The 56,409-nt window shown below is 58.0% G+C and carries 55 protein-coding genes (1 of these 55 cut by a window edge); 31 read left to right on the top strand and 24 right to left on the bottom strand.

The features are described 5' to 3' along the window. The 4 genes in view from AC2FGB_RS16305 to AC2FGB_RS16290 are tightly spaced (at most 13 nt apart) and all read left to right on the top strand, a layout consistent with a single transcriptional unit that may run on beyond the window. Positions 1–346, top strand: partial view of a dimethylamine monooxygenase subunit DmmA family protein gene (locus AC2FGB_RS16305; protein ID WP_496690298.1) — the 3' portion only. It extends 251 nt beyond the left edge of the window; 346 of the gene's 597 nt are visible here — the last part of the coding sequence; its start codon lies beyond the left edge, outside the window; the stop codon is at positions 344–346. Next, on the top strand, positions 343–1,305 hold the full coding sequence (locus tag AC2FGB_RS16300) for a PDR/VanB family oxidoreductase (RefSeq protein ID WP_281973362.1): 963 nt from the start codon (positions 343–345) through the stop codon (positions 1,303–1,305). The genes AC2FGB_RS16305 and AC2FGB_RS16300 overlap by 4 nt, the downstream gene beginning before the upstream one ends. Before the next feature lie 13 nt (positions 1,306–1,318). After that, positions 1,319–2,386, top strand: coding sequence for a heme-dependent oxidative N-demethylase family protein (locus tag AC2FGB_RS16295; RefSeq protein WP_496694283.1), 1,068 nt, complete (start codon positions 1,319–1,321; stop codon positions 2,384–2,386). 7 nt (positions 2,387–2,393) lie between these two features. Then, a complete protein-coding gene (locus tag AC2FGB_RS16290; protein WP_271951769.1) occupies positions 2,394–2,912 on the top strand; it encodes a GNAT family N-acetyltransferase in 519 nt (172 codons plus the stop codon). Here AC2FGB_RS16290 and AC2FGB_RS16285 read toward each other — a convergent pair. Continuing rightward, positions 2,890–3,546 carry a helix-turn-helix domain-containing protein gene (locus AC2FGB_RS16285; protein ID WP_185956716.1) on the bottom strand — a complete coding sequence of 219 codons (657 nt, stop codon included), beginning with the start codon at positions 3,544–3,546 and terminating at the stop codon, positions 2,890–2,892. The genes AC2FGB_RS16290 and AC2FGB_RS16285 overlap by 23 nt on opposite strands. A 237-nt stretch (positions 3,547–3,783) precedes the next feature. Continuing rightward, complete coding sequence (locus tag AC2FGB_RS16280) at positions 3,784–4,806, bottom strand: helix-turn-helix domain-containing protein (protein WP_496694284.1); 1,023 nt, start codon at positions 4,804–4,806, stop codon at positions 3,784–3,786. 137 nt (positions 4,807–4,943) lie between these two features. On the opposite strand from AC2FGB_RS16280, the gene AC2FGB_RS16275 reads away from it, so the two are divergent. Further along, the gene (locus AC2FGB_RS16275) at positions 4,944–5,966 is read left to right on the top strand and encodes an alpha/beta hydrolase family protein (protein ID WP_496694285.1); all 1,023 of its coding nucleotides are present in this window, start codon (positions 4,944–4,946) and stop codon (positions 5,964–5,966) included. A 95-nt stretch (positions 5,967–6,061) separates the two neighbouring features. Here the strand turns inward: AC2FGB_RS16275 and AC2FGB_RS16270 are convergent, their stop codons facing one another. Continuing rightward, on the bottom strand, positions 6,062–6,478 hold the full coding sequence (locus tag AC2FGB_RS16270; RefSeq protein WP_142638500.1) for a helix-turn-helix domain-containing protein: 417 nt from the start codon (positions 6,476–6,478) through the stop codon (positions 6,062–6,064). A gap of 70 nt (positions 6,479–6,548) precedes the next feature. Here AC2FGB_RS16270 and AC2FGB_RS16265 point away from each other — a divergent pair, with 70 nt between their 5' ends. Both AC2FGB_RS16265 and AC2FGB_RS16260 read left to right on the top strand, forming a co-directional pair. Further along, the gene (locus AC2FGB_RS16265) at positions 6,549–7,799 is read left to right on the top strand and encodes an MFS transporter (RefSeq protein WP_496694286.1); all 1,251 of its coding nucleotides are present in this window, start codon (positions 6,549–6,551) and stop codon (positions 7,797–7,799) included. 23 nt (positions 7,800–7,822) lie between these two features. Next, the gene (locus AC2FGB_RS16260; protein WP_496694287.1) at positions 7,823–8,719 is read left to right on the top strand and encodes an alpha/beta fold hydrolase; all 897 of its coding nucleotides are present in this window, start codon (positions 7,823–7,825) and stop codon (positions 8,717–8,719) included. A gap of 511 nt (positions 8,720–9,230) precedes the next feature. Here AC2FGB_RS16260 and AC2FGB_RS16255 read toward each other — a convergent pair. The 6 genes from AC2FGB_RS16255 to AC2FGB_RS16230 form a co-directional block, all read right to left on the bottom strand. Next, the gene (locus AC2FGB_RS16255) at positions 9,231–9,695 is read right to left on the bottom strand and encodes a hypothetical protein (protein WP_142638504.1); all 465 of its coding nucleotides are present in this window, start codon (positions 9,693–9,695) and stop codon (positions 9,231–9,233) included. Positions 9,696–9,825: 130 nt separating this feature from the next. Continuing rightward, the gene (locus tag AC2FGB_RS16250; protein ID WP_496690292.1) at positions 9,826–10,896 is read right to left on the bottom strand and encodes a polyprenyl synthetase family protein; all 1,071 of its coding nucleotides are present in this window, start codon (positions 10,894–10,896) and stop codon (positions 9,826–9,828) included. Positions 10,897–10,899: 3 nt separating this feature from the next. Further along, positions 10,900–12,948, bottom strand: a complete 2,049-nt coding sequence (locus AC2FGB_RS16245; RefSeq protein ID WP_496694288.1) for a hydroxysqualene dehydroxylase — start codon at positions 12,946–12,948, stop codon at positions 10,900–10,902. After that, positions 12,941–13,768, bottom strand: a complete 828-nt coding sequence (locus AC2FGB_RS16240; RefSeq protein WP_496694289.1) for a DUF3237 domain-containing protein — start codon at positions 13,766–13,768, stop codon at positions 12,941–12,943. Before AC2FGB_RS16240 ends, AC2FGB_RS16245 begins: the two co-directional genes overlap by 8 nt. 14 nt (positions 13,769–13,782) lie before the next feature. Beyond that, on the bottom strand, positions 13,783–14,664 hold the full coding sequence (locus AC2FGB_RS16235; protein WP_496694290.1) for an encapsulin: 882 nt from the start codon (positions 14,662–14,664) through the stop codon (positions 13,783–13,785). Between the two features lie 53 nt (positions 14,665–14,717). After that, on the bottom strand, positions 14,718–17,921 hold the full coding sequence (locus tag AC2FGB_RS16230; protein WP_496694291.1) for an adenylate/guanylate cyclase domain-containing protein: 3,204 nt from the start codon (positions 17,919–17,921) through the stop codon (positions 14,718–14,720). Between the two features lie 448 nt (positions 17,922–18,369). On the opposite strand from AC2FGB_RS16230, the gene AC2FGB_RS16225 reads away from it, so the two are divergent. The 6 genes from AC2FGB_RS16225 to AC2FGB_RS16200 all read left to right on the top strand — a co-directional run bounded on the left by AC2FGB_RS16225 (position 18,370) and on the right by AC2FGB_RS16200 (position 22,780). Further along, on the top strand, positions 18,370–18,804 hold the full coding sequence (locus tag AC2FGB_RS16225; protein WP_496694292.1) for a hypothetical protein: 435 nt from the start codon (positions 18,370–18,372) through the stop codon (positions 18,802–18,804). Further along, positions 18,801–19,466, top strand: coding sequence for a MotA/TolQ/ExbB proton channel family protein (locus tag AC2FGB_RS16220; protein ID WP_496694293.1), 666 nt, complete (start codon positions 18,801–18,803; stop codon positions 19,464–19,466). The genes AC2FGB_RS16225 and AC2FGB_RS16220 overlap by 4 nt, the downstream gene beginning before the upstream one ends. Further along, entirely contained in the window at positions 19,459–19,824 is a 366-nt protein-coding gene (locus tag AC2FGB_RS16215; protein WP_496694294.1) for a biopolymer transporter ExbD, read from the top strand. Before AC2FGB_RS16220 ends, AC2FGB_RS16215 begins: the two co-directional genes overlap by 8 nt. 4 nt (positions 19,825–19,828) lie before the next feature. Beyond that, positions 19,829–20,206: an ExbD/TolR family protein gene (locus AC2FGB_RS16210; RefSeq protein ID WP_496694295.1), complete on the top strand. Its 378-nt coding sequence runs from the start codon at positions 19,829–19,831 to the stop codon at positions 20,204–20,206. Further along, positions 20,203–21,330, top strand: coding sequence for an energy transducer TonB family protein (locus AC2FGB_RS16205; RefSeq protein ID WP_496694296.1), 1,128 nt, complete (start codon positions 20,203–20,205; stop codon positions 21,328–21,330). Before AC2FGB_RS16210 ends, AC2FGB_RS16205 begins: the two co-directional genes overlap by 4 nt. Positions 21,331–21,772: 442 nt before the next feature. Then, entirely contained in the window at positions 21,773–22,780 is a 1,008-nt protein-coding gene (locus AC2FGB_RS16200) for a porin (RefSeq protein ID WP_142638522.1), read from the top strand. A gap of 60 nt (positions 22,781–22,840) precedes the next feature. Here AC2FGB_RS16200 and AC2FGB_RS16195 read toward each other — a convergent pair whose 3' ends face one another. The 5 genes from AC2FGB_RS16195 to AC2FGB_RS16175 are packed head-to-tail and all read right to left on the bottom strand — an operon-like array spanning position 22,841 to position 27,047. Beyond that, positions 22,841–23,383: a DUF3833 domain-containing protein gene (locus AC2FGB_RS16195; RefSeq protein ID WP_496694297.1), complete on the bottom strand. Its 543-nt coding sequence runs from the start codon at positions 23,381–23,383 to the stop codon at positions 22,841–22,843. Next, positions 23,380–23,997, bottom strand: coding sequence for a DUF3833 domain-containing protein (locus AC2FGB_RS16190; protein WP_281995739.1), 618 nt, complete (start codon positions 23,995–23,997; stop codon positions 23,380–23,382). Before AC2FGB_RS16190 ends, AC2FGB_RS16195 begins: the two co-directional genes overlap by 4 nt. Beyond that, a complete protein-coding gene (locus AC2FGB_RS16185; RefSeq protein ID WP_142638528.1) occupies positions 23,994–25,217 on the bottom strand; it encodes an MFS transporter in 1,224 nt (407 codons plus the stop codon). The genes AC2FGB_RS16190 and AC2FGB_RS16185 overlap by 4 nt, the downstream gene beginning before the upstream one ends. Further along, the gene (locus AC2FGB_RS16180) at positions 25,217–25,762 is read right to left on the bottom strand and encodes a hypothetical protein (RefSeq protein ID WP_496694298.1); all 546 of its coding nucleotides are present in this window, start codon (positions 25,760–25,762) and stop codon (positions 25,217–25,219) included. Before AC2FGB_RS16180 ends, AC2FGB_RS16185 begins: the two co-directional genes overlap by 1 nt. Further along, positions 25,713–27,047 carry an NAD(P)/FAD-dependent oxidoreductase gene (locus AC2FGB_RS16175; RefSeq protein ID WP_496694299.1) on the bottom strand — a complete coding sequence of 445 codons (1,335 nt, stop codon included), beginning with the start codon at positions 27,045–27,047 and terminating at the stop codon, positions 25,713–25,715. The genes AC2FGB_RS16180 and AC2FGB_RS16175 overlap by 50 nt, the downstream gene beginning before the upstream one ends. Before the next feature lie 178 nt (positions 27,048–27,225). On the opposite strand from AC2FGB_RS16175, the gene AC2FGB_RS16170 reads away from it, so the two are divergent. Further along, positions 27,226–27,951 (top strand): SDR family NAD(P)-dependent oxidoreductase, encoded by a 726-nt coding sequence (locus tag AC2FGB_RS16170; protein ID WP_496694300.1) that lies wholly within the window; start codon positions 27,226–27,228, stop codon positions 27,949–27,951. 34 nt (positions 27,952–27,985) lie between these two features. Here the strand turns inward: AC2FGB_RS16170 and AC2FGB_RS16165 are convergent, their stop codons facing one another. Beyond that, complete coding sequence (locus AC2FGB_RS16165; protein ID WP_496694301.1) at positions 27,986–28,273, bottom strand: I78 family peptidase inhibitor; 288 nt, start codon at positions 28,271–28,273, stop codon at positions 27,986–27,988. Between the two features lie 130 nt (positions 28,274–28,403). Between AC2FGB_RS16165 and AC2FGB_RS16160 the strand changes: the two genes are divergently transcribed. After that, positions 28,404–29,516: an S-(hydroxymethyl)glutathione dehydrogenase/class III alcohol dehydrogenase gene (locus AC2FGB_RS16160; protein ID WP_496694302.1), complete on the top strand. Its 1,113-nt coding sequence runs from the start codon at positions 28,404–28,406 to the stop codon at positions 29,514–29,516. A 95-nt stretch (positions 29,517–29,611) separates the two neighbouring features. Beyond that, positions 29,612–30,337, top strand: coding sequence for an NYN domain-containing protein (locus tag AC2FGB_RS16155; protein ID WP_496694303.1), 726 nt, complete (start codon positions 29,612–29,614; stop codon positions 30,335–30,337). A 9-nt stretch (positions 30,338–30,346) separates the two neighbouring features. Here AC2FGB_RS16155 and AC2FGB_RS16150 read toward each other — a convergent pair whose 3' ends face one another. Further along, positions 30,347–31,285, bottom strand: coding sequence for a DMT family transporter (locus tag AC2FGB_RS16150; protein ID WP_496690284.1), 939 nt, complete (start codon positions 31,283–31,285; stop codon positions 30,347–30,349). Between the two features lie 112 nt (positions 31,286–31,397). After that, entirely contained in the window at positions 31,398–31,829 is a 432-nt protein-coding gene (locus tag AC2FGB_RS16145; protein ID WP_281995734.1) for a group III truncated hemoglobin, read from the bottom strand. Between the two features lie 165 nt (positions 31,830–31,994). Between AC2FGB_RS16145 and AC2FGB_RS16140 the strand changes: the two genes are divergently transcribed. Beyond that, complete coding sequence (locus tag AC2FGB_RS16140; RefSeq protein ID WP_496694304.1) at positions 31,995–32,462, top strand: DUF1203 domain-containing protein; 468 nt, start codon at positions 31,995–31,997, stop codon at positions 32,460–32,462. Here AC2FGB_RS16140 and AC2FGB_RS16135 read toward each other — a convergent pair. After that, positions 32,459–33,451: an ABC transporter ATP-binding protein gene (locus AC2FGB_RS16135; protein WP_496694337.1), complete on the bottom strand. Its 993-nt coding sequence runs from the start codon at positions 33,449–33,451 to the stop codon at positions 32,459–32,461. The genes AC2FGB_RS16140 and AC2FGB_RS16135 overlap by 4 nt on opposite strands. A gap of 87 nt (positions 33,452–33,538) precedes the next feature. Between AC2FGB_RS16135 and AC2FGB_RS16130 the strand changes: the two genes are divergently transcribed. The 4 genes from AC2FGB_RS16130 to polA all read left to right on the top strand — a co-directional run bounded on the left by AC2FGB_RS16130 (position 33,539) and on the right by polA (position 37,466). After that, entirely contained in the window at positions 33,539–33,718 is a 180-nt protein-coding gene (locus AC2FGB_RS16130; protein ID WP_480511200.1) for a zinc-finger domain-containing protein, read from the top strand. Between the two features lie 167 nt (positions 33,719–33,885). Further along, positions 33,886–34,065 carry a hypothetical protein gene (locus tag AC2FGB_RS16125; protein ID WP_496694305.1) on the top strand — a complete coding sequence of 60 codons (180 nt, stop codon included), beginning with the start codon at positions 33,886–33,888 and terminating at the stop codon, positions 34,063–34,065. Between the two features lie 64 nt (positions 34,066–34,129). After that, positions 34,130–34,597: a hypothetical protein gene (locus AC2FGB_RS16120; RefSeq protein ID WP_496694306.1), complete on the top strand. Its 468-nt coding sequence runs from the start codon at positions 34,130–34,132 to the stop codon at positions 34,595–34,597. Positions 34,598–34,667: 70 nt separating this feature from the next. Continuing rightward, positions 34,668–37,466 carry a DNA polymerase I gene (gene polA / locus AC2FGB_RS16115; RefSeq protein ID WP_496694307.1) on the top strand — a complete coding sequence of 933 codons (2,799 nt, stop codon included), beginning with the start codon at positions 34,668–34,670 and terminating at the stop codon, positions 37,464–37,466. Between the two features lie 42 nt (positions 37,467–37,508). Here polA and AC2FGB_RS16110 read toward each other — a convergent pair whose 3' ends face one another. Both AC2FGB_RS16110 and AC2FGB_RS16105 read right to left on the bottom strand, forming a co-directional pair. Beyond that, positions 37,509–37,739 (bottom strand): DUF2798 domain-containing protein, encoded by a 231-nt coding sequence (locus tag AC2FGB_RS16110; RefSeq protein WP_142638700.1) that lies wholly within the window; start codon positions 37,737–37,739, stop codon positions 37,509–37,511. Positions 37,740–37,810: 71 nt separating this feature from the next. Continuing rightward, the gene (locus AC2FGB_RS16105) at positions 37,811–38,566 is read right to left on the bottom strand and encodes a hydroxypyruvate isomerase family protein (protein WP_496694338.1); all 756 of its coding nucleotides are present in this window, start codon (positions 38,564–38,566) and stop codon (positions 37,811–37,813) included. A 172-nt stretch (positions 38,567–38,738) separates the two neighbouring features. Here AC2FGB_RS16105 and AC2FGB_RS16100 point away from each other — a divergent pair, with 172 nt between their 5' ends. Continuing rightward, the gene (locus tag AC2FGB_RS16100) at positions 38,739–39,689 is read left to right on the top strand and encodes a DMT family transporter (protein WP_246097260.1); all 951 of its coding nucleotides are present in this window, start codon (positions 38,739–38,741) and stop codon (positions 39,687–39,689) included. Here AC2FGB_RS16100 and AC2FGB_RS16095 read toward each other — a convergent pair. Then, positions 39,672–40,247, bottom strand: a complete 576-nt coding sequence (locus AC2FGB_RS16095) for a DUF1285 domain-containing protein (protein WP_271951822.1) — start codon at positions 40,245–40,247, stop codon at positions 39,672–39,674. The genes AC2FGB_RS16100 and AC2FGB_RS16095 overlap by 18 nt on opposite strands. 64 nt (positions 40,248–40,311) lie before the next feature. Here AC2FGB_RS16095 and AC2FGB_RS16090 point away from each other — a divergent pair, with 64 nt between their 5' ends. The 6 genes from AC2FGB_RS16090 (at position 40,312) to AC2FGB_RS16065 (ending at position 49,990) form a co-directional block, all read left to right on the top strand. After that, positions 40,312–41,319 carry an AAA family ATPase gene (locus AC2FGB_RS16090; RefSeq protein ID WP_271951824.1) on the top strand — a complete coding sequence of 336 codons (1,008 nt, stop codon included), beginning with the start codon at positions 40,312–40,314 and terminating at the stop codon, positions 41,317–41,319. Continuing rightward, complete coding sequence (locus AC2FGB_RS16085) at positions 41,316–42,191, top strand: DUF58 domain-containing protein (protein WP_496694308.1); 876 nt, start codon at positions 41,316–41,318, stop codon at positions 42,189–42,191. Before AC2FGB_RS16090 ends, AC2FGB_RS16085 begins: the two co-directional genes overlap by 4 nt. Further along, positions 42,188–44,950 carry a DUF4159 domain-containing protein gene (locus tag AC2FGB_RS16080; RefSeq protein ID WP_496694309.1) on the top strand — a complete coding sequence of 921 codons (2,763 nt, stop codon included), beginning with the start codon at positions 42,188–42,190 and terminating at the stop codon, positions 44,948–44,950. The genes AC2FGB_RS16085 and AC2FGB_RS16080 overlap by 4 nt, the downstream gene beginning before the upstream one ends. Continuing rightward, complete coding sequence (locus tag AC2FGB_RS16075; protein ID WP_496690276.1) at positions 44,947–46,989, top strand: hypothetical protein; 2,043 nt, start codon at positions 44,947–44,949, stop codon at positions 46,987–46,989. The genes AC2FGB_RS16080 and AC2FGB_RS16075 overlap by 4 nt, the downstream gene beginning before the upstream one ends. A 313-nt stretch (positions 46,990–47,302) precedes the next feature. Continuing rightward, on the top strand, positions 47,303–49,519 hold the full coding sequence (locus tag AC2FGB_RS16070; protein ID WP_282027664.1) for a response regulator: 2,217 nt from the start codon (positions 47,303–47,305) through the stop codon (positions 49,517–49,519). A 9-nt stretch (positions 49,520–49,528) separates the two neighbouring features. Then, positions 49,529–49,990 (top strand): VOC family protein, encoded by a 462-nt coding sequence (locus AC2FGB_RS16065; RefSeq protein ID WP_282027663.1) that lies wholly within the window; start codon positions 49,529–49,531, stop codon positions 49,988–49,990. Here the strand turns inward: AC2FGB_RS16065 and yaaA are convergent. The 3 genes from yaaA to AC2FGB_RS16050 all read right to left on the bottom strand — a co-directional run bounded on the left by yaaA (position 49,960) and on the right by AC2FGB_RS16050 (position 53,190). Beyond that, on the bottom strand, positions 49,960–50,751 hold the full coding sequence (yaaA, locus tag AC2FGB_RS16060; RefSeq protein ID WP_496694310.1) for a peroxide stress protein YaaA: 792 nt from the start codon (positions 50,749–50,751) through the stop codon (positions 49,960–49,962). The two genes, AC2FGB_RS16065 and yaaA, sit on opposite strands and share 31 nt — an antisense overlap. A gap of 33 nt (positions 50,752–50,784) precedes the next feature. Further along, positions 50,785–52,824, bottom strand: coding sequence for a DNA helicase RecQ (recQ, locus tag AC2FGB_RS16055; RefSeq protein WP_496694311.1), 2,040 nt, complete (start codon positions 52,822–52,824; stop codon positions 50,785–50,787). A 78-nt stretch (positions 52,825–52,902) separates the two neighbouring features. Then, positions 52,903–53,190, bottom strand: a complete 288-nt coding sequence (locus AC2FGB_RS16050) for a YggT family protein (RefSeq protein ID WP_271951835.1) — start codon at positions 53,188–53,190, stop codon at positions 52,903–52,905. Between the two features lie 132 nt (positions 53,191–53,322). Here AC2FGB_RS16050 and AC2FGB_RS16045 point away from each other — a divergent pair, with 132 nt between their 5' ends. From AC2FGB_RS16045 to AC2FGB_RS16035, 3 genes are read left to right on the top strand one after another with little or no spacing between them, the layout of a single operon-like run. After that, complete coding sequence (locus AC2FGB_RS16045) at positions 53,323–54,690, top strand: MFS transporter (protein ID WP_496694340.1); 1,368 nt, start codon at positions 53,323–53,325, stop codon at positions 54,688–54,690. Further along, positions 54,687–55,550, top strand: coding sequence for a penicillin-insensitive murein endopeptidase (gene mepA, locus AC2FGB_RS16040; protein WP_496694312.1), 864 nt, complete (start codon positions 54,687–54,689; stop codon positions 55,548–55,550). Before AC2FGB_RS16045 ends, mepA begins: the two co-directional genes overlap by 4 nt. Next, positions 55,523–56,407, top strand: coding sequence for an esterase-like activity of phytase family protein (locus AC2FGB_RS16035; protein ID WP_142638571.1), 885 nt, complete (start codon positions 55,523–55,525; stop codon positions 56,405–56,407). The genes mepA and AC2FGB_RS16035 overlap by 28 nt, the downstream gene beginning before the upstream one ends. Positions 56,408–56,409: the final 2 nt, after the last annotated feature.

The raw sequence follows: 56,409 nt of genomic DNA, 5'->3' as shown, positions 1-56,409 counted from the left end.
GCCGCGCATTCGCAGGGTTCTGGAGGACGCGCATATGGGATTGCAGGTCTACCTGACCGGCACCGAAGGCATGATGGGGCAGGCCATGAATGAAGTGATGGCCGTAGGCCTGCCGCACACGGCGATCCAGACCGAACATCGCGGATCGGTCGCCCGTCGGATGCAATGCGTGCATTGCAAAGGCATCACCGAAGACGTCGAGATTGACCCGTTTGTCTGTTCACATTGCGGCCTAAACCTGTTTGTGCGCGATCACTACTCCCGCCGTCTTGCCGCCTATCAGGGCGTCCGTATCGACGCCGAGGATCATGGTAATGTGCCCGAGTCGAAGGGGATTTACGAATGAGCGGTGCTGAGAAAATTCAGGTCAAGGTGACCGAGATCACTCCGCTGAACGAATTGGTGACGCGGTTCCGGTTCGAACGTATCGACGGCGCGCCATTACCAACCTTTTCGGGCGGGGCACATACTGTGGTCGAAATGCAGGATGGTGCCATTACACGGCTTAACCCCTATTCGTTGATGTCAGATCCGTTTGATCAGTCATCTTATACAATTTCGGTTCGACGCGATGATGAGGGCAGGGGGGGGTCGCTGTTCATGCACCGCCAGGTCAAGCTGGGCGACGAGATGACCATCAGCTATCCGGTCAACTTGTTTTCACTGGACTTGCGCGCCCGCAAGCATCTGTTTCTGGCCGGTGGCATCGGGATCACCCCGTTTCTGGCACAGATTAAACAGTTGGAATTGCTGCACGGGCATTGGGAGTTGCATTACGCGTGCCGAAACACTGCCTTGGCATCTTATGCTGAGCAACTGACAGACAGACATCCGAACGAAACCCATCTGTACTATGACGATCAGAGCCAGGCGATTGATCTGAAAAATCTACTCAGCGGGCAACCCCTGGGAACGCATGTGTATGTGTGTGGTCCAAAGGGCATGATCGACTGGGTCCGAAACACGGCTGCCGCCGAAGGCTGGCCCGAAGATTGCGTGCACTACGAAGAGTTCCTGGCGCCTCAGCCCGGCAAACCGTTCGAGGTGCGCTTGGCGGCATCGGATAAGGTCATTCATGTGGGTGAAAACGAAAGCCTGCTGGAGGCCATCGAACGTGAAGGCGTGGACGCACCATATCTGTGCCGCGGTGGGGCCTGCGGTCAGTGCGAAACCGTTGTGCTCGACCATGAAGGTAATTTCGTTCACCGCGATCACTGGCTGACCGGCGAAGAAAAGGCCGCGGGCAAGAAAATCATGCCCTGTGTATCGCGCTTCGAGGGCAAGTCCCTCGTGCTGGACCGTTGAGAGGAGGCCCAACATGACCATTCAATTCAACGACGAATCCTTCCGCGACGACTATACGTTTCACAACTCGGACTGGGCGATCAAACGCTTTCCGTTTCCGTTTCACGAAGACAGCTATATGTATTCAGTCAACATGGAACAGCATCGCGGCGGGCCCAAAGGATCGGTCTACGAGATGCGGTTCGACGTCGACGAACACTATGTGTCCGAGATGAAAGACCGCGCGATGGTTCTGGATCAGGACCCGCTGCGCTGTCAGTCACTGCCGCATATGACATTGGCCGGCTGGGACTTGCTGGAACTGATCATGGTTAGCAAGTCCGAAGACTATCCTGATCTGTTCGAGTTGCATCGCAACGGCAATCAGTGGCGTTGGATCAACAAGCCATTGGGCATCGATCACAGCTTTACCTTCATGGATGAAACCACGCTGCCTTATGGGCCGATGGAATACATCACGCGACAAGCTCAGGGCGATTTCGCCGTGCTGGATCAGCGTGACGAGATGCTGTGGATGGACGCGGGAATGGTGACGACCCAAGCGGATTGGAGTCTGGATTTTGACATCGGAATGAACTTTTTCGAGTGGCACGCGCCGGTTCCCAAAGCCCATGAAATGGGCATTTTCCAACGCGCGCTGAAATTCCTGCTGAACATTCAACAGGGTGCCCCGGCACGGCGTCTGAATTGGACTATGACAGTGAATCCGCTGCTGGATACCAGCCCGGAAAACTATCACAAATGGGGTATCCAGAAGACGACGCTGACACCTGAAAACATAGCGCACAAACAGTATCTGCGGGTCGAGTTGCAAACCTTTTTCCGTCTACCGCGATCCAACGCCCTGGTGTTCCCGATCCGCTGCTACCTGTGTAGTTTTCAGGACCTGATGACCGTTCCCAAATGGGGCCGCCGTCTGCATCGGGTCATCCGGGACCTGCCGGTCGAGCTGGCAACCTATAAAGGGTTCATCGATAACCGCCCCATGATGTTGGACTATCTCAGCCAGTTTGACGACGGGTTGCCCACTTCTCCGGGGATCTGGCCGGATTTGGAAACGGAACCACCTTTGTCTAAGTAAGCGAGACTTGCGAAATTTCTCAACTCATATGATTGATCCGGGCGAAGCGCCTTGGCTCATCTCGAGTGACGATTTTGCTTTGTATGACGTGCTTGCGCTGCTTCGCGCGTCATTTCAGTACATGGATGCCCGGATCGACCCTCCGTCTTCTATCCATAGTCTGAACGTGGAAGGAATGCAGGTGCATTGTCAGGGTGGCGGCGAGATCTGGGCCGTTGGGCGACCACTTTTCGCGTGTATGTTTCTGACGCCCAAGCCCGACAGTTTGTACCTTGGAAAGCTTGCGGTGAAGGATGGATTGCGGGGTCAGGGTATCGGCCGCAGGTTGGTGGATCATGCTGCACGCCGTGCAGCAGAGCTTGGCTTACCTGCGCTGGAACTGGAAACACGCGTGGAACTTACTGAGAACCATCGCGTATTTTCGAGGCTGGGGTTCACGATCGTAAGCACGGGCAGTCGCGAAGGTTATGACAGACCCACAGATTTCTTATTGCGCAAACCGATCAGTTTGTCTGCGGATAGCTGATAACTGATATATACCGCGCCGGCAGACTGACAAGCCGTTCGGGCCCATGCGGAGCATCTGCATCAAAGAACAGGGTATCGCCGGGTTTTAGCGGGTAAATCTGGTCCCCGTGGCGGTAATCCACCTCACCGTCCAGCATGTAAATCGTTTCGATCCCGCCATGTTGGAAAGTTGGGAACACATCTGATTCAGCGGTCAGGGTAATCAGATACGGTTCGACGATCACGCCGGATCCGTTGGCACCAATATGTCCCAACAGGTTATACTGATGGTTCGCACGTGTTCCTTCACGCTCCAGTTCGACGCCTTCTCCTGCTTTTGTATGAACCGCCTCGCGGCGTTCTTCAAACTGTCGGAAAAAGCTTGTCAAAGGAACCGAAAGCGCATCCGCCAGCGATTGCAGAGTCGTCAAGGACGGCGACGTATTTCCGTTTTCGATCTTGGACAGCATGCCAATCGAAAGGCCGGTCAACTGGGCCAGCTCTGCGACCGTTATGTTCTGCTGTTTGCGAAAGGCACGAACCTCGCGGCCGATGGCAACTTCAAGAACTTTCTCTCTGTCACCCGAACGAACGGAATGTGGGTCCTGCGTCAGGTTTGCTGCCATTTCTTTGTCGCGTTTTTTCAATTTCATTCTTTCAACGTCTTGCTACACGTGTCCAAACCGGTTCTGCAAGCAGGCACGGCGCAATACCCAATTCAATTCGGATTACCATAGCATCAGTTTTTCCTGATAGTAATATAATCAAGCTGACAGAAAACAGAATAGAGATCGGATTCTCACTGTTTGACGGCTTTCACGGCTCTGACGCCGATGTCCTAAATCAAGGTTCGGTAGCTGTGGCAAGGATGCTTGGTGCACCGGAACGTCTTAGGTTTTGACCCTTTCATCGGGCACTTCCACAAGAGACCTCAACCAGCGACGCGGATTGACGCCGATCACCCTTAAGAACTCGCGGTTGAAGTTCGACTTGGTGTTAAACCCGCTGGCCAGCATCGCCTCGGTCACCGATTTTCCAGTCTTCATTACGGCGCAAGCGTGAGAAATCCGATGCCTATTGATGTAGCGAGACACATTCTCGCTTTTGCCTTTGTTGATTGCGCTTGAAAGCTGCTTTTCTGGAACCTGCAATTTTCGGGCCAACCGGGCCAGTGTGAGATCGGGATCGAGATATGGCTTATGTGTTTCCATATAGGCGTCGAGCTTTTCGACAATAGCGGTGTCACGGGTTTTATCTTGCTTGGAATACGCATCGCGCGTGTCAGAACCAATGCTCTGGCTTTCGATTGCATGCGATAGGCTGAGCGCCCCTAATATGAGCAATGTGATTGCGGAAAACAGGCTTGGCAGCCAGAGCAAGACCTCGGTGTCTCCTGATGCAAGGCGGACTGCAATGAATATGTCGCTGCCTGCTGAGGCGATCAAAGCGATGGCCAGAACACGCCAAACCCAAACAATCATGCGCCCGTTTTCTAAGCGGCTATGGGGCAAACAATCTTCGCCGCGCAAGAGCATAAACGCGATGGCGATACCGTATGCCGCAAAGAGAAAGGGGATCAACACGTCCAGCGCTTCGGGTTGGGTTGCCAGAAAACTTATCGCAAGGGCCGGACCTACCGCATGCAAATACAAGTCCTGTCTGCGCAGATAACCCACCGAGGCCTGACGAAAGGACAGCCACGCGGATGCGGCAATTACAGTCGCAAGAATGGGCTGAACGACCCTGAGACCCGTAAAGCCATAATATTGCACAAGCGCGATAACCGCACTTTGTGCTGCGCAGCATCCGATGAGGACCAAAAGCGTGGGATGGGTTTTGCGGGTCAGAAAGCGATGTAAAAGAAAGCCCGAAAGCAGCAGGGCAGTAATCATTGGGATTGGTAGAACTGGCATCAGGGGGGTCCGTTTTCGTCTGTCATAGGACCTAAATCCTGATCTGCGCGACCTTAAACCGGATTCAGGTCGTATGAAATCCCGACAGCGTCTGAATGTAGGCCGACACTAATGCCACCCTACAAAAAAGGCGCGCCATGAAACTTCCTCTTCTTACCCTCGTCATGACCCTTTCGGCGGGCACGGAAATTGCTGCACAAGATGTCGGCCTCGTCGAATTGACGATTGCCGCACCTCATCATGATCAGGACATGCAAATGGCTGTCATGTTCCCTGCGGCAGGTCAGCGCCAGACTATGTTTGCAGAAAATGCAGTGTTCTATGGAACAGCAGTAGTCGAAAACGCCAGGCCGGTGCCAGGGCAACATCCGGTTGTTCTTCTCTCACACGGATGGGGCGGCAATTATGCACGAATGGCGTGGCTTAGTGCGGGGTTGGTCTCGCAAGGTGCAATCGTAGTGGCAGTAAACCATCCAGGCAGCACGACCTTAGATTTGGATTTCGATACCGCATTTAATCATTGGACCCGCGCCCAGGACATGTCCACCGCGTTGGATCACGCGCTGCAAGACCCGGTTTTCGCCCCCCTCATCGACACTTCACGGATCTACGCCACGGGTTTCTCTTATGGTGGCTGGACAGCCCTTTCGCTTGCGGGCGTCCAGGGCAATCGTGACGGATTTTTCGATTATTGCGAGGCCGCAGGGGCAGGGTCACAATTTTGCGCAAAGCTGACGGCAGAGGGCGTCGATGTAACCGCAATCGATCAGGAAAAATATGAGGCATCTTACAAGGATCCACGGGTCAGTGCCGTCGCAGCCATTGATCCGGGACTAACTTGGGATCTTGCGCATAAGGATGTGCGGGACGTGACAGCCTCGCTTTTTCTGATTGGATTGGGTGACGGGGCCGACAGGCTGAATGCAACAGACACGAGCGCCCTGGGAAGCAATTTTGAGGCGCTGGTTCCTCAGGCCGCGGTGATGACGATCGCGCCCGCAACGCATTTCACCGCGCTTGGATTATGTAAGCCCGCCGGTGAAGCGATTTTGATCGAAGAGCAGGACGATCCTGTTTGCACTGATCCTGGGGGAACGGACCGCGCCCAAGTTCTTGACATGATAATTGACAGTTTGGCCGCTCACTTCGATCTGAATTAGTGTATTTCGGACACTTACATATCGGCATTGCATCCAATCGTGCGGGCCGACCATACCCCTCAGCGGTATACCAAAAATTCGTAGTTGGCTTGCCGCTACCTGCCACTGGCTTTCTTCGTGCCCCGGTGATGGGCGAGGTCGATGAGCCGTCTGAATGTTGGGCATTCCAAATGCGATGGCGCCGGGCAATCCGCCACATGTCGCAGGGTATCGCGCAGCGCCGTCAGCTCGCGGATTTGCCGATCCAGCGCATCCGCACGAATGTGAAACTCTTGCCGGGGGATATTCGGAGTTCCATCAAGGCCGAACATCCCCGAGATTTCCTCAAGTGAAAACCCCGCAGATTTGCCCATCGTGATCAGGGCTAGTTGCAATAAGACATCCGGCGTGAACTGCCGACGAAGCCCGTGCCGCGCAACAGACGAGATCAGGCCAAGCTCATCATAGTAACGCAGCGTTGAAGTTGGGGTGCCGGTCTTTTTCGACACCTCGCCTATATCCAAAAGTTTCATGCTTGACCTCAAGTCGACTTGAATTCGTAACGTCACCTTCTGTAGCGATTCCGACAAGAGGAAAATAGTGGTGCACATCAAATCAAATGCATTGAAGACAACGAGACCCGGCGCTTTGTTGTGTTTCTCCCTGTCCATGCTGCTGGCCTCATTGGGCACCAGCATTGCCAATATTGCCTTGCCTGCAATCGCCCAGGACCTGAAGGCGCCGCTACATCAAGTGCAATGGGTGGTGATCGCATATCTCGCGACACTGACGCTGTTCTCTGTGCTGGCTGGACGACTTGGGGACCGCTTTGGACGACAGCAGATGCTGATCTTCGGGCTTATACTTTTCGCGCTGGCCTCTGCGTTTTGCGGCTTGGCGCCCAACCTTAAGGTGTTGAGTGCCGCGCGGTCTCTTCAGGGAATTGGTGCTGCATTCCTCATGGTGCTGACCGTCGCACTCGTTCGCGATATTTTTGAAACAGAGCGTGTCGGGCAAGCCATGGGCCTGTTGGGCACGATGTCGGCGGTCGGAACCGCACTGGGACCTTCGTTGGGTGGGGTGCTGATTGGAAAACTCGGGTGGCAAGGAGTGTTCTTTGTCCTGGTGCCGATGAGCCTGACTACGGCCGTTTTGGCCGTTCGGCTTTTGCCCGCAAGTGTTGCCTCTGGGATAACACCTCTGGTCGGACTAACTGCACTGCGAAAGAGCGGCGCAATCCCCGGCCTTGCGGCAAATTTTCTGGTGGCAAATGTGATGTTGACCACTTTGCTGATAGGCCCCTTCTTTCTGGGGCAGTCTCTTGGGCTGAGCGCGGCGAAAGTGGGGCTTGTCATGTCGGTCGGACCAATCATATCGATCTTCCTCGGCGTCCCATCGGGTCGCCTTGTGGATGCATGGGGGGCGGCGCGTGTTCTGTCGCTTGGGCTCATTGCTCTGACCACCGGGACCTTTGCGCTTGCGGTCCTGCCAGTCGCATTCGGTGTCATTGGTTACATTGGCGCTATCAGCATCCTGACACCGGGATACCAGTTGTTTCAGGCCGCCAACAACACCATGATCATGGTGGGGGTTCGGGCAGATCAGCGGGGGACAGTTTCAGGGCTGCTTGGCTTGTCGCGCAATCTGGGCCTTATTTTCGGCGCCTCTGTCATGGGGACGGTCTTTTCCTTTGGGATCGGGGCCCGCACCGTCGAGGCAGCATCTGCTGAAGCGATTGCCAACGGGATGCAGCTCACCTTTGTAATCTGCGGGGTATTGGCCATCGTGGCGTATTGGCTTTCGCGTCGAACTTCGTTGAAGAGCATCACCAGTAAGACAGTCGCGAGATTATGATAAAGGAGGTCGCAGTCCTACCGATGAACACTTTTAAACCTGTCCCAATAGACGGTTTGAACGTACAGATTTGGGGGCATGGCGATACGCCCGCGCTCATTTTCCATGGGGGGCCAGGGTCGGGTCTCAACCCGCAGCACACAGCCTATTTCGACGCCGACCGCCATCGGGTGGTTCTTCTTGACCAACGCGGAACAGGGTTGTCGGGCAGAGCTGGTCGGGTCACTGCAAACACGACCCAGCACACCCTACGCGATGCCGAGGCTATCCGGATGGCCCTGGGATATGAAGATTGGATAGTGCTGGGTGGTTCATGGGGTGGCGCACTGGCATTGGCCTACGCATCCGCTCATCCTGATCGGGTACGCGCATTGATCGTGCGCAGCACGCATATCTGCCGCCCTTCAATGGACCAGTGGATGTTGCGCGATAGGGCAAAGCGTTTCGAAGCCGGGCAGCGTGCGCGCGGCCTGTTTCTCGATCCTCTCGATGAGACAGAACAGCTCCATCCTGCCATAGCATGGTTTGCCCGTATGGAAGACAATGACGCGCAAGCACGTGAGGCAGCCCGCCGTGTGATGGCGCTTGAAGATGCGTTTCATGGACCGCAACCCGGCACTGTGCGGCTTCCGGCAGCCGTCACCCAAAGCGACATAAATCGTACCCGCGTGTACCTTTGGTACTGGCTTAATAATTTCTTCCTACCTGCTACCGGCCCCGGAGATCCAAATAGAATCTCCGTACTCCCACATCGTTTGATCCATGGAGCGGATGACCTAATATGCCCGATTGAACCTGCCCGTGCCTTTGCCCAAGCTGGAAAGCTTCAATTTGAGGAGATTGAGAGACTGGGTCACAACGGTTTGGCGCCGCAGATGATCGCTGCTGTGCGCCAAGCCGTAGATGATTTGAGCGGTTGAGTATCGAGCAGAAGCGCGTTCTCAAATCGGACAATCGCGGCAATTCCGAGTGCGCGCAATTTGGGTTCAGGGCATCGTCATTTTTTTGGTTGCGTGAGTTGGCTGAAGCAAAGCGCGATGCCTGACCGCCTTCGATTCTGTATGCGAGAGACGGGGGACAATTCTGGCTGGTCATTTCGCTTCGCGCGTCGATGTTGCTCAACAGTTTATATCGTTTGCCCGGTAATCTTTTAGTCGATTTTTGTGCCAAGGCGACCCATCTCACCCGATTTAAAAAGATGTTTGTTCTTGCTCGGCATTCACGTTGGCTGTGGCACCTAACAGCCCAATGGCAGGAATAGTTAAGCTATCTATGAGGCGCATGTTTAGCCTCGCCCGGTGCCAGCTTCGTATGAGGCAGATGATTACAAATCGAAATATTTTTCGAAGCTATCTTTCTGCATATGTGCAATCGAAATAGAAAACTCCGACCACGGGCAATACTGCACCCTACCTTCGGGGCAGGATCACTTTAGTCAGCCACAACCTCAAAGGTGACAACGATGGCGGTGTTTTCGCTGCCTTTGGTGTATACGCGCCCCTGATACTGGCCGGGTTCTGCCAGATCATGAATGGTGAGGCTTACGGCAACGTCGACGGCCTGTCCCGGGGGAATACGGACTGCGGAAGGTTGGATGCTCATCTTGTCGGTTGGCAACACGTTGCCGTCGCGGCTGATCATGTCGCCCGGTTCGAACTGCAAGTCGACAACGTCTGCTCCGGCAGGTGCAGCAAAGGACAAGAGAATGGTTCCTGTCTCACCGGGCCTGCAGGGCTTGCGGCAGTGAAAGGGTCCGTCCAGCTGTTGTGTGGTGCTGTTTTCCGCATTCAGAATGCCCCGTGCGATCTGAGATATCGGAAGTGTATCCTGCTCCGGAACGGCCTTGGTGGCCGTGCGGAGAGCGCTGACAAATGGTTTTCGCTCGAAATAAGGCATAGCTCAATGTGCACAGCCTACAGCGTTTAGTAAATGACAAACTTGAAAGGAATGCGTATTGGATTCGGCGGTGGATTCACGGGATTTCGAAATTTAAGATATTGAATATCTACAAAAAAAAGGGCGAGCGTTAGACCTGACGCGCCACCAGATAATCCATGAACTGACCAAGAAACGCGCGCGGCGCCGCGTTGGTATTTGCAAATACAACATCGAATTCCCGACGGGCCGCCGCAAGCAGGTCATTTGCTGCGGCCTGAGCATATTCAATGCAAGAATAGTGGTTCATCCGCGCCAATACCCATTCGACCTCTTGCTCCGAACGGGCCGTTCTTGGCTTTTCTAGAAACTCTGACAGTCGGGACTGTTCCTGCCGATCCGCCTGCGCCCCAAGACGTCCCAGCATCAGCGTGCGTTTGCCTTCGTAGATATCCCCACCGATCTCTTTGCCGTATTTACCCTGGCTTCCCACAAGATTCAGAACGTCATCCTGGATCTGAAAGGCGGCCCCCAGAAAAAAGCCGAACGCGTTGAAGTCATCCAGATTCAGCGCCCCGGAGGCGACATCGTCCGGGCGCGCGATCAGGGCACCTATACGCATCGGGTGAATGAAGCTGTACCAGCAGGTTTTCTTCAGACACATGGTCAGATAGTCGGACGGGCTGAGGTCAAGGCGATTGTCTTTTATCCATCCCAATTCAAGGGCTTGGCCCTCGATCGACTCTTTCAGCAGGTGATCAAATTCGTCCACCACACGCGCGCCGGTCATCGGGCCCAGAGGGCCGAGGTTCTGGCGCAGCAGGCTTAGCGCCAGAGATTGCATGCCGTCGCCGATATTGATCGCCAAGGGCACACCAAGACGTTTGTGCATACATTCCCGACCCCGTCGGAAATCGCTGAGGTCTTCGATATCGTCATGAACCAGAAATGCATTGTGCAGCAATTCGATGACCGCAGCAGCAATTTCGGCATCCTCGGCTTTTCCGCCGAATGCTTCACACGTGGCCAAAAGAAGGGCAGGTCTAAGCCCTTTGCCCGAGGTTTCGATATAGTCCCGCATAGGCCCATAGAGATAGGCTTGCGGCTCACCCGCTGGCATTTTGTCCAACAGTACCTTGCGCGCCTGATCGCCATAACGCGTCAGCTGCTCAAGGAAACCTTGCGTGGCCGCGGATGCCGGCTGCGCCTTGGGAACAGTCACCTGTCAGCCCTTCTGTGTGATGATGACTTTGCGACCGGACATGTCGGTTGGCGGTGTGGTCGCCTCGACAATGCCGATCGCCAGATCTTCAGCAAAGTCCGCGCCGGGGATCGGTGTGTCCCGGCCCGGTAGATGCGCGGCCATCAGATTATAAAGCTCTGGAGGTGCCGCGACCATGCGCAACGCGTCCGAGATCGCAGGGTCTTCGACAATTCCGCCGGGCTTGGAGTATTCGGCCGTCAGCGGACCAATCGCGGCCAGCGGTCCTTGCCCACCACGTTTGGTGCCGGTGGCGTCTTGTCCCATGCGCAAAGCGGCCTCGACAGCTATGGCAAAGCGTTCATCCCAGGGCTCACCCGCCTGATATCGGGCATAGTCATAGGCCCGCAGGGGTTGCAGGATGTCGGGCTCATGCAGATCCCAGATTTCACAGGGCTGCGCCTCAGAACCACTGCGCCGCAGGATGGCATTGACGGCTCTTCGGGCAGCCTCATTTGCGCCTTCCATGGTGGCCAGGTCGGTGTTGGTCCGGACGTAGTCGGACGCAAGCATAAAGTTCGGAATCAGCGTCGCCGCTTCGGGCCGCAGCCGCCAGCTGTTAATGCGGTTTACCAACAGCGGTTCGACATTGCTTTCTCGGGCAGGATGATCGGGGTCCTCAACGATGTCGGGATCCAGGAACCAATAGTGCAGTTCTTCATCCCTGAGGACGATGTTGCCATCAACGTTCAGGCTGCGTTTGAGCTGTTCCCAGACCTCTTTGGCGATTTCTTCACGAGAGCTGTCGCGCGCGGTTTTTCCGTTTGTGCCCGGCTTGTCCCATTCGGAAATATCGACCGAGAGCAATCCCTTGGTCTTACCGTCGGCCCAGTTTTCAAAATCTATCTGGGACCAGAATTGTTTTTGCGAAACAGCCGTCAGCGCCCAAGGGCTGTCGATAAAGATCACATGGCCATGGGCCAGTTCAACATCCTTGGTCAGGTAAAACTGGATGCCATTCATCCACTGCACGTCTTCGGCAAGCAATGGCAGCTTGGCCAGACCCGGATCTACCTTTGTCATGGCCGGCGTCACCAAAGGTGCAATGCGTTCAATGGGCAGGGCGCTGATGAACCAGTCGCCGGTGACCTGCTTTTGCGTGCCGTCCTGTTCAACGGTGGCGCTGGCAATTCGGCCGTTTCGGCATTCAATCCCGGTGACCTTGGAATCGAAATGGTACACCACACCCCGGCTTTTCAGATATTCCAACCAAGGCTGAATCCAGACCAAGTTGGTCGGCCCGTTCAGCAGCCTGTTGCTGGTCGCCTCGGGTGTTGCGATCCCAAGCTGCAGTTGAATGGCGACATCGCCGACGGTCTTGGTGCTTGCGGTTGTCGCTTTGGCCGCCACCAGTGACCGGGTCAGGCCGATTGCCAGAAACTTCTGATAGGCTTCGGACCGCTCCGCGGCGCCGATGAATTCCCACCAGCCGATACGTTCATACTCATCGAACCGGCGCTCTTTGCACGAGGTCGCAATGCGCCACATGCAACCAATGAAATGTTCGATATCCTCAAAGTCGATTTCGTTGCGCGGCGAGATTGTATAGGCAAAGGTCTTGAGCGCATTGGCGACCTCTTTTAGCGATTGTGGAAACCGCTCGGGTACGATGATACCGGGGTGGTCGAACTGGCTGACCAATACCTGGGTTGTCGGAACCAGATTGTCGTAGCAGGTGCCCTTGTCATAATAGGGCGTGCGCGACATCGTATTGGTGATGTGCCGGTAGAAGTTAGGGAAGAACCGGAACCCATGTTCACCGGGCAACCAGGGGCGTTTGACACCGGGTGGCAGGTCATAGCCGTGCATCCCGATCCAGTCTTTCAGCGCTCTGATATGTTCCTCTTTCGAACCGTGATCGTCTTCGCCTTCAAGCACCGGAATGCTGCGGGCCTTGCCGCCGGCGATAAGCTGGCGCTCGTAGACTTCGACTTCGAAACCCCGTTCGATCAGCTCATGCGCGGCGCTCATCCCGCCGACGCCCCCGCCTAATATGACCACCTTTTCAGCCATCGGATGTTCCTTTCGCGGAATAGACGTCAAACCGCAGGGTGATGTCGGACAGGCTGGCCTCTCCGATTCCGAAACCCTGCAGACGGTTGATCCACGTATAACGCGGATTCGAGGTCAGATACCGGGGTGCCAGCCGAACCGGCGCGCTGGGTGGCAGCTTGCCCTTGGCAAGAGCGGCATAGCCATCCTCACCGAAATCGCAGATCCCGGTATCGTCGAACATGACCGGGGCACCGCCGGTTGTCGGGTTGATCAGCGCCTTGGCATGCAGAATACCCACGCCATCAGGGCGCACGCGCATCCAGTCTCCGCCCACCGGCTCGATCGTTCCGTTCAGGTTCGGGCCGGTCACGGTGCCGCCTTCTTTGATCGCAAAATGCAGCCATATGCCATCGGGAGTTTCACCCGATGGGTTGAAGTTGCCCGAAAACGGCACCTCAAAATGGGCGATATGATCCAGCACCGGGCTGGATGTCTCGTGTTTTGGCGCGCGATCTTCTGGTTTCGGCGCGACCGCGTTTCCGGGGTCATAATCGCGCCCGCCCGAGGTCAGAACCGGCCGCCAGGTCATCTGTTTTCCCACAGCGGGAACCGGAAGGGCCGCTGCAAATTGCTGCAACCCCGTTTGTGGATCCTGACCCAGTGGCCACCCACGGACAGCCCGTTCAGGTCCGCCCCCTTCGCGATAGAACAGGCGCAGCGTGTCATGCGGAGATATCGCAGGCCCGGCCTCAACCAGAACCCGCTGTACCCCGGTGGCTGCCTGAAAGGCGGCCTCGGACCAGCGCAGGGTGACCCCGCCGTCGCTGAATTCCCGCATACCCATCGCGCCGGTCAGCACGTGATGGTCGAGATAGCCTGAGCTTCTTTGATCCTGAGGCGGAATTTCTGCTGAACGCGGAAGATATGATCGCCATCTGCCGAGGTCTGCAGATATTTGACAGCAATGTCAGAAGGCACAACAATCTCAACCGGTGCGCCCTGCAAAGACACCAGCACGGCCTTGTTCACCGGAAATGCGCCAGACCGCAGCAGCGGCCCGTCCAGAAATGGCAGAATGCTGTCGCGGGGCAAGACCATTGAGTTTTCCATCGGTGTCGTGACCGCCTGGAACAGGCCGTTACCCATCACACAGGCATAGGGTCCAAGATGACCCAGGGATTCCAGTTGACTGATACCCGCAACCACGGCCTCGAAAACCTCGGGGCCGGTAGGCTTTTTCTTGGAACCGCCGGAAATGGGTTGTGCCCCCCCCGCTTCCAGCAGGCCTTCGTATTTTCCACCACCGCTTACGGTATAAACCGGGGGCAGCGTGACGGGTGCGCCGGGCGCGGGTTGGGGGCCTTCACCGGTGCCGGCCTGACCGTTAAAAATGATCTCATCCTCGACCCGTGCGACAATGGCAGCCGCCCGGCGGAACATGATCAGCGCGGCGGCCAGTTCGGGATCTGCAAGTTGTGCGCCTTTGACATGGACGTTCACGGACACTGTCGACAGCCGCGTCGTATCAAAATCATTCACGCCAAAGCGCATCTTTGGACCGGTCGCTTCGGGAACCAGTTCAAGCTTGTTCAGAGGAACCGATTGGGTATCAGCCGGTAGCGGGCCGTAGAGCGGCAGAAAACTGGCAGCAATACGCGCGCGCAACGCTTCATCGTGGACGGCCTTGTTCACAGCGTCCCACTGCTGCTGGTCCAATTCAAGTGCTTCGGTCATCGTCTCCCCCTTCTGGATGGCACTGCGCGGTTAAATCTGGCAGCTATCTAATTTCATAACGTTTTAGCAAATTTGTTCAGGCAATCCAGAGCGCGTTTCTCTTGAACAACTGCCCCGATGTCACGTGCAAGCTGCAGGGCTTGATTTGCCTCAGTGACAGCTTGGTCAAGGTCGCCACGGGCGGCCAATGCTTTGGCGCGCACACGGTGATATTCCGGCTTGTTCAACATCTCTCCACGCTCCCACCCGGGCGTGCAAACATGTTCAAGCCGGTTCAGGGCATCCTCGATATGACCCTGATCGATCAACAGCTCGGACAGGACAATCTGGTTTTGCGGGAAGGTAAAGTTGCCGCCAGCCTGGGACACAAGGTCCATATAGGTCCCGACACGAGCAGCCCCCCCGATCACGTCACCTTTGCCCGCCTGAGCCAGACCCAGATAGATATCCTGCATTGCGTGAAGATACAGGAACCCTTCTTCGTCCGCGATCCGACGCGCTTCGTTCATCGTATCGTCCAGCAAGTCCCATTCGCCCGCATACGGAAGGAACATCGACGATGCGCCCATAATGTAGACAAGGTTGGGGGCGTGTTCGAACGGCTTGCTGATTTCGATCGACTTCAGGCGGGCCTCTTCGGCCTCGTCGAATTTGCCAAGCTGCCACAGAAGACAGCCCTGAATGGCAAAGAACGACGCGCTGGTCGAGGACTGGGTCATCGGCATCATGGCCATGTCAAGCTCGGGCGTGATCAGGGCAAGGCCCCGTTCAAGCTGTCTTTCGCAATCGGCGAACTCGCCGCGGAAATAATGAGTATAGCTGAGCGCCCGAGCAGCAAGGACGTTTGTAACCGGATCCGGTGCAAGGCTGGCCATGCCGTCAAGGGCCTGCGCCATCTCAAGTGCGCGGTTCATCTGGCCCGACACAAAGAAATGCGTCCATCGGCAGAAGGTCGCGGCAAACAGGGTTTCGCCCGCACCCAGCGCCTGTGCAAGATGCATCGCACGGGCTGCGGTCTGCCCAACCTGTGTGGATGACCAACCGTGTATCGCCATGAACGCAGGCAACACATTCATCTGGACGCCAAGCTCTACTCCATCTCGTTCGGGACCGCCGGGCATCGTTTCGATATTGCGCAATGCGGCCTGAAAAGCGGCAATCGCCGGTAGGTTCGCAAGGCGGCTGAGGGCCTGTTCACCCGCCAGAACCCAGTGGGTAACAGCCTCGCCCTTAAGACCGCCTAGATCGCAGTGATGCGCCACGGTATCCGGTGTCGGGTTACCAAAAGCCTTGTGACCGGCCAGCAATTCTTTGGCGATTTTCAGGTGAATCTGTTCCCTGTCTTCAAGTAAAAGCGACTGGTACGCTGTGTCCTGCACCAGCGCATGGTGGAACGTGTAAGTCGGCGCCCCGGCTTCGCTGGTGATGGATACCAGACCTGCACCGATCAGTTGGATCAATGCCGATTCCACATCCGTTTCCTTGGGCGCTACCGCATGGATCATCGCCGACGTGAAGCTGCGGCCAATCACGGATCCCAACTGCGCTACAGGTCGCGCATTTTCCATCCGGTCCAGCCGCGACATCAGCGAGTCATGAAGAGTTGCGGGGATACTGAGGGTTCCCATTACCCCGGCGTCGATGGGCACGTCCTGCGGCAGTTGATCCAGAACCGCCTTGGTCATTTCCTCGATATAAAGCGGTACACCATCGGCTTTTTCGACAATCTGTCTGACCAAAGTGACCGGCAGGCTGCGCGGTACGGCAACACGGCGCACCAGTTCAGACGCTTCGAGAACCGAAAGAGGTGTCAATTCGACGATTGACGCGCGGCCTTCAAAATGTTCCGGAGGCTCGTATTCAGGGCGGTGCGTCAGAACCACAAGGATGGGCAACTGATCCAAGGCGTCGATCAGCGCGTCCAAGGCATCCAGCGTGGTTGCGTCCGCCCAGTGCACATCTTCGAATACCAACAGCAATGACCCGCGTTCATCGCAGATGCTCCCGGCACAGCGGATCAGCAAATCCAAAGATTTGCGGGCTTTCTTGATCGGATCGGGTTCGACCGGAGCGTCAGTTTCAAACCCGGCCAAATCCAATAGCAGCGCAGCATCTTCTTCGGTCAAACGAGAGGCGTTTTTCGCGTATTCCCTGATCGACTCGGTTACCTTGTCGGTATCAGTCTCATCCCCTGCAAACCGCCGAAGCTCGGCACGCAGCGGGTGCAGGGGCAAACTGGCAAGATGCGGGACACATTGCAGGGTCATAGGCCTTTGTCCCAGCGTTTTGCTGAGGGAATTGATCAGCCGCGATTTCCCGATACCGGCCGGGCCACCAACCAGCGCAACCTGACCCGATCCGCGCAGCACATGATCCCAAAGCCCTGTCAGGCCGGTCAGGTCGTCTTCGCGGGCAACCAATTTGACCGTCGACTTGCCGGTGCGTGCGTCGAACCGGCTGGCGGCGATCTTTTCGTCAATAACGCGGAAGACCGAGCGCTCACCATCAAATCCCTTCAATTCGTGATTGCCGCGCGGTTCAAAGTTAAAGGCCCCTTTTGTCAGGCGCCATGTCTCGGACGAGACGACAACTTCACCGGGATTGGCCAATCCCTGAAGGCGTGAGGCAAGGTTGGCCGTTTCGCCAACAATGAAATCCTGTGTTCCCAGGCTGGCAGAGGAAACAACCCCGACAACGACAACTCCGGTTGCGATTCCCGCGCGCAGGTCCAGGTTTTCACCGAACTTGTTTTCCAGATTCTGAACCGCTTCGATGGTTTCCAAAACTGCACGCACCGCGCGCTCGGTATCATCTTCAGTGGCTTTCGGATATCCGAAATACATCATGATGCCATCGCCCTGCTTATAAGCCAGGTGGCATCCGTGTTGTTTCATCGTGCCGATGGCGGTGTCCAGATACAGATTCATGATCTGCATCAGCTCTTCCGGATCATGCCGCTGTGCTAATTGCGTGGACCCGACCAGATCGCAGAATACAAGCGTCAGCTGTCGCCGTTCGGCAACGCGGGACATTGCGGGTCTGTCGGACGCTTCCTGAAGCTTCAGTTGTGCCTGTGTTTGCCGAAAACGTTTCCTTTGACCGACAGTCAAACCCAGATCTCGAAGTTCCGGGTCTGTCAATTCGTCCAATATTACGTCGTCTATCCCTTCTTCGAGAAACCGCGCGCTGAAGTCATGTAGATCGGCGTTTTGCAGAATAGTTGAAAGGCGTGTGGATTTCCCGATGACAGTCGTCATTGATCAGCGCTTGCCCCCTGGTACTTCTTCGGCACATCGTTGCATGCCTCTTTCGCGTCAATATCGCGCCGAATCCAAAAGATTGACGTGGTATCAGACCAATTTGGTAACAAGTGTGGCAGATGTCAGGCCGAATTGCTATGATATTGCGGTCAAGCCTCCCAAATGAATGGTTTTGTTGTCAAATCGGAACCAGCCCGGTGTGGTCGCACCACTCAGACGCAATTTCGGTCGGTCCGAGGTTAATTGGCACCAGGTACAAGGCCTCAGGGGTTCAGGTTAATCCGGCCGGAAACCAGTGGTCTGACCGGATGGCCGTAAATATGCCGGTTGGTCACAAATGCGTCGCGAGCCCTTTCGCGGGCCATAGCTCTTGGATAAAAGAATAACGCGCCAGCACCGAAACGCCGGCCTTCGATGTCTTCATTGAATTACCGGGAGAATACCTGTGACGTCTTTCCGCCTGGCGAAACTCGCGATCCTTTGTCTTGGCATTCCAACCATGTCCCTTGCGCAATCCGCCGAGGACCCAAGCGCTGGGCTGTTGATGGAACTGAACAATTTGCAACAGGTCGATGGCAACTGCCGACTGTCATTTCTGTTGCAAAATCAGACCGGTGCCGAGATTGAGGCCGCCAATTATGAAACCGTGATCTTCAACGCCGAGGGCAATGTTGTCAGCCTGTCGCTGTATAATTTCCGCGATATTCCTGCGGGACGTCTGCGGGTGCGGCAGTTCAGCATCGCGGACATGAGCTGCGGCGATGTTGGCCGGATTCTGATCAACGGATCCAATACATGTACGGTCGAAGGCGCCGAAAGCGATCTTTGCGACGAAGCCCTTACGCTAAACAACCGAACAGATGTGGAGTTTCTCAGATGAGCCCGCTTGATGCTTTGCGTGAAATTGTTGCCCTTGGCGGGCCGGTGGTTGCGGTCCTGATCGCCATGTCGATCGTGACGCTGGCCGTCACGCTGTACAAGCTTTGGCAGTTCACCGTTTCCGGTGTCGGTCGGCACAAGATCCTGTCCCAGGCGCTTGCGGCCTGGGATGCAGGTGACACGCAGGCCGCAAGGGCCAAGCTGGCGGAAAGCCGCAGTTATCTTGCGCCGCTAGTCAGAACTGCCATGGATGCGCCCATCATGCCCGGGCTGGACCAGAGGCTGGATGCCGAGGCCGGGTTGGCCTTGGCGGGCCTTGAACGCGGCTTTCGCCTGCTGGACACCGTGGCACAGCTGGCGCCTCTGCTGGGCCTGTTCGGCACCGTCCTTGGCATGATCGAAGCGTTCCAGAGCCTTCAGACTGCCGGATCGTCGGTTGATCCCTCGCTGCTTGCGGGCGGTATCTGGGTAGCGCTGGTCACCACAGCGGTTGGTCTGGCCGTGGCGATGCCGACCTCGATGGTTCTGTCCTGGTTCGAAAGTCGCACTGCGCGCGAACGGGTTTTTGCCGACAAGGCCTTGAGGACCGTTCTTGTTCCGGGGCGGGGATCGTCAGACTCTGCCCAGGTGGCCGCTGTCCCAACGACAGCAGATCATGCGTAATTCTACACCATTTGTGCGACGGCCAATGTCGATGACGCCGCTCATCGACATCATATTCCTCTTGTTGCTCTTCTTCATGCTGACCTCGACATTCTCGAAATATGCCGAGATCGAATTAAGCAGCGCCACTGGCGGCGCCTCTGCCGACGAAGTTACGGGTCAGCGGGTGTTTCTGCAGCTGGGCTCAGAGCGCCTGATCCTGAACGGCGTTCCGGTCACATTGGACGAGGTGGTCGAGCAGGTGAACACCGGGCAAGTCCTGGTCAGCCTTGACCCCGATACAACCTCGCAAAGGCTGGTCAATCTGCTGGTGCGGCTGCGTGGGCGCGACGGGTTGAGCGTTCTGGTGTTGGAGTGAGGCGATGATCCGCAATCTTCGACCCCGCCGCAAACGCGATTCGACCATTGCTTTGATCAATGTCGTGTTTCTGATGCTGATCTTCTTTTTGATCACCGGAACGATAGCGCCGCCGCTGGATCCGGATCTGCAACTTGTGGATACGTCAGAACTGGATGGCAGTGAGCCTCCCGACGCATTGGTTCTGCACAAGAACGGATTGCTCAGCTTTCGGGGCCGCCCGATGACCCCCGAAGTTTATATGGCCGGTCGCGAACCCGCGCCGGTGCGCATCGTGCCCGACCGTGAAGCACCGGGCCACCGCCTGATTGAGGTGACGGGGACTCTGCGGCGGTTGGGGGCGACGTCGGTCTTTGTAGTGACCGAAAAGGCGCTGGAATGATCAGACGCTCGGTTGTCATTGCGGCTATTGCGGTCCTGATGTCCCTGTTAATTCACTTAGTCGGGTTGAGCGTGACGGCGCCCCGTCTGACTGAAACCACGGAACCTGCAGGCCCGGCCGATGCCATCGCGCTGGGCAATGAGTTCGAAGAGATTGCCGATGTCGTTGCGGACCCGGTTGAGCCCGAGCCTGCCCCCGAATCCGAACTGGAACCGGAAGAGCCGCTGGCGCCCGAACCGGAACCCGAAGAAGTGCCGGTCAGCGAAGCATTGGTCGCCTCTGATAACCCTCAGCAGGTCCCTTCACCCGATCTGGGCAAGTCCGAAATCGTGCGCCCGGTGGTGACGGAAACGGTTGAGCCGTCGGAAACCACGTCTGAGACACCTTCGGACGCAAATGAAGCCGCCAGCCAGGACGAAGATTCCACGCCTCAGGCCGAACCCAGTGAGCAGGCCGAAACACCCGAAGGAGTGCCCGAGGCCAGCCCGGTGCAAGCCGAAGAACAGGCAGCGGTTGACCCGGCCCCGGCTGAAGTTCCCACGCCCGAGCCATCGCCGGTTCCCGACATACCGCTGATAGCTGACATTCCCGACGTCGATATCCCACTTGTCGAGCCCGAACCCGAACCTGAGGCGGAGGAAGAGACAGAGACGGCACTGACCTCTTCGGTGCGTCCGAAGCTACCGGATCAACGGCCTAGTTCCAAACCGCAGGGCGTCTTGCCGGGCTCCAACGATTTCAGTGATCTGCGGTTCCCTGAGAAAGAAGTCGAATCCCCGCTGTCGCAGTACAAACGCGCGGGAATTGACCCGTTCACACGCGGCAACACCAGTGCAGGTTCAGGGGGAAGGGGGCCAGGCAATTCCACCAAAACCAACTATGCTGGCCGTGTGCTCATGCATCTGAACCGGGCGCCTTTGGTCTATGTTTCGGCACGCGGTTTCGCTCAAGTCTTTTTTCAGATCAACCCGGATGGCACCTTGGCCTTTGTCGATGTGGTCGACAGCTCTGGATCCCCCGAAGTCGACCGCGCTGCCAAGGCGCAGGTTCGTGCGGCGTCACCTTTCCCGTTGCCCCCTGGCGGTGTCAGCCGCAGCCTGTCATTTTTCTATAACAGCAACTAGCATATGGTGCCGTAGCAGGATCGCATCCGACCCGAAGCGCGGCTGGGCATTATGCTGTGTGACTGGGCGTGCTCTTGGGCGTGGCAATTCCCGGAATGCGGACTCTCAGATTGCGACTCACCTGAAATTGGGCTGCAGTCACAACAGGGGTAGGGACCGAGAATCCCTGAATCATGCGACCTGTCAATAATTCCCGGTTTAAAGAGGTGGTCTGGCTTTTTTGCGTTCAAATTTTTGTAACGTTTCCAATGAGCGAACAAAGTGCTCGAAAAGCTTGAATATCTACGCCCTGCGGCCTTTTTGCCCGGTGCAAAGTGGCAACACCGTTGCAGGCAGAGGGCGTGGAAAATCCCGTCTCGCTATTGTGCCCATGTTGAAATTATTCGACGAATTTAGCCGCCGCTTCGGTGGCACTACTCCTCTCAAAACTTATGGATTAACCATGAAAAACGTACTCATCGCATCGACCGCGCTGATTGCAACCGCCAGTGTTGCTGCCGCGGAAGTCAAATTCAGCGGCTATGGCCGCTTTGGTCTGGGCTATGAAGAAGACCGTTCAGCAACCACCACCACAACGACCGCGTCTGGTGCGGTCAATTCGAACAACGCCTCGACCGACGATACCATTTTGGTGTCGCGTTTTCGTCTGAACATCGACGCCAGTGCCGAAACAGATGGCGGCGTTGAATTCCAGGGCCGTGTTCGTCTGCAGGCGGATGACGATTCAAGCACCGGCGAGCAGAACGAAGCTGGCCTGAATGGCGCCCGTTTCTCGGTTATCTATGGCGGCCTGCGTGTTGACGCCGGTAACGTTTCGGGTTCGTTCGACAACCTGGATGACTACTTCGGTACCGAGCCGGGCCTGGAAGAATTCCTGGGTCAGTATTCGGGCGTGAACTATTCCTTCCTAGAATACAGCTCAACCGGCACGGGCGCGAATGCTGTGTTCTTCCGCTACACCGTTGGCGATCTGGCATTCTCGGCATCCTATGACCAGGACACGAAATTCCTGGGCGCAGGCATCACTGACGACCGTGATCGCTGGGACGTAAGCGCAACTTACACCTTCAACAACTTCACCGCCTCGCTGGCATATGGTGAAACTGATGAAGGCGCAGGCGTTGACAAGGAAAGCCTGACTGTTCTGACCCTGGGTGCAGAACTGGGCGATTTCTACGGCACCCTGTTCGTGGCTGACGATGACGTCAACAACGACGCCGAAGACGGCACCGCTTATGGTTTCTCGGTCGCCTATGATCTGGGTGCGGCAACCACGCTGCAGCTGGTTTACGGTGACGGTTCGGCTGACGACGACACCCGCAACATCGGTGTTGGCGCCATCTATGACCTGGGCGGCGGTGTATCGCTGCGTGGTGCAGTTGGCGAGATCAAAGACGGCGATGACGACGGCAAGATCCGTGCCGACTTTGGTGCTCAGTTCAACTTCTAAGCTGATCTGAACCATATTGATCTAAGGGCGGGCCTTCGGGTCCGCCCTTTTTCTGTCTGACTATTTCTTTTCAAAGAACAAAATGACTTCACCCAGCCGGATGCCATAGCGCGAGACATAGGCCCGGTTCAGCAGCCGGTCATCGCTCAGCAGCCACATCCAGTCATCGAAATCGACCCGCATGGTCCCATCCTTGACGGGCAGGTCGATCTTGTAGATCCAGTTGAAGGTATCGCCACGCTCGATCCCGCTGGCGGTGCCCAGCACGCCGGGGGCTGTGCCGGTCCAGGTATCCTCGCCGGTTTTGGTCAGGGTCCAGACGCGCTGCTCGGTTGCGCCGTCGTCATAAACGAAATCCTCGATCAGGGTCAGCGTCTCGCCATCCCATGTACCATTGATATCAACAGTGAACCGGCGTGGCACATTGCCCAGAACATCCTGAAATTGACCATAGGCCACAGTCTGACCCTCAAAGAACTCTTCCAGGTTCAACTGCCGATCGGACAAAAAGGTCTTGGGGGTTCGGGGTTTCGCGGAGCAGGCAGCCAGAACGGTCAGCCCCAGAACAGCAAGGCCCGCGATGACAAGACGACGTGGTTTCATTGCAGCACCCGTGTTTCAGCGGCGGTGTCATGGCCATTCGCCCGGTCCAGATAGGTCGATTTGGTGGAGGGCGCCGGGCGCATGGTTGCTATCAGCTCGGCGACTTTGATGCCGAACTTTCGCATCTCGGACCGGTTCATGATCACGCCACTTTCCGTCAGGTACATCCAGTCGGTTACGTCCAGCGTGTGTCCCCCTGCGTCCTCGGGCAGGATGATCTTGTAGGTCAGCTTTACGGTCGAGCCCGAGACCGTGCCGCGCCCTTCGCCCACGATGTCATCTGCTGTCGCGATGAATGTGTTTCCTGTGCCCAGAGTCAGATACCATTTGCGGGCCATCTTCTTGCCGTTGGAATAGGTGAAATTCTCGGTCAGAGTGCCTGTGTTGCCGTCCCATTCCCCGACCATACGGGCGACAAAGCTGTTCGACATCTTACCGTCGGGGCCATAGATCAGCCCTTCGGACAGGATCTCCCCGTTCAGGTTTTCCGTCATCTTAAACGCGGGGCCGGTGCCGCTGTAATCCTCAGGCGATTGGGCCCGAAAGCTGAGATAGCGCCCTTTTGCGATGGACAGGGCGAAGATGATGAGCAGGGCTATAGCAAGTAGTTTCATTTGGCTGAGACCTCAGTTGGCAGCGTCAGGACCATTCCAAACGCGCCGAGTTTCAGGATGCAGGGCAAAATGGCATAGGCGAGGTTGAGCGTTCGCAGCGCCTCGGCTGAATTTGCCTGTCCCGGAGTGAATCCGCTGCGTTCCAGCAATGGAAGGGTGAAAAAGGCCGCCAGGGCCAGCCCCAGCTTGCCCGCGAATGACCAGATGCCGAATGCGGCGGATGCGTTCAGACCTGCGCGTGTCAGAGCGACCGAGAACATGGCCGGCAGCACCACCATATCCGCCCCAAGTGCGGCGCCCGATGCAATGCAGATCAGGGCGAACCCGGCTAGGCTGCCGGTTGACAGCGTCGCGGCGCTGACAAAGGCCGCAATCGACAGCGGCATGGCGATCATTAGGGTCTGTTTCGGGCCAATCCGATTGCTGAGCCGCGCCCAAAGGGGCACGCTTGCCCCCGCGCTGAGGAAGAACAAGATCAACAGCGGTCCTGCCATGCCTGGCAGTTGCAGCCGGTCTTCGACAAAAAACAGAAACAGAGTCGAGGTGATGGCGACCGGCAAGCTGTTGATCAGCGCCAGAACCAGCAGGCGTAAGGCTCCGGCATCGCCCAGCCCTGCAAGGGTCAGGGCCTGTCCGGTGATCGGCGCGCGTCGCCAGATCGGGGCCGTCAGGACAAAGGTCAGAATGGCGATGAGGCCCAAAAACAGCCCGAACGCAGGATAGCCCTGCGCCTGCGCGCCAAAGGCAACAAACAGCGCGGGGGCACTTGCGGCGAGTATCACGCCGGTTAGCTGTCCGCCTTCGCGATAGGCGGCGAGTGTCATCAGCTCGGACGGGGTGGGCGTTTTGGCCAACGTGGCGCTGCGGCCATAGAGCAGGATGGTTCCCAGGCTGTAGGCTGAAAACAGCAGGATAAGGATGGCCACCAAACTGGCAACGGACGCGCCCTCAGACAGAGTGAACAGCAGCGGGAAGCCAACGGCCAGCCCAAGTGCGGCGAGGGCAGCAAACAAAAGCTGGCCACCAGGCCACCGGTCAATCGCCCAGCCAATCAGGGGATCCTGCACAAGGTCAACCAAACGGATCAGCAACAGGACGGCGCCGATCACCCCAAGGCCAATGCCCAGATTGACCGCCGCAAAACGCGGGAGGTGAATGTAAAGCGGGATGCCTGCAGCGGCGAGCATCAACGCATAGAGACTGACCCGGGGATACAGCATCACTGACCCTTCAACTGCCGGGTAAAGTTGGCCGATCTAGTGTTGCTGCCAAGAAAGATCGACATGAATGCGCGCGTGATGCCCGGGCTCGACAAGGTGCAGGTTCTGCTGCCATTGCGCCAGAACCCGATCTTGTCCGGCCCCTCCGAGATTGCCAAATAGCTGTCGCCTTTGCTGACGGCCTGAAAACAGGCCTGCAACTGATCGGCGGTTGGAGGCGGGTTGCCCTGTCGCACCATTTCGTCAAGCGTCGACTTGATCAGAGCCTTCTGCGCGATGGATTTGCGGTATGTCAGTTTCAGTCCGAACTCTTGATTCCAGTCAAACGGTGCGCCGCCGGGCGTATAAAGCCTGGCATCGTAAACCGGCAAACCCAGGAACCGGAACGTAGAGCTGCCCAGGACTTTTGGATCGTCCAACCGTTCAGCCAAAGGTGACGCCGCTAAACCGCAGGGCAGCACCATCGCCAGCGCCAGAATGGCCGGGCGCATCAGCTCAGAGATCGGCCGCAACAGGGATGGCCGCGATCTGTTCGGGGGTGCCATTGTCTGCTCCGATGGTTTGCGGGCCGCCAGCGATCCGCTCGACGACATGCATGGCGCTGGCAATCCCGTCTTCGTGAAACCCGTGCCGGTTATAGGCGCCCGCAAACCAGGTGCGGTTCTGTCCCTGCATCTCGCGGATTTGCCCCTGTGCCCTAAGTGCGGCCTTGTCAAAAACCGGATGGGCGAATTCGACCTGATCATAGATCTTGTCGGCGGCGATCTCGGATGAGGCGTTCAGCGTCACAAACAGCGGGTCACTGTCGGGAATATTCTGCAGCCTGTTCATCCAATAGGTCACCCCGACATTCCCGGCCTGCGAGCGATAGGTCCAGCTGGACCAGCAGGCCCGGCGTTTGGGCATCTGCGACGGATCGCAATGCAGGATGGCCGTGTTGGGCTGATACCGGATCGCGCCAAGCGCGGCTGCTTCGGCTGGGGTGGCATCCTGGCCCAGAATGGCAAGGGATTGATCCGAGTGGGTGGCCAGAATGATCTCATCATACTGATCCGACTGGCCTTGGCTGTGAACGGTCACGCCTATCTCATTGCGCTGAACCCTCTGAACGGGGCTGGCCAGACGTATTTCGGCCCCGCGGGCACGCAGGGTGGCGTCAATCCGGCGGACATATTCAATGCTGCCACCCTTTACCGTGTACCATTGGTGCTGATTGGCGCGGCCATTGGCCAGCAGAGCGTGATTGCGAAAGAACTGCACGAGCGACCGCGCTGGGAATTGATCCACAAATTCAACTGGGGTCGACCAGATCGCACCGCACATGGGCATCAGGTAATTGTGCCGAAACCAGTGCCCCAACTGCAACTGATCAACCAGCTCTCCGATGGTTGTGTCATCGTCCTTGGCTGCGTCCGGGGCCTCTCTGCCAAAACGCAGGATGTCGGCGATCATCTTGTAATAGGCCGGCCGCGCAAGGTTGCGTTTCTGCGCCGTAAGAGTGCGCAGGTTGTTCAGCCCGTATTCGATGCGCCCGTTGTCGATGGTCGCACCAAAGCTCATCTCGGATTTTTCGACAGGCACGTTCAGCGTATCGAACAACCGTGTCAGGTAAGGGTAGGTGGCATAGTTGAAGACGATAAAACCGGTATCGACGGGTTGATCGCCATTTTTGCCCGCCGTGACCGTGCGGGCATGCCCGCCAAGCCTGGGTTCAGCCTCAAAGAGTGTCACGTCATTGTTTTCGGAAAGATAATAAGCTGCTGAAAGGCCTGAAATGCCTGCGCCAACTATGGCGATTTTTTTCCTGCCCCTTTGGGTTTCGTCGAACATGATAGCCTCGTTACGTGACGTTTTGATAAAGAATACGCAGTAGGAGCAGGATTGGATCATTCAAGACAGGGGTTTTTCGGGTGCGGCTGCAATTTAGCGGCCTCACCGCGAGCAACCGAAGGTGATCCAAACTGGCCGTGTAACCGTATTGCAATAACACAATTCAGAAATGGTCGGCATGAACAGCTTTGACGGGAAAACTTATTGGATAGTTGGCGCAAGCGAAGGTCTGGGTCGTGCATTGGCGCAAGCTCTAAGCAATCGCGGCGCCCGGGTGATCCTGTCGGCGCGAAACGCGAAACGCCTGGATGAAATCTGCAGCATTCTGCCAAATTCAAAAGCCATTCGTTGCGATGTCTCTGATTTAGATTCTGTTCGACGTGCCGCTTCCGCTGCCGGAAAAGTGGATGGCCTTATCTATAATGCCGGGGCTTATGACCCGATGCGCAGCACCGAGTGGAACACCAAGGCCGCTCTTCGGATGTCCGATGTGAATTTTCAGGGCGCTTTGCGGGTTCTGGGCGAAATACTTCCTGGGTTTGTTAAGGCCGGGCAGGGGGAGATCACGCTGATCGGGTCGCTGTCCGGCTATCATGGCCTGCCATCTGCAGTCGGGTATGGTGCCAGCAAGGCGGCTTTGATTTCACTGGCAGAAACCATGCGGCATGATCTGACGGGTTCGGGCGTCACGGTTCGGATCGTAAATCCCGGCTTCATCAAGACTCGCCTGACCGAAAAGAACAGTTTCAGGATGCCGATGCTGATGACGCCTCAGGGCGCGGCCCAGCATGTGGTTCGGGCAATGTCCCGCCACAGATTCCGCACAGACTTCCCAGCGCCGTTTTCATGGCTGATCCGCCTTGTGGGCTATTTGCCGGATTGGGTGATATATCGCGGAAGATAGGCCCTAACATTGGGGTTTTGAGCTTCTGCCAGGCTTAACCGCAGGTCAGGTTCTGTATGATCCCCGAGCCGTCGACAAAGACGTTCAACCGGTCGATGCGATAATCCTGTGTGGCGATGTCATCTGGGCCTAAAACGCGCGACCGTTCGGGTAATTGCGACTGAATGGTCGATACTGGCTTGCCAATCGCATCGGCAAATGGCTCTCCTTTGCAAAAGGCCAAATCTACCGGGGTGGGTTCAAGTGGCAGTGGCGCGTCCTCAGGAGCGGGCGACTCCGTACATGCGACCAGCAAAATCAAAACAGGGGTCAAACGGCGCATTGGCGCTCCTCTTTCTGGCAATGTCGTTTCTGTAATATCAAATATTTAGCATTGCTGCCATCAAAGCGCAGTTGAAAAAACCCTGTATTTAACGCAGGGTCAGGCCAAATTTGACTGGGAGAAGTACATCATGCGCACCCGTGCCGCCGTCGCCGTGCAGGCCGGCAAACCTTTGGAAGTGATGGATGTGAACCTCGAAGGCCCCAAGGCGGGCGAGGTTCTGGTCGAGATCAAGGCGACCGGCATTTGCCACACCGACGAATTCACCCTGTCGGGTGCAGACCCCGAAGGCCTGTTCCCCGCCATTCTGGGCCATGAAGGCGCAGGTGTGGTGGTCGAGGTCGGCCCGGGCGTGACCAGCCTGAAGCCGGGCGATCACGTGATCCCGCTTTACACCCCCGAGTGTCGCGAATGTGAATACTGCCTGCATCCCAAAACCAACCTGTGTCAGGCGATCCGTTCGACGCAGGGCCAAGGGTTGATGCCCGATGGCACCTCGCGGTTCTCGACGCTGGATGGTGATCCGATCCTGCATTACATGGGCTGCTCGACCTTTGCCAACCACACGGTCCTGCCGGAAATCGCGCTTGCCAAAGTGCGCCCGGACGCGCCTTTCGACAAGATCTGCTATATCGGTTGCGGCGTGACCACCGGCATCGGCGCGGTGATCAACACCGCCAAAGTTGAAATCGGAAGCCGTGCGATTGTGTTTGGTCTGGGTGGCATCGGTCTGAACGTCATTCAAGGTCTACGATTGGCAGGCGCCGACCAGATCGTCGGCGTCGACCTGAACCCCTCCAAGGTGGAAATGGCCACCCGGTTCGGTATGACCGATTTCGTCAACCCGGCTGAAGTTGAAGGCGATCTGGTGCCCTATCTGGTCAACCTGACCAAAGGCGGTGCAGATTACACCTTTGACGCAACGGGCAATGTCGGCGTGATGCGCACGGCGCTGGAATCTGCACATAAGGGCTGGGGTGAATCGATCATCATCGGCGTGGCACCTGCAGGGGCCGAGATCTCGACCCGCCCGTTCCAGCTGGTCACCGGTCGTTCCTGGCGCGGTACGGCCTTTGGCGGCGCCCGTGGCCGCACGGATGTGCCCAAGATCGTCGACTGGTACATGGAAGGTAAGATCGAGATCGACCCGATGATCACCCACACCATGGGCCTGGACGACATCAACCATGGGTTCGACCTGATGCATAAGGGCGAAAGCATCCGCTCGGTCGTGGTTTACTGAGAAAACCGAAATAGTTTCCGAGGGCGGGCTTTTGCTCGCCCTTTTTGCGTCTTACATTCCTTACCATGAATTAAATTTAAGGTTGAGGATTTCAGGTGACGACAGAAAGGACAGACCGTCTGGCGGTTCTGATCGATGCGGACAATGTCTCTGCAAAACATGCAGCAGAGATTTTCGAAGAAATTGCCACGCTCGGTGAGGCTGGTTTAAGGCGGATATACGGGGATTTCTCGAACGGATCACCGCAGGGATGGGAGGCCAAATCTCTGGCCGAATACGCCATCGTTCCGCATCAGCAATTCGCCAACACATCCGGCAAGAACTCCAGCGACATTGCCTTGGTCATTGATGCCATGGATATTCTGCATTCGGGTCGGTTCAGCGGCTTTGTGTTGGTCTCGTCAGACAGCGACTTCACGCGACTTGCCAGTCGGATACGCGAGCAGGGGTTGGATGTGTTCGGAATAGGAGAACGCAAAGCCCCCAAGGCCTTTGTGGCAGCGTGCAACCGGTTCATCTATATTGATAATATTGAGAAGCCAGCGGCACATAACCCACAGGCCAAAAAGTCCGAAAGCCCAAAGCCAAAGCAAGAGCTGAACCATGCCTATCAGCTTATTCGCAATGTCGTTCAGAATACCAATGATCCGGACGGCTGGACCAGCCTTGGGATTGTCGGAAGTCAGCTGGGTAAGATGTATCCGGATTTTGATTCCCGCTCTTATGGCCACAAAAGGCTGAGCGATCTGGTGCGCGCCATAGACCGGTTTGAAAAGAGCGGCGAAAATGGTGGTCTCAGGATCAGATGCAAAGAGCCATAAAGGCAGGGGTCATTCCCCCGGTCGTGTCGCCCCCGTATCGGATCGGGGCGAACGAACCCGCAGAACCGGGGTGTTGGCTGAGGTGGTGTTCGACCGGCTCTCGCGCCAGACGACGAAGACACCAGATGCGATGATGATGCTGGCGCCGACGGCAACCCAGCCGTCTGGCTTTTCGCCGAAAAACGCCATGCCAAAGATCGTGGCCCAGATGATCTGGCTGTATTGGCTGGGGGCGATGACCCCCGCTGGCGCGGCACGATAAGCCAGAATAATCAGGTGTTGGGCAATGACAGAAAACACTCCGACCAGTGCCATCATGGCCAGATGCAACAGGGACGGAGGCTGATAAACGGCCGGTTGCGCGATGCTCATGACCACTATGGCCAGCAGCATCGGATAAAGGATCAGAACGGCCGAGCGTTCCTCATTGCCGATCTTACGGACCAAAACTGACGCGAAAGCGCTGCAGAACGCGGCCGTCAGCGCCGCCAGATGGCCTAGCGTGATGTCCGTGGTACCCGGGCGCAGAACGATCAACACGCCGATCAGGCCCACGCCAACCGCGGCCCAACGCTGGGCGCGGACCACCTCGCCCAATATGGGGATCGACAGGACCGTGACGATCAGCGGGAAAGAGAACAGGAGTGAATATACCTCGGCCAAAGGCAGGACCGAAAAGGAATAAAATGCGCAGGACATGCCTGTGACCATCAACCCCGACCGCAGCAGGACCAGCCAGGGATGGTGCGGAAGGAAGTTGCCGGTAGAGCGGTCTGTCAGGATTGTCACGGCCATCGGCACAAAGGAAAACAGCGTGGCGAAAAAGATGATTTGCATCACCGAATAGGTTCCGCCCAGCACCTTGATCAGCGCATCGTGGCTGGCAAAGACAGCAAAGCCCAGAAACGCATAGCCAAGGCCCCTGAGGGTGGTGTTTTGAGTGCTCATCGGTCTAGCCTTGGGCAGCGGAATGGTGGGTTCATCCGTTGCATAAACCCATTTTTCAGAGTCTGATAGCCCTTATTTTACCGCTAACATGGCAACCGGCCATGATCTGAGATCATCGCAGGATCGGTGGCGCGTCCTTTGGCTGGCGCGCGGATTGTACACCCACTTTCATCCCTACGCCGATGCGCCGGGCCAGCGCCACCCAGGGCAGCGCGGTTTCTGCGGGCAGGGTGCTATGGGCCACCTCCTCGAACAGGTCCAGCCAATGATCGAACAATTCGGGCCTGATATCGGGCCTTTCGATGTGAATACGCTGCGGATTTCCGTCATAACAACGCTCATGCAGAATGGCGTTGCGCCAGAACGCGGCGATCTTGTTCTCGTGCGGGGGCCAGTCGCTGACATGGTTTGCAAAGACCGGCGCCAGTGCCTCGTCCTGCCGGACGCGGGCGTAGAATGCGCTCACCTGCGACATGATCTGTTCAGCGGTGGCGGGAAACCTCGGAGGAATTCCTGGGCGGGCAGGAGGGGTAGGTTTGGACATGGGCGTTCCGAAACTGAATTGCGCCCCGTTCAGATCGGATTGTAGCCCGTGCTGTCAAGCCACGGCGCGTATATGTCGCGCTGTCTCAAAGAAGCGTTTGCGCAGGAAACGGGTCGGTTCCCCTCGCCGGGTCAGGCATCTTTTGTACAAAGAAGGAGACCTAACATGCACAAAATATCTGCCCTCCCCACCGCGCAGGTTCAGGCCTATCGCCAAGGCGCGCCTGATGGTTATGGCAACCCGCCCGAACGGGCGATATCGAACGGGGAAGGAAACCCCTGCCGTCATTGCCTGACCTATATTCCCAAGGGAAAGGAAATGCTGGTGCTGGCCCACCGGCCCTTTCCAGCGACACAACCTTTTGCTGAAACCGGGCCGATTTACCTTTGTGTAGAGCATTGTCAGCGCTATGAGGATCTCACCAACCTGCCCGAGGCGCTGACCGCCTCACCCAATTATCTGATTAAAGGGTACGGATCGGACGACAGGATTGTTTACGGCACCGGGATCATTACGCCGCAGGCGGAATTGCAAAACGCTGCCGGGGGTATCTTTGCCCGCGCGGATGTCGCCTATATCCACATCAGATCCGCGTCGAATAACTGCTATCACGCGCGGATCGACCGCGCCTAAAGCTTAACCCGGTGCAATCCCCGGCACGGCTGATCAAGATCAGCTGCCGGGACATCGCCCGCCCGGGTCGAGGTCAGGGCCAGGAACACATCCTCAAGATCCGCTTCTTCGGTGCGAACGTCCCGGATACGGATGCCCACGGCCCTGACGGATTCCAGAACCTGTTCGGCACTGGTCTGGGCACTGCGATAGCGCAGCACCAGGCTGCCATCGTCGCGCAGTGTGGCCTCGACTCCCTCGGTCGCAGGCAGTTCAGTGACGGGGCCATCCGGAATAATTACCATCGTCCGACCATCCATGCGGCTCAGCAGGTCTGCCGTGCTGTCCTGTGCGATCTTTTCGCCATGGTTGATGATGGCGATCTGGTCGCACATCTCCTGTGCTTCTTCCAGGTAATGCGTCGTCAGGATGATGGTCATGCCCTGCTGGTTCAGCTTGCGCACGTTGGCCCAGAGCATTTGGCGCAGCTCGATATCCACGCCCGCCGTGGGTTCGTCCAGAACCAGCACTTTGGGGTTATGCACCAAAGCCTTGGCCAACAGCAACCGGCGCCGCATACCGCCGGACAGGGTGCGGGCATAGGCCTCGGCCTTGTCGCTGAGGCCAACCAGTTCGAGGATTTCATCACTGCGCCGCTGCGCCTTTGGTACACCATATAGGCCAGCCTGAACCTCCAAAGCACCGCGCGGGGTAAAGAAAGGGTCCAGATTCAGCTCTTGCGGCATAACGCCGATGGCAGCGCGAGATTGGCGCGGGTTGCGGTCTTGGTCATGACCCCAGATCGACACATGGCCTGCAGATTTCACCACCAACCCGGCCAGAATGTTGATCAGGGTCGATTTCCCAGCCCCGTTCGGCCCCAGCAATCCAAAGACTGAACCGCGCGGGATTGTCAGGTCGATGCCCTTCAGCGCCTGCTTTTCAGGCTGGCCCTTGCTGCCGCGATAGGTCTTGCGCAGCCCTTCGATCCTGATTGCCGCATTGTCCATGTGGCTCTTGCCCCCGGTTTGCTCATCGCTCATAAACGCACCTAATGCATGCCCGCGAGGCCGACAACCAGTGAAGGATCGCCAGCCGTGACAATCGAAGCGCCGGAAACCAAGATCGTCGAAACCTCTCGTGTCGCCTGTGATGGCGGCGAAGGTGCATTGGGCCACCCACGTGTTTGGTTACAGATCCCCGAAGACACCGGCTGGGTCGAGTGCCCCTATTGCGATTGCAAGTATGTCTTGAAAGGGCACGAGGCCAGCGCCTGAATGTGCAAAGCCGCGGGCAGGTTTGACCTCACCCTGATCATTGGAGCTGTTGGCTATTTTCTGGCCGCCGCTATCGGAATGCTTCTAGCCGGATCGGGAAATCGGGCGCAGGGCGATGATACGATCGAAATCGCCCTGGTCAGCGGGCCGATCTACAGGCCTCCTGGGTGCCGGGTTTTCCGACCACAATCAGCTTTAAGGCCAAAGGGCGTTTCAACGCGCTGCGAACCTGCCATGTCTGGGCCGGTGAGGTGCTGTGGTCCGCGAATGAAGACTTCGGCACTTGGGTGCCATTGCCTTACTCGATCACTTTGTCCCGCTTGATAAACCAATCAGGCAAGGTCTAACCTGCCCAACTAATGTCGTGTTCTGACGATAGCTTTGCGCCGGCTCAATGGAGGAAGTGTGTTGATGGACGCCAGTATCCAAAATACCAACCAACCGGTCTTCGGATGGATTGGTTTTAGTGTTTCCGCGATGGCCCTGTTGGGCGCCCTGTTCCTGTTCTGGGCCGGGCCATTCGCACCGCAACAATCGACTGGCGTGTCTTTGGGAGAGCTTGCAGCCGAGCTTGGAAAATCCACCCTGCGCTCGGCCGCCGGGCTGGACCAACCCGAGCCTGTAACGCCCTCACGGGACCTGGATGACTATCTGCAAATCGGCGTCGCCCTCTTGGGTGGGTTGGCCATTGTCCTGTCGGCCATAGGCATTCTGCGCCACGAAAAACTGCGCCCGGCCATTGCGGGTATCGCAATCGGCATCGGCGCAATCCTGTTTCAGTTCTTTGCTTTTGCGTTTTTCGCTTTCCTCGGTGTGCTGGTCATCATGGCGCTGCTCAACAGCTTTTCGGATGTATTTGGCGGCCTGTTCGGCGGATAGTTCACCTTCTGTACTGGTCACCCGCGCGCCCCTGTGGCAGAACCATCCCTGACCGACAGGGAGCGCGCGCATGAGCAATTTCGGAAAAGGGTGTCACCTTCATCTTATTGACGGATCGGCCTTTATCTTCAGGGCCTATCACGCGCTGCCGCCGCTGACGCGGAAGTCGGATGGGTTGCCGATTGGGGCCGTGTCGGGCTTTTGCAACATGCTGCAGAAATATGTCGAAGGAAACACCGGGCCAGACGCGCCGACCCATGTGGCGGTGATCTTCGACAAGGGCTCTCATACGTTCCGCAACGATATGTATGACCTTTACAAGGCCAATCGCGAGGCCATGCCCGAGGATCTGCGCCCTCAGATGCCCCTGACACGCGAGGCGACCCGCGCCTTCAATATCGCCTGCAAAGAGCTTGAGGGCTATGAGGCCGACGACATCATTGCCACCCTTGCCATACAGGCGCGTGAGGCGGGTGGTCGCGTCACGATCGTCAGTTCCGACAAGGACCTGATGCAGCTGGTCGGCGATGGGGTCGAAATGCTGGATGCGATGAAGAACAAACGCATCGACCGCGATGGCGTGTTCGAGAAATTCGGCGTCGGGCCTGAACGTGTGGTGGACGTGCAGGCGCTGGCCGGGGACAGCGTGGACAATGTGCCGGGGGCTCCGGGCATTGGGATCAAGACGGCGGCGCTTTTGATCAATGAATTTGGTGATCTCGAAACCCTGCTGGACCGCGCCGAAGAGATCAAACAACCCAAACGCCGCCAGACCCTGATCGACAAACGCGACCAGATTGAGCTGTCGAAAAGACTGGTGCAGTTGGATGAGAACACGCCGCTGGATTTCACCTTAGACGATCTTGAGGTGCAAGACCCTGAACCTGACACTCTGCTGGGCTTTCTGGCTGAGATGGAGTTCCGCACCCTCACCAAGCGCATAGCGGACAAGCTGGGGGCCGAGGCACCGGTGATTGCAGACGCGCCTGCGCCCGTTGCAGATGTGGCCGAGGCTGAAGACATTCCATTCGACGCGTCGAAGTATGAATGCGTCCGCGACGCGGGGGCTTTGCAGAAATGGATAGACCAGGCCTATGAGCGTGGCTGGGTTGCAGTGGACACCGAGACCACTGGGCTGAACGAGATGATCGCAGATCTGGTCGGCATTTCGCTCTGCATTGAGGCGGGCGAGGCCTGCTATATCCCATTGATCCATCGTCAAAGCGCCACCGACGATCTGTTCGGCTCGGACGCTCTGGCCGAGGGGCAAATGCCGATTGAACAGGCTCTAACACTGATAAAACCGATGTTAGAGGACCCGTCGATCCTCAAGATCGGGCAAAACATGAAATACGATGCCAAGATTTTTACCCGCTATGGCGTGGATGTGGCGCCGATTGATGACACGATGTTGATGTCCTATGCGATGCATGGCGGCGAGCATGGGCATGGCATGGACACCCTGTCCGAGCGTTATCTGAACCACACGCCGATTCCGATCAAACCGCTGTTGGGATCCGGCAAATCGGCGATCACATTCGACAAGGTTCCGATTGATGAAGCGACCGCCTATGCGGCCGAGGACGCCGATATAACGCTGCGTCTGTGGAGACTGTTCAAACCTCAGCTGCATCAGGTTCAGGTAACGACCGTCTATGAAACGCTGGAGCGCCCTCTGGTGCCGGTTCTGGCCGAAATGGAGATGCATGGCATCAAGGTTGACCGCGATGTCCTCAGCCGCATGTCCAACGCGTTTGCCCAGAAAATGGCCGGGTTAGAGGCTGAAATCCACGAATTGGCTGGTGAAAGCTTCAATGTCGGCTCGCCCGCTCAGCTGGGCGAGATTCTGTTCGACAAGATGAGTCTGGAAGGCGGCAAGAAGGGCAAGACCGGTAAATATTCAACCGGGGCCGATATCCTTGAGGATCTGGCGACCGAGCATGAATTGCCGCGTCGGGTGCTGGATTGGCGGCAGCTGTCGAAACTGAAATCGACCTATACGGACGCGCTGCAGACCCATATCAACCCCGATACGGGCCGGGTACATACATCCTATTCGATCACCGGGGCGAACACCGGTCGTTTGGCCTCGACCGATCCGAACCTGCAGAACATCCCTGTGCGCACCGAAGAAGGCCGCCGTATCCGCGAGGCGTTCATTGCCGAGCCGGGAAATGTGCTGGTCAGCCTGGATTATAGCCAGATCGAGCTGCGCATTCTGGCGCATATTGCCGATATTCCGGCCTTGAAGCAGGCGTTTACCGATGGGCTGGACATTCACGCCATGACTGCGTCCGAAATGTTCGACGTGCCGCTGGATGAGATGACGCCGGATATTCGCCGTCAGGCCAAGGCGATCAACTTCGGTGTGATCTATGGCATCTCGGGTTTTGGTCTGGCGCGCAACCTGCGTATTCCACGGGCCGAGGCGCAGGGCTTCATCGACCGCTATTTCGAACGCTTCCCCGGCATTCGGACCTATATGGACGACACCGTCGCCTTTGCCAAAGAGAATGGCTATGTGCAGACCCTATTCGGGCGCAAAATCCATACGCCCGAAATCAATGCCAAGGGGCCGCATGCGGGATTTTCGCGTCGGGCAGCGATCAACGCTCCGATTCAAGGCACCGCGGCCGACGTGATCCGACGCGCCATGGTGCGGATGCCGGATGCGATCCATGGGTTGCCGGCGAAAATGTTGCTGCAAGTGCATGACGAATTGCTGTTCGAAGTGGCCGAGGACGCCGTTGACCCGCTGATCGACGCGGCGCGCGACGTGATGGAGGGGGCTTCGGACCCAGCAGTGAAACTGGATGTGAAACTCAACGTTGATGCGGGACAGGGCGCGAATTGGGCCGAGGCGCACTAGCGCCGCCGTTCATCAAGCCCTGCGGGCCCTCTTCGCGGCGGGTCAGCCCTGTGGTCTGACCATGCGGTTGACCATCCGTTGCACGCTGGGGCCCAGCAGTAGGATAACTGTGAACGCGATGGGCCAGGAGAAAACCCATGAGCCCATCCAGTCGCCCAGCGTCGCGGGACCGAAGCCGACGGCCTTGGCCGTGGCGATACCGGTGACGATGCAGGACATCATGCCTGACATGATCAGGCTGAACAGGGCGCGGGCATAGCGGGCAGGGATCATCCGGACATCCTTGGTGTGAGGTGGCAATGATCTGCGCCATTTTTCCAGGTAATACCAGTGCGAGCGGACAATCAAAGGTGCATCCAGCCGAGCGTCTCGGCGGTACGTTGGATCGAGGGCTGATATTCGGCACTGACCCAGCCGGTGTAGCCGCTGTCATCAATCGCTCGGAACAACTCGGCAAAATTCATCTCACCTCGACCGGGCTCTGCGCGATCCGGGGCCGCTCCGATCTGGGCGTGTACGATGCGGTCTTGGTAATCCTTCCAGACTTGCAGCCCGTTGCCATGGATCATCTGGGCGTGGAAGCTGTCATATTGCAGGCCGACATTGGGCCGGTTCACGCGATCCAAAACCTCGGCGGCCAGATCGTAAGAGTTCAGGAAATATTCAGGCTGTGACACCGGGTTGAGCGGTTCGATCGTGAACGGCTGTTGGGGCGCGTGGTCTGCTGCCCATTGCAGGTTTTGAACAAAGCAATCCATAGCATCCGCGCCCGAGGAATATCCGGACATGATGTGGATTTTTTCGGGCCGTAGCGCCTGAGCATAGCGTAGAACACGGCGGATGTCGGACTGGAACCGCGCCTCACCGCCCGGAATGGCGGCATATCCGGGAGTGCCGCCGGTGTAGTTGGGTGGTGGCGCGTTGATCAGCACCAGGTCGAGCCCGTTAGCCAGCAGAGCACGGCAGGTTTCCTTGGTAGCCAGATCATAGGGAAACAGAACCTCAACAGCCTTGAACCCGGCCTGCGCGGCAGCTTGAAACCTGTCGAGATAGGGCAGTTCGGTAAAGAGCAATGAGATATTTGCAGCGAATTTGGGCATGGATGGCCTTTGCGTGTCTGTTCGCCGGACCATATCGGTCGGGTGATTTCAGCGAAAGGGACTGAAAACGACAGATTGTCGAAAATCGGCCAGATCACCCGGTTTAATTCAGTGACGTTCGGGACAATGCGGCGAATCATTTCTGGCGCCGCTTTGACCAGAGGTATGACCCATGGCACTGAGCCCTGACCCCGTGCGCGGGACCGCTATTTCTATGTCTGCCGACCGCAACTCCGCGTTGTCTGGCAACGGGTTGGCGGTTGCCTCGATGCTGGCATGGGCCGCAGGCTTTCCGGCGGCGGAGGTCTTGTTGCAAAGCTGGTCGCCAGTGGGCTTGCTTGCGGCACGTCTGGGTCTGGCGGTTCTGGTGCTGCTGCCGATCTGGCTGATGCTGGACGGTCCCAGCCGTATTCTAAGGGCCAGATGGGGATGGGCCATGATCGTCGGAGCGTTTGGCTTTGGCTGCCCGATGTTCCTGCTGATCCTGGCGCAAAAGCTGACCGATCCGGTAACCGTCGTCATCATCGCCTCTTGCGCGCCACTAATCGCAACCCTGCTGGAGCTTAAGGCGGGCACACGTCGGCTGAGCTGGAATTTTGGCCTGGGCGTTCTGGTTTCAATTATCGGCGGGCTGATCGCCACCAGCGCCGTCGCCCCGGCGCAGCTGGGCCTTGGGGCCTTATGCGCGGTCGTGTCGGTCGTCTTTTTCAGTTGGGGAAGCATGACCACAGCGCGCGATTTTCCCGAACTCAGCCAGACCGGGCGCGCGACGATCACGTTGATCGGTGGTTTTGCCATGGCCGTGATCTTGTGCTTTGCCGCTGGGCTGCTGGGCATGGAGGTGATCCCCGAGGTTGCCATTGACGGACAGCAGATCGGGATGTTGGGGATCTATGCGCTGATTTCGCTGGGGCTGAGCCAGATCCTGTTCGTTGCTTCGGTTGGCAAGCTGGGCGTGGCGCTGGCCTCATTCCATATGAACATCGCGCCATTTTACGTGATGCTGATCATGATTGTGCTGGGGGATGAATGGAATTCAACCCGCGCGCTGGGCGCGGGCATCGTGGCGGTCGCCGTTGTTCTGGCGCAGGATCGCAGGCCGCGCTCAGCCCAGATCGGCTGAGCGGATCAGCGGAAAGAACTGACCGCCTGACCATACCCCGAACCAGTCTTCATGATCGGTGCCGATCTCGACCAGTCGGTAAAAGCTTTTGCGGTCAATGCGCGCCTCTAGATTTGCGCGGATCAGGATATAGGGCGAGGGTTCCTGGGTCTTCGGATCAAACTCAACACGGATCGGGTGATCCGGTCCGGCCTTGGCCGTGTCACCCACATGGGTGCTGAAAGTCAAAATCTGCGCCGCGCCTGAGCCTGTGGCATCAAAGTCGACAGCGACGAACGGGACATCCTCAACCGTGATTCCCACCTTTTCGACCGGGGTCACCAGGTAATATTTGCCTTCTTCTTTCTTAAGAATTGAGGAAAAAAGCTTCACAAGCTCGAACCTGTTGATGGGCGAGCCTAAATAACTCCAACAACCATCTTTTGCGATCCTGATGTCCAGATCGCCACAAAACGGGGGATTCCACAGGTGAACAGGGGGTAAATCCCGTGTTTTCGCGGCTTTGACTGATGCCGCAATGCCATCAGGAGAAGGTGTCACAGGGATTTGTCCGCTCATTACTTTTGCCATTTCCTTTTCGCGCGATACACTTCAACCATACTCGTCCACGGAAGGGAAAGTCATGAGCGAACCTGCCGACCTCGTATCCGAGATCGAAGCGCTGGAAACTAAACTGCAAGAGGCCAAGGCCTCGATCACCCGACGCTTTATCGGGCAAGAGCGGGTCGTGGACCTGACGCTGGCAGCGCTGTTATGCGGCGGGCACGCGTTGCTGATCGGCTTGCCCGGGCTGGGCAAGACCCGGCTGGTTGAGACTTTGTCGACCGTGATGGGCCTGCATGGCAACCGTATCCAGTTCACGCCGGATCTGATGCCGGCTGATATTCTGGGGTCCGAGGTTCTGGATACGGCCGAGGATGGCAGTCGCCACTTCCGGTTCATTCCCGGCCCGATCTTCTGTGAATTGCTGATGGCGGATGAGATCAACCGCGCCAGCCCGCGTACACAGTCGGCTTTGCTGCAAGCGATGCAGGAACGCACCGTCACCGTTGCGGGCGAGGATCGTGCGCTGGATGAGCCGTTTCACGTGCTGGCCACGCAGAACCCGATTGAACAAGAAGGCACCTATCCGCTGCCCGAGGCGCAGTTGGACCGCTTTTTGGTGCAGATTGACGTCGAATACCCGGATCGTCAGACCGAGCGGGATATCCTTCTGGCCACGACCGGTGTCGAAGAAGACGACGCTCATCAGATTTTCACCAAAGAGGAATTGCTGGCGGCGCAACTTCTGTTGCGCCGGATGCCGGTCGGCGAGTCTGTGGTCGAACTGATTTTGGATCTGGTCCGCGCATTCCGCCCCGGCGAAGCAGGCGTGTCCGATCGTGTGGCCGAAACCGTGGCCTGGGGCCCTGGCCCCCGCGCGGCGCAGGCGTTGATGATGACGGTGCGTGCCAACGCCATGTTGCAGGGGCGACTAGCCCCCAATGCCGAGGATGTTCTTGAGATGGCCCGCCCGGTTCTCAGCCATCGTATGGCGCTGAACTTTGCGGCCCGGGCGCGCGGTGACAGCCTGGCCGATCTGATTGACTCGACCGCACTTGGGCTGATCCGAACCGAGGCTGCGGCGTGAATGCCGGGCTGACCCTTCGTGAACGATCCGAGGCCGAGGCATCCCGGCTGCCGCCCCTTTTGGCGCGGGCAGAGCATCTGGCCGGAACAGTCCTGCTGGGTGACCACGGGCGCCGTCGGTCCGGGATGGGCGATGATTTCTGGCAATACCGCCCGGCACAGGTTGGCGACAGCCGCCGGATGATCGACCACCGCCGCTCGGCCCGTGGCGATCAACAATTTGTGCGCGAACGCGAATGGCAGATTGCCCAATCGGTGATGCTGTGGGTGGATCAGGGCGCGTCGATGCGCTTTGCCTCGGACGCTTCGCTGCCCACCAAGGCGGATCGCGCGCGCTTGCTGGGGCTGGCAACCTCGATCCTGTTGGCGCGCGGTGGTGAGCGTGTGGGCCTGACGGGCACAACCCTGCCGCCCCGGCGCGGCAATGCCCAGATCATCCGGCTTGCGCAGGCCTGGTCCGAGGATGATCAGGCCGATTATGCCCCGCCCGAGCACCGCGCGATGATCCCACATGCGCGGGCGGTGTTCATCTCTGATTTTCTCGGCCCGATGGAAGAGGTCGAACTGGCCCTGTCCAAAGCTGCGGATCGTGGCGTCCGCGGGGTGGTCCTGCAGGTGCTGGATCCCGGTGAAGAGAATTTCCCCTATCGCGGGCGCACCATTTTCGAAAGCGTTGGCGGCTCGGCCCGGCATGAAACGCTCAAGGCTTCTGATCTTCGTGACCGGTATCTTGCGCGCCTTGCCGAACGAAAGGATGCCTTGATGCGCTTGTGTCGGGTGACGGGATGGCAACTGGGGCTGCACCACACTGGCGACAGCGCACAGGCGGCTCTGTTATGGCTGTATCGCGCTTTGGACGGGGGCAGAGTATGACGGTTTTGGCTGGGATAGGCTTTACCGCGCCCTGGGTGTTGCTGGGATTGTTGACCCTGCCCATCCTGTGGCTGGTCCTGCGCGCTGTGCCGCCTGCGCCGATCCGGCAAATGTTTCCGGCCGTAACGCTGCTGCTGGGGCTGAAGGACGACGAGAGTGTTTCGGATCGGACACCATGGTGGTTGCTGCTGTTGCGAATGCTGGCGGCGGCGGCGATCATTATCGGTCTGGCCGGGCCGGTTTTGAATCCCTCGCGGGATCAGGTGGGTTCGGGGCCGCTGTTGTTGGTGCTGGATGCCAGCTGGGCAGGTGCAAGCGGCTGGCCATCGCTTCAGGACCAGCTTGATACGCAGCTGACCGAGGCCGGACGCGCCGGACGCACGGTGGCCTTGCTCAACTTGACGGAGCCAGAAGCCCCTGTCTTTCAGGCCGCCGAAGCATGGCGGGGACGGCTTCCGGGGGTGACTCCGATGCCCTGGCAACCAACTCAGCTGCAGATGGATCAGGTGCTCGATGTGCTGGATCAGCTTGATGGTGGCTTTGATACATATTGGTTCAGCGACGGTCTGGAATTTGCGGGTCGGGCAACGGTTCTGGCTGCGTTGCAATCGCGCGGGGAAGTGACCGTGTACCAGTCAGGCTCGCCTGTTTATGCGATTCTGCCCGCCGCCTATCAGGATGGTGTCATTCAACTGACGGCCCAACGCGCCACTGCTGGTCCGGAAAACATCCTGACCATTTTGGCACAGGGGCGCGATCCGGCGGGCGCAATGCGGGTTCTGCAATCCGCCAATATCGTCTTTGCTGAAGGCGAAACGCTTGCTCAGGTGGAGCTGGCGCTGCCCTCGGAACTACGGGCCAGAATCACCCGGTTTGAGATTCAGGGCCAGCGGTCGGCGGGTGCCGTAACGCTGACCGATGACAGCCTGCGCAGGCGTGAGGTGGCCCTGCTTGCGGGCAGTTTGAACCGTGAAGGGTTAGAGCTGTTGTCGCCGCTGCATTATCTGACACAGGTTTTGGTCCCGACCGCGGATTTTGTCGAGGGCGGGTTGATGGATGTGTTGCCCGCCAATCCGGATGTGATTGTTCTGGCGGATGTGGCGAAATTGGCCGAAGCGGAACAACTGGCGGTGACCGAATGGGTCGAACAGGGTGGGCTGCTGTTGCGCTTTGCCGGGCCGCGCATGGCCGCCAGCGATCTGGGGCGGGATGTCGAGGATACCTTGCTGCCGGTGCGCCTGCGCAGCGGTGGCCGTTCGGTCGGCGGCGCGATGAGCTGGGGTGAGGCCAAAGGTCTGGCCCCGTTCCCCGAAACCTCACCCTTCTACGGGCTGCGCGTGCCACCGGATGTTTCGGTGACCACGCAGGTCATGGCGCAACCAGACCCTAATTTGGCCGATCGGGTGATTGCATCGCTCTCGGATGGCACACCTCTGGTCACGCGCAAGGCGTTGGGGTTGGGGCAGGTGGTGCTGTTCCATGTCACCGCTGATGCCGAATGGTCGAGCCTTCCTCTGTCGGGCCTGTTTGTCGAGATGCTGGACCGGCTCGCCGTTGCCTCGGCTGCGAAATCCCGGGAAGAATCGCAACTACAGGGCACGACCTGGGAACCGCTGCAGGTCATGGATGGGTTCGGAGGTTTGTCGGATGCGGATAACCTGGCCGGTGTCGATGGGGTTGATCTGGCCTCGGGCGCAATCGGGCCGGACCTGCGGCCGGGCCTGTATGAAAGCGGCAAGCAAAAACTGGCGCTGAATGTACTGGATGCGGATACGGTGCTGACGCCAGCCATCTGGCCATCTGATGTGCCGATCAAAGGGCAGGAAATCAGCGCCGAAACGCCGGTCGGGGGCATTTTGCTTAGCCTCGCGCTGATCTTGCTGACAGTGGACGTCATTGCGTCACTTCTGTTGTCGGGGCGACTTGGGCTGGCCCGGGCCGCGGCGATGGCGCTGGGTGCGTTGCTGATTGCACCTGACCTTCAGGCTCAGACGCCCGAGGAAACCGATTTTGCCCTGATGGCAACGCAAGAGCTGGTACTGGCTCATGTCATGACCGGAAACGCGGAGGTTGACGATATCGCGGGCGCCGGGATGCGTGGCTTGGCGCAAACTTTGTTCTTCCGCACTTCGGTCGAACCGGCAGAGCCCATCGGCGTTGATCTGGAACGGGACGAGCTGGCGTTTTTCCCGCTGCTGTACTGGCCGATCACGCCAGAACAGCCGCAACCCTCGGACGAAGCCTATGCCAAGCTGAATGCCTATCTCCGCTCGGGCGGCATGATCCTGTTCGACACGCGCGACGCGGATGTGGCGCGTTTCGGTGCAGCCAGCCCCAATGGCCGCAAGCTGCAACAACTGGCCGCCCCGCTGAATATCCCTTCGTTAGAGCCTGTTCCGGATGACCATGTTCTGACGCGGGCCTTCTATTTGCTGCAGGATTTCCCGGGCCGATATGCCGGTACCGAGATTTGGGTCGAAGCCGCCCCGCCGGATGCGGAACAAATCGACGGCATGCCGTTCCGCAACCTAAACGACAATGTGACCCCGGTAGTGATCGGCGGGAATGACTGGGCCGGAGCCTGGGCCGTCGACCGAAACGGGCAGGCCCTGTTGCCGGTCGGGCGCGGATATGCCGGTGAGCGGCAGCGGGAATTGGCCAATCGGTTTGGCGTCAATCTGGTGATGCATGTGCTGACCGGGAATTACAAATCGGATCAGGTCCATGTGCCTGCGCTGCTGGACAGGTTGGGACAATGACCGGAACCGTTATATTTGACCCTCTGATTCCGTGGCCCGTTCTGATGGTCGTTGCCGCGATTGCCATATCAGGCGTTGTTCTAGCCCTGTGGCGGGGCCTGTCTGGCTGGGCCTTGCGCGGGTTGGCCGCCCTGGTCGTGATCGCGGCCATGGCGGGGCCTGTTTATCAGGTCGAAGATCGCACTCCGCTGACCGACATCGTGGTGATGATCGAGGATGAAAGCGCCAGCCAGACCCTGTCCGATCGCCCGGAACAGACAGCACAGGCCGCTGCCGAACTGGCGGCCGAGATCGACACGCGCGACAATACCGAGCTGCGCCGGATCCGGGTGGCTGACAGCGATGGGGATGAGGGCACACAGGTCATGGCTGCGCTGAACAAAGTCCTGGCCGAGGAACCCCGTGCGCGCATTGCGGGGATCCTCGTGGTTTCGGATGGGATCGTGCATGACGTTGATCAGGCCCCTGACCTGCCTGCACCGATGCACTTGTTGCAGACTGGGCGGGCCAGCGACTGGGACCGCCGTCTGATCGTCCGCAATGCACCGGCTTTTGCCATTATCGGAGAACCGGTCACGCTGACGTTGCGGGTTGAGGATAGCGGCGCAGTTCCTGTTGCGGCTGCGAATGCGCCTTTGGAAATTTCGGTTGATGGCAATGCGCCAGAGCATTTCACCATTCCAATCGGTGTCGATGTCGAGCTACCGGTCAAGCTGTCCCATGGCGGGCGGAATGTCATCCAGTTTACCGTACCAGGCGTCGAAGGAGAGTTGACCGACCGCAACAACACCGCACTGATTCAGATGAATGGTGTGCGCGACCGTCTGCGGGTGCTGCTGGTTTCGGGTGAACCGCATCCCGGTGGACGGACCTGGCGGAACCTTCTGAAATCCGACAGCTCGGTCGATCTGGTGCATTTCACGATCCTGCGACCGCCTGAAAAGCAGGATGGTGTGCCTGTGGACGAGTTGTCTTTGATCGCTTTTCCGACTCGAGAACTGTTTCTGGAAAAGATCAACGATTTCGATCTGATCATCTTTGATCGCTATAAGCGGCGTGGTATTCTGCCTGCGGTCTATCTGGAGAATGTCACCAATTACATCAATGATGGTGGTGCGGTTCTGATTGCGGCTGGCCCTGATTTTGCCAGTGCCGACAGTATCTTCCGCTCGCCGCTGGCGCCGATTCTTCCGGCCCAACCCACCGCGCGGGTCATCGAAGAACGCTTTGTCCCCACAGTTACAGATATGGGGCACCGGCACCCGGTGACGACGGATCTGGGCGATTCCGAGCATTGGGGAGCATGGTTGCGCCAGGTTGATGTCCTGTTCCGATCAGGTGAAACGCTGATGACCGGCGTCGATGACCGGCCGCTGCTGGTGCTGGACCGGGTCGGAGAGGGGCGCGTGGCAATGCTGGCCTCTGACCACGCCTGGCTCTGGAGCCGTGGCTTCGACGGCGGTGGTCCGCAGCTTGAACTGCTGCGGCGATTGGCACATTGGATGATGAAAGAACCCGAGCTTGAGGAAGAGGCTCTGTGGGCCGAAGCAAATGGTCAAATCATGCGCGTCATCCGTCAAACCCTGGGGGATGACGTCGGAACAGTTACCATCACGCAGCCCAATGGCGAGACACTTGAGGTGACGCTGAACGAAGTTTCTCCGGGGCGGTTCGAAGCTCAGATCTTCGGCCCCGAGATTGGCCTCTATCGGCTGCAAGAGGGTGAACATTCGGCGGTAATTGGGTTGGGCCCTGCGGCCCCCAAAGAATTTGAGCGCACGATTGCTACTGATCAGATCCTTGAGCCGGTTCTGGCCGAATTGCGCGGCGGTGTGATCCGGGTCGAGGACGGTTTGCCTTCGATCCGAAATGTCCGCGCTGGGCGGCCAGCATCGGGGCGCGGTTGGATCGGGCTGACCCCGCGCGATGCCTACCAGACCAGCTCTGTAACACAGGCTGGTGTTCTACCGCCCTGGCTGGTGCTTTTGCTGGCCGGCGGTTTCCTTCTGGCGGGTTGGCTGCGTGAAGGTCGACGTTAGGTCATTCGACCACAACGCTGATTGTGGCCCCAACCAACAGCATCAGTCTTGGTAAAGCACCGTTTGAACCGGCTTTGCTGCGTCAGGTTTGTCGTGTAATCCCACACAATTTCTTTGATCTGAGCGCCTGTAGCGCATTCAGATACCGCAGATTTTGCGTTGAGTAGGAAAAGGCAGGTACCGGCGAGGCAGGCAGTTTTGGGCGTTTACGGCCTCTGAGCCTGCATTTGGTCTGTTGCAACAGGCAACGACTTAAACACTTTTTCACGCTCTGTTGGGATGCTGTGGGCAGATTGTACCGGGATCACCTTTGATGAGTCTTGCAACCAAACTGGCACAGGAAAGACGCGCACGGCTTGCCGCTGAACGTCTGCTTGAGATGAAACAAGCCGAGCTATCAGCGGCCAACCGGAAATTGGGCCTGCACGCGATGGCTCTGACTAAACGCATTGGTGAAACGCGGGCCGAGGTTGAGACGGTGCGCGATGAAAATGAAAAAGTTAAATCGGACCTGACATTGGCCAATGCCAAGATCGAAGTGGCCGAACGGCGGCTATGGCATTCGATCCAGACCTTCCCAGACGGGTTTGCATTCTTCGACGAAGAGAGCCGGTTGATCGGGGCAAATACCTCATATTTCAGCCTGTTTGAGGGGCTGGATGAAGTAGCGCCCGGCATCAGCTATGGCAGAATTCTGGAAACCCTCACGCAGGAGGGTCTGATTGATACCGTGGACGAGGCGCAGGATGATTGGCGCGCCAGGATGCTGGCCCGTTGGAAGTTGTCCAACCCGCCGTCAGAAATCGTCAAGCTGTGGAACGGGCTCTATATCAAGCTGATTGATCAACGCGGTGGCGGTGGCGATGTGGTCAGCCTTGCGCTTGATATAACCGCCTCGGTCCGGCATCAGGCCGAACTGACCGCGGCGCGCGAACGGGCCGAGGCTGCAAACCGCGCGAAATCTGCATTCCTGGCCAATATGAGCCATGAAATCCGCACGCCCATGAACGGTATTGTTGGCATGACCGAGTTGATGACCGAAACCGCGCTGGATGAAGAACAACGGCTCTATCTCAACACGATCCGCAATTCCGGTGAAGCCTTGCTGGTGATCATCAACGATGTTCTGGATTACTCGAAGATTGAGGCGGATAAGCTGGTCTTGCACCCCGAACAGTTCGATTTCGAACGCTGTATCCTTGAGGTGGCGATGCTGCTGCAGCCCAGTGTTCGTGACAAGGGTTTAAGCCTTTTAGTCGACTATGACTTGTTTTTGCCAACCCTGTTCGTAGGCGATCCGGGCCGGGTGCGTCAGGTCTTGACCAATCTGGTTGGCAACGCTGTCAAGTTCACCGCGGAAGGGCATGTCTTGATCCGCGTCACGGGGGTCCCTCGCGCGGAGGCCCAGGCCTGTGATATTCATGTTGCCATAGAAGATACCGGTATCGGTATTGCCGAGGATAAAGCGGCGCATATCTTTGGTGAATTCAATCAGGTCGAGGATGAACAAAACCGACAGTTTGAAGGGACCGGGTTGGGTCTGGCCATCACCAAACGACTGATCAAATTGATGGACGGTGCTATCTGGGTCGAAAGCGAGCCGGGCCAGGGGTCCTGTTTTGGATTTCGGATAACGCTGCCGACGGTCGAAGGTCCGCAACCCGCCCCCCCGAATCTGGAAGGATGTCTGCGCCATGTGGTCGTGGTTGAAGATCTGGCTGTCAATCGAGCGATCCTGTCAAAGCAACTTGGTCGCCTGGGTGCCAAGGTTACCGAATGTACCACCGGAACCGAGGCGCTGGCTACGCTTGATGACACCGTAGATCTGGTGCTGTGCGATCACGATCTGCCGGACATGGACGGGCTGGATTTGGCGGCCACGATAAAGGGCCGGGGGTGGACGGATATCTCTGTCGTGGTCATGTCGGCCAATCCCGGCGTGATTCATGCTCATCCGGCCTGCCAGCTCATTGACGGAGTGTTGCAAAAGCCGATCCCTCGTTCAGAATTATATGCACGTCTGACCGCTCTGGGACGATCAGCGGATTCGATATCGAATGGTTCCGACACGCAAAACCCAACGGTTGCGCAGGTCAGACCGATTGCCGAGGATCAAAGGCTCATGCGGGTTCTGGCTGCTGAGGACAACAAGACCAACCAGCTGATCCTGCGCAAGATGGTCAAGGATCTGAACATTGATCTTCGCTTTGCGGGCAACGGGCTTGAGGCGGTCGCCGCCCATCTGGAATTCGACCCGGATTTGATATTCATGGATATCTCGATGCCCGGAATGGATGGTAAACAGGCCACAGGTGAAATCCGCCGCCGCGAGGTTGAAACCAATCAGCACGTCCCGATCGTAGCCCTGACCGCACATGCAATGAGCGGAGATGACCAGGGTATTTTATCGGCTGGATTGGACTACTACCTGACCAAACCGTTGCAAAAACAGAAAATCCACCAGATGATCCTTGACCATCGGCCAGACGGGACGCAACCGGTTCTTGATGACGAAACCCGAGCGATCTAGGCTGCCGATATGACTGATGACCGTGGATTTTACCCCCGCGCGCTGGGCGAGATTGCCATTCGCTGCGCAGATATGGCCGCTATGGTGCAGTTCTATGAACAGGTGATCGGCCTGCAGCGTCTGAGCGGTGATCATGACAACGCTATAACCTTCTTCCGGATAGCCGAGGGGTTTGGCGGCCATACGCAAGTTCTGGCCCTGTTTCACCACAGCACCGCGCCACGACCGGGGCAATATCGGGCCGGTGCAGAAGGTCCCGAAACAGGAGCGGGATCGTCGCTGCATCATATCGCATTGTCGCTGCCCTTCGACGAGCAGGCGGCGGTCATGAGTTGGTATGACAAGATCGGCCAACCCTATCGCATCGAGCAGTTCGGATGGGTTGGTTGGCGCGGAATTTTCACCGAAGACCCGGAAGGCAACACAGTTGAACTGGTCTCTTACGACCCGTCGATGCTGGCTGAGGCCTGATAGGGCCGGATAAAGACCAGCTTGTCGTTCTCTGACAGGTCAGGGCGGTATTCATAGCCGCCCGAGTCGAACTCCGTCAGGCTGGCGGGATCGGACAGACGGTGTTGAATGACATAGCGTGCCATCGCCCCGCGTGCCTTTTTGGCAAAGAAGCTGACGATCATTGGCGTGCCGCCCTTGTCTTCCATGAAGACCGGTGTGATGACCCGTAATTTCAGCGCTTTGGGGTCTACTGCACCGAAATATTCCTGACTGGCGCAATTCAACAGCACATCGCTACCGGTCCCGGCTGCCTGAGCGTTCAGCGCCTTGCTTAGTTGGTCGCGCCAATAATCGTACAGGTTCTTGCCGCGCCGGGTCTTCAGCCTACTGCCCATCTCAAGCCGATAGGGCTGAATGGCGTCCAGCGGACGCAATATGCCATACAGTCCGGACAGGATGCGCAGGTGATCCTGGGCCCAGGCCATCTCTTCCACATCCAGCGAAGTCGCTTCGAGCCCCTGATAGGTGTCTCCGGCAAAGGCCAGTGCGGCCGGGCGTGTCGCCACAGCATCGGGGGCGTCCGAAAAGGCGCGATAACGGTCGCGGTTCAGGCGGGCCAGATCATCGCTCAGATCCATCAGCTTTTTCAGGTCGCCCAGCGTCAGATTGCGGGCGGTTTTCGACAGGCGGATCGCGTCATCCTGAAAGTCGGGTTGCGTGACCTCAACATTCCGTTCTGCCCAATCCAGCCGTTTGGCCGGGGAAATCACTACCAGCATAGTCGCCCTCGTTTCTTGCCTGTTGGTGGGTATCTAGCTTGCCATACGCAGCACGTCCAGAAAGGCGGCTCCAAACCTTTCGTGACGGCGGCCACCCAGAATCTGTTCGATGGCGCGCGGGTCGTCTGATCGCAACTGCGCCACCTTTGCCAGTTGCGAGGCGGTACAGGTCAGCGGCTTGTCGATTCCATCAGGGCCGCGCGACAGTTGCGACTGAACTTCGAGCAGGCGGTCGAAAATCTCACCCTGATCGCGCCCGGCCAATTTGCGGCGGGCCGGGTGCAGTTCCTCGACCGCGCCGGTCAGAACCTCAAGAAATGTCGCGCCATAGCGTTCCAGCTTTTTGGCACCGATCCCGCTGATCCGGGCCATATCGTCCAGATTGGCGGGGCGGGTTTCGGCCATCTCGATCAGGGTGCGATCGGGAAAAATAACATAGGCCGGGACCCGCGCGGATTCGGCCAGCGCACGGCGTTTCGCCTTGAGTGCGCTCAGCAGCGGTGCGTCTTCTTCGGATACCATTTCTTTGACCACAGGCCGACGGGTTGCTTTGCGGATCGTGTCCTTACGCAAGTTGATCTGCGCCTCGCCTTTCAGGATCGGCTTGGCGGCCTCAGTCATGCGCAGCGCACCGTGGCGGTCGGGATCAGGACGGACCAGATCATGGCCCATCATCTGCCGGAAGATCGCCTGCCATTGCGGGCGCGACCAGTCCTTGCCGATACCATAGGTGGACAGCGCATCATGGCGGCGGGCGCGGATCTTGTCGGTCTCGTTGCCCAGCAGGATGTCGATCAGATGGCCTGCGCCGAACCATTCCTCGGTGCGCAGGATCGCGGACAGGGCCATACGAACCGGGGTGGTGCCATCGAACACTTCCGGCGGGCTGTCACACAGATCGCATTTGCCACAGGGTTCGGTCTGTTCACCGAAATAACCCAGCAAAGTCTGACGGCGGCAGGCCAGCGCCTCGGCCAAGCCAAGCAGGGCGTTCAACCGCGCGTGATCGGCCATCCGCCGGTCAGACGGAGCAAGCCCCTCGTCTATCTGTGACCGGCGCAGGCGAATGTCATCTGCCCCAAACAGGGTCAGGGTTTCTGCGGGAGCGCCATCGCGCCCGGCGCGGCCGATTTCCTGATAATAAGCTTCGATGGATTTGGGCAGGTCCGCATGGGCGACCCAGCGGATATCGGGCTTGTCGATGCCCATGCCAAAGGCAACCGTGGCCACCACGATCAGACCATCCTCGCGCGCAAAGCGGGTCTCGACGATGCGGCGATCCTCGGGGTCCATGCCGCCGTGATAGTGACAGGCAGAGTGGCCTTCGGCGCGCAGGGCCTGTGCCAGAACCTCGGTCTTGTTGCGGGTGCCGCAATAGACAATGCCGGATTGGGTTTTGCGCGCGGCGGCAAAATCCAGGACCTGTTTGCGGGGCCCATCCTTGGCGGCAAAGGCCAGGTGGATGTTAGGCCGGTCGAACCCGCGCAGAAATTTGCGCGGGGCCGCGCCGTCAAACAGCTTTTCGACAATCTCGTCCTGCGTTTCCGCATCCGCCGTGGCGGTGAAGGCGGCCAGGGGCACGTTCAGCGCACGTCGCAGCTCTCCGATCCGAAGGTAATCGGGGCGGAAATCATGGCCCCATTGGCTGACGCAATGCGCCTCGTCCACCGCAATCAAGCTGACATTGATCCGCCGCAACATGCCCAGCGCCGATCCGGCGGCCAGACGTTCGGGAGCCATGTACAGCAGCTTGAGCCGTCCGGCCTCCAACGCCTCCCACACGGCATCGGTTTCTTCGGGGGTATTGCCGGAGGTCAGCGCGCCGGCCTCGACGCCTGCTTCCTGCAAGCCGCGCACCTGATCACGCATCAGGGCAATCAGCGGAGAGATCACCACCGTGACCCCTTCACGCATCAGCGCAGGCAGCTGGAAACACAGGGATTTACCGCCACCCGTGGGCATGATGGCCAGCACGTTTTCGCCCAGCGTGACGGCATCGACGATCTCTTCCTGACCGGGGCGGAAGTCGTCGAATCCAAAGACATCTCGCAGCAAAGGCGCGGCGTCGAACATGTGCGGGGGTGCCCTGTTTTAAGGTTTATCTGCTCTTAAGACAGGACAATCACATACTAAGATTCACCGAACAAGAGGTCAGACAAAATAGACCATATTGTTGATCAGGATAATACGCAGCGCATAGACACCGATCAGAACCACCAGGGGCGTCAGGTCAAGCCCGCCCATTGCAGGCAGAACGCGTCGGATCGGGCCGTAAATCGGCTCTAACAGGCGGTTCAGCCCGTACCAGATCTGCGCAACCAACTGTTGATGCAGGTTCAGCACCTGGAAATTGATCAGCCAGCTCATGATGACATGGGCCAGAATGATGAACCAGACAATGTCCAGAATCAGCAGCAGAATTTGGATCAACGACAGCATGGGGCCTCCGGATTTCACATCTGCTGAGACCTAAGCGCCCCTGCACAAAAGAGCAAGTCCGCGCCAACAGAACGCTTGCGAATTGAGCCAAAGCCCCGTCTTATGATGCCAACAATAAAAAACGGGGCAGGTATGGCAGAGATTTCCAAGCGCAAACGCATCTGGGGCTGGTGGTTCTTCGACTGGGCAAGTCAGCCCTATCACACGCTGTTGGTGACCTTTGTTTTTGGGCCCTATTTTGCCGGAGTAGCCGCCGAGTATTATCTGAACGCCGGGCTGGGTTCCGATGCCGCAGACGCACGGGCGCAGACGGTGTGGGCGAACTGCATGACCATCGTGGGGCTGATCATCGCCTTCGGTGCCCCGCTGATGGGGGCGATGGCGGATGTTTCGGGCCGTCGTATACCATGGATATTCGGCTTTTCCATCATGTACGCGGTGGGCTCTGCTGCGCTGTGGTACACGTTGCCGGACGGGTCAAACATGTGGCTGATGCTGTCGGCCTTTGGCCTGGGTTTTGTCGGGGCGGAATACGCGCTGATCTTCGCCAATTCTCAGCTGCCCGATCTGGGTGATGACAGTGAGGTGGGCGAGATATCGGGTTCGGGTTTTGCCTTTGGCTATTTCGGCGGGCTTATCTCGCTGGCAATCATGCTGGCCCTGTTTGTTGAGCAGGGTAATGGCAAGACCCTGATCGGCATGGACCCTGTTTTTGGTCTGGACGCCGCAGCACGCGAAGGCACGCGATTTGTCGGGCCGTTCACCGCCGTGTGGTTCATTCTGTTCATGATCCCCTATTTCCTGTGGGTGCGCGACGATCCAGATGTCGAAAAGAAAGGCAGCGTCAAAGAGGCGCTGCAGCTGCTGGTCAAATCAGTCTCTAACCTGCGCAATCGCGTTAGCCTCGCCAGCTATCTGGGCTCGTCCATGTTCTATCGTGACGCGTTGAACGGGCTGTATACATTTGGCGGCGTTTATGCGCGGCTGGTGCTGGAATGGGATCTGATCAAGATCGGCGTATTCGGGATTGTCAGCGTTCTGGCTGCGGCAGCCTTTGCCTGGCTTGGCGGCAAGCTGGACAAGAAATACGGCCCCAAACCTGTCATTCTGGTTGCGATCTGGGTACTGATCTTTGTCTGTATCACCGTCGTGATGATGGACCGGACCCAGATCTACGGCATCGCCCTGCCCGAAGGGTCGGGCCTGCCGGATCTGGTGTTCTTTGGTTGCGGTGTTCTGATCGGCGGCATGGGGGGTATCCTACAATCGGCCAGCCGTTCTCTGATGGTGCGCCACACCGATCCCGCTGCCCCGGTCGAGAGCTTTGGCCTGTATGGCTTGTCCGGCCGCGCCACCGCATTTGCGGCCCCGTTGTTGATCGGGATTGCCACAACTGTGACCGGTAGTGCGCGACTGGGGGTGTCACCCATAGTTCTGTTGTTTATTCTGGGACTGTTCCTAATGCGCTGGGTGAAACCGGAAGGGGATCAGAGCAGATGATTTTATTACGTTTTTTCGCGGTCATTGCCGCAATCACATTCGCCGGTACCGCAGGTTCCGAGCCGCTGGCCAAGCAGTTATTCGGAGGCCAAAAGCAAAGTTCACAACAAAAACCGGCCGCTTTCGGTAGTTATTCGCGCGGCTGTGCAGCGGGGGCGGTACAACTGCCCGAAACCGGACCCACATGGCAGGCTATGCGCCTGTCACGCAACCGCAACTGGGGCCATCCGCAGGCGATCGACTATGTCCAGGATCTGAGCCGGTTTGCAGCCAAGCAGTCAGGATGGAATGGTCTCTATATAGGCGATATCAGCCAGCCGCGCGGCGGGCCGATGACATCGGGCCACCGCAGCCACCAGCTGGGTCTGGACATCGATATCTGGATGCTGCCCGGTGACAACATGCGTCTTTCCCGCAAGTCGCGCGAGAATATCTCTTCGATTTCCCTGCGCCGCTCGAACGGTGCCTTCGTCAACGGCAGCTGGACCAAACAGCATCACGCAGTGCTGCGTGAGGCGGCAAAAGACAAGCGCGTGGCGCGGATATTCGTCTTTCCCGGCGCCAAGGTGCAGATGTGCAATGACGAAAAGGGAAACCGCGCTTACCTGCGTAAAATCCGACCGTGGTGGGGCCATCACTATCATTTCCACGTGCGGTTGGCCTGTCCAAGAGGATCAAGCGGCTGCGTGAATCAGGATCCGCCGCCCAAGGGTGATGGTTGCGCCGAAGCACAGCAATGGGTGAACAACATCCTCAACCCGCCACCGCCCGATCCAAACGCGCCTGCTCCCAAGAAACGACGCGAATACCGGCTGGCCGATCTGCCCAAGCAATGCACAAACGTCTTGCAATCCAACTGATCGCGGCGCTGCTGCTGTCAGGGGGTGTCTGGGCCGAGGGAGCAAAGCCTGCCGCTTTGCTGAACAATTTTGCCTGGCGACATCAGGCGGATTGGTTCGGCGGATATTCCGGAATTCACATCTTTGACGGTGGCACCCGCATGATCGCGCTGAGTGATCGTGCAACGATGTTGGACGCTCGTATTGATCGAAACGAGGATGAGATTACTGGCATCGAGATCCAGCGGCACTGGCCCATCCTGTCCAGCACCGGCAAGGTTCTGGTGGGCACCGCGGGCGATTCCGAAGGCCTGGCAATCGCCCCTGACGGTGGGGTCTATATCTCATTCGAGGGTGTGCACCGGGTGGCTTATTATTCCGATCCAACCGGCCCGGCGCAGGTTCTGCCACGCCCCAAAGCCTTTGAGGTTCTTGACCATAACGGCTCGTTCGAGGCTCTGGCCATTGACAGGCTTGGGCGGCTGTACACCCTGACCGAAAAGAGCCGTACCGTATCGGGGGACATACCGGTATATCGTTGGGATGGTCTGTCGTGGTCGACACCTTTTGTCCTGCCGCAACGGGGCAAGTTCCTGCCAGTAGCCGCGGATTTCGGCCCCGACGGGCGGTTCTATGTGCTGGAACGATCGGTGTCCCTGACAGGCTTTCGGTCGCAGCTCAGGCGTTGGGAACTGAATGGTGACACTCCGCAATCCGAAGAGATCTTGCTGCAAACCGCGCGCGGGACGCATGACAACCTCGAAGGCCTGTCGGTCTGGCGTGACGATCAGGGAAGGTTGCGGGTTACGATGATTTCGGATGACAATTTTCTGGCCCTTCAGCGGACGGAACTGGTGGAATATCTGCTGCCCGATTGACA

The sequence above is a fragment of the Ruegeria sp. CDSC021 genome, from assembly GCF_059610845.1.
This window is presented reverse-complemented; position numbering and strand designations above follow the sequence as displayed.

Bases quoted from the DNA above. Each gene is read 5' to 3' on its own strand.
- AC2FGB_RS16300 (WP_281973362.1), top strand. From the start codon at position 343: ATGAGCGGTGCTGAGAAAATTCAGGTCAAGGTGACCGAGATCACTCCG.
- AC2FGB_RS16295 (WP_496694283.1), top strand. From the start codon at position 1,319: ATGACCATTCAATTCAACGACGAATCCTTCCGCGACGACTATACGTTT.
- AC2FGB_RS16285 (WP_185956716.1), bottom strand. From the start codon at position 3,546: ATGAAATTGAAAAAACGCGACAAAGAAATGGCAGCAAACCTGACGCAG.
- AC2FGB_RS16280 (WP_496694284.1), bottom strand. From the start codon at position 4,806: ATGCCAGTTCTACCAATCCCAATGATTACTGCCCTGCTGCTTTCGGGC.
- AC2FGB_RS16275 (WP_496694285.1), top strand. From the start codon at position 4,944: ATGAAACTTCCTCTTCTTACCCTCGTCATGACCCTTTCGGCGGGCACG.
- AC2FGB_RS16270 (WP_142638500.1), bottom strand. From the start codon at position 6,478: ATGAAACTTTTGGATATAGGCGAGGTGTCGAAAAAGACCGGCACCCCA.
- AC2FGB_RS16260 (WP_496694287.1), top strand. From the start codon at position 7,823: ATGAACACTTTTAAACCTGTCCCAATAGACGGTTTGAACGTACAGATT.
- AC2FGB_RS16255 (WP_142638504.1), bottom strand. From the start codon at position 9,695: ATGCCTTATTTCGAGCGAAAACCATTTGTCAGCGCTCTCCGCACGGCC.
- AC2FGB_RS16245 (WP_496694288.1), bottom strand. From the start codon at position 12,948: ATGGCTGAAAAGGTGGTCATATTAGGCGGGGGCGTCGGCGGGATGAGC.
- AC2FGB_RS16240 (WP_496694289.1), bottom strand. From the start codon at position 13,768: ATGCGGGAATTCAGCGACGGCGGGGTCACCCTGCGCTGGTCCGAGGCC.
- AC2FGB_RS16235 (WP_496694290.1), bottom strand. From the start codon at position 14,664: ATGACCGAAGCACTTGAATTGGACCAGCAGCAGTGGGACGCTGTGAAC.
- AC2FGB_RS16230 (WP_496694291.1), bottom strand. From the start codon at position 17,921: ATGACGACTGTCATCGGGAAATCCACACGCCTTTCAACTATTCTGCAA.
- AC2FGB_RS16220 (WP_496694293.1), top strand. From the start codon at position 18,801: ATGAGCCCGCTTGATGCTTTGCGTGAAATTGTTGCCCTTGGCGGGCCG.
- AC2FGB_RS16215 (WP_496694294.1), top strand. From the start codon at position 19,459: ATGCGTAATTCTACACCATTTGTGCGACGGCCAATGTCGATGACGCCG.
- AC2FGB_RS16210 (WP_496694295.1), top strand. From the start codon at position 19,829: ATGATCCGCAATCTTCGACCCCGCCGCAAACGCGATTCGACCATTGCT.
- AC2FGB_RS16205 (WP_496694296.1), top strand. From the start codon at position 20,203: ATGATCAGACGCTCGGTTGTCATTGCGGCTATTGCGGTCCTGATGTCC.
- AC2FGB_RS16200 (WP_142638522.1), top strand. From the start codon at position 21,773: ATGAAAAACGTACTCATCGCATCGACCGCGCTGATTGCAACCGCCAGT.
- AC2FGB_RS16195 (WP_496694297.1), bottom strand. From the start codon at position 23,383: ATGAAACCACGTCGTCTTGTCATCGCGGGCCTTGCTGTTCTGGGGCTG.
- AC2FGB_RS16190 (WP_281995739.1), bottom strand. From the start codon at position 23,997: ATGAAACTACTTGCTATAGCCCTGCTCATCATCTTCGCCCTGTCCATC.
- AC2FGB_RS16185 (WP_142638528.1), bottom strand. From the start codon at position 25,217: ATGCTGTATCCCCGGGTCAGTCTCTATGCGTTGATGCTCGCCGCTGCA.
- AC2FGB_RS16180 (WP_496694298.1), bottom strand. From the start codon at position 25,762: ATGGCACCCCCGAACAGATCGCGGCCATCCCTGTTGCGGCCGATCTCT.
- AC2FGB_RS16175 (WP_496694299.1), bottom strand. From the start codon at position 27,047: ATGTTCGACGAAACCCAAAGGGGCAGGAAAAAAATCGCCATAGTTGGC.
- AC2FGB_RS16170 (WP_496694300.1), top strand. From the start codon at position 27,226: ATGAACAGCTTTGACGGGAAAACTTATTGGATAGTTGGCGCAAGCGAA.
- AC2FGB_RS16165 (WP_496694301.1), bottom strand. From the start codon at position 28,273: ATGCGCCGTTTGACCCCTGTTTTGATTTTGCTGGTCGCATGTACGGAG.
- AC2FGB_RS16160 (WP_496694302.1), top strand. From the start codon at position 28,404: ATGCGCACCCGTGCCGCCGTCGCCGTGCAGGCCGGCAAACCTTTGGAA.
- AC2FGB_RS16150 (WP_496690284.1), bottom strand. From the start codon at position 31,285: ATGAGCACTCAAAACACCACCCTCAGGGGCCTTGGCTATGCGTTTCTG.
- AC2FGB_RS16145 (WP_281995734.1), bottom strand. From the start codon at position 31,829: ATGTCCAAACCTACCCCTCCTGCCCGCCCAGGAATTCCTCCGAGGTTT.
- AC2FGB_RS16140 (WP_496694304.1), top strand. From the start codon at position 31,995: ATGCACAAAATATCTGCCCTCCCCACCGCGCAGGTTCAGGCCTATCGC.
- AC2FGB_RS16135 (WP_496694337.1), bottom strand. From the start codon at position 33,451: ATGGACAATGCGGCAATCAGGATCGAAGGGCTGCGCAAGACCTATCGC.
- AC2FGB_RS16120 (WP_496694306.1), top strand. From the start codon at position 34,130: ATGGACGCCAGTATCCAAAATACCAACCAACCGGTCTTCGGATGGATT.
- polA (WP_496694307.1), top strand. From the start codon at position 34,668: ATGAGCAATTTCGGAAAAGGGTGTCACCTTCATCTTATTGACGGATCG.
- AC2FGB_RS16110 (WP_142638700.1), bottom strand. From the start codon at position 37,739: ATGATCCCTGCCCGCTATGCCCGCGCCCTGTTCAGCCTGATCATGTCA.
- AC2FGB_RS16105 (WP_496694338.1), bottom strand. From the start codon at position 38,566: ATGCCCAAATTCGCTGCAAATATCTCATTGCTCTTTACCGAACTGCCC.
- AC2FGB_RS16100 (WP_246097260.1), top strand. From the start codon at position 38,739: ATGGCACTGAGCCCTGACCCCGTGCGCGGGACCGCTATTTCTATGTCT.
- AC2FGB_RS16095 (WP_271951822.1), bottom strand. From the start codon at position 40,247: ATGAGCGGACAAATCCCTGTGACACCTTCTCCTGATGGCATTGCGGCA.
- AC2FGB_RS16090 (WP_271951824.1), top strand. From the start codon at position 40,312: ATGAGCGAACCTGCCGACCTCGTATCCGAGATCGAAGCGCTGGAAACT.
- AC2FGB_RS16080 (WP_496694309.1), top strand. From the start codon at position 42,188: ATGACGGTTTTGGCTGGGATAGGCTTTACCGCGCCCTGGGTGTTGCTG.
- AC2FGB_RS16075 (WP_496690276.1), top strand. From the start codon at position 44,947: ATGACCGGAACCGTTATATTTGACCCTCTGATTCCGTGGCCCGTTCTG.
- AC2FGB_RS16070 (WP_282027664.1), top strand. From the start codon at position 47,303: ATGAGTCTTGCAACCAAACTGGCACAGGAAAGACGCGCACGGCTTGCC.
- AC2FGB_RS16065 (WP_282027663.1), top strand. From the start codon at position 49,529: ATGACTGATGACCGTGGATTTTACCCCCGCGCGCTGGGCGAGATTGCC.
- yaaA (WP_496694310.1), bottom strand. From the start codon at position 50,751: ATGCTGGTAGTGATTTCCCCGGCCAAACGGCTGGATTGGGCAGAACGG.
- recQ (WP_496694311.1), bottom strand. From the start codon at position 52,824: ATGTTCGACGCCGCGCCTTTGCTGCGAGATGTCTTTGGATTCGACGAC.
- AC2FGB_RS16050 (WP_271951835.1), bottom strand. From the start codon at position 53,190: ATGCTGTCGTTGATCCAAATTCTGCTGCTGATTCTGGACATTGTCTGG.
- AC2FGB_RS16045 (WP_496694340.1), top strand. From the start codon at position 53,323: ATGGCAGAGATTTCCAAGCGCAAACGCATCTGGGGCTGGTGGTTCTTC.
- mepA (WP_496694312.1), top strand. From the start codon at position 54,687: ATGATTTTATTACGTTTTTTCGCGGTCATTGCCGCAATCACATTCGCC.
- AC2FGB_RS16035 (WP_142638571.1), top strand. From the start codon at position 55,523: ATGCACAAACGTCTTGCAATCCAACTGATCGCGGCGCTGCTGCTGTCA.